At 49.5% G+C, this 57,671-nt stretch carries 50 protein-coding genes, 1 tRNA gene and 3 pseudogenes; 28 read left to right on the forward strand and 26 right to left on the reverse strand.

Annotation, left to right across the window (positions count from 1 at the left end):
* Positions 1 to 187 precede the first annotated feature (187 nt).
* From GC128_RS14375 to qseB, 4 genes are all read right to left on the reverse strand, one after another.
* Complete coding sequence (locus tag GC128_RS14375) at positions 188 to 505, reverse strand: putative quinol monooxygenase (RefSeq protein WP_151994896.1); 318 nt, start codon at positions 503 to 505, stop codon at positions 188 to 190.
* Positions 506 to 535: 30 nt separating this feature from the next.
* Positions 536 to 1,117, reverse strand: a complete 582-nt coding sequence (locus GC128_RS14380) for an NAD(P)H-dependent oxidoreductase (RefSeq protein WP_151994897.1) — start codon at positions 1,115 to 1,117, stop codon at positions 536 to 538.
* Positions 1,118 to 1,238: 121 nt separating this feature from the next.
* Complete coding sequence (gene qseC / locus GC128_RS14385) at positions 1,239 to 2,594, reverse strand: quorum sensing histidine kinase QseC (RefSeq protein WP_193216264.1); 1,356 nt, start codon at positions 2,592 to 2,594, stop codon at positions 1,239 to 1,241.
* Positions 2,591 to 3,250, reverse strand: coding sequence for a quorum sensing response regulator transcription factor QseB (gene qseB, locus GC128_RS14390; RefSeq protein ID WP_151994898.1), 660 nt, complete (start codon positions 3,248 to 3,250; stop codon positions 2,591 to 2,593). Before qseB ends, qseC begins: the two co-directional genes overlap by 4 nt.
* Positions 3,251 to 3,442: 192 nt before the next feature.
* Between qseB and GC128_RS14395 the strand changes: the two genes are divergently transcribed.
* The 5 genes from GC128_RS14395 to GC128_RS14415 all read left to right on the forward strand — a co-directional run bounded on the left by GC128_RS14395 (position 3,443) and on the right by GC128_RS14415 (position 11,318).
* A complete protein-coding gene (locus GC128_RS14395; protein ID WP_151994899.1) occupies positions 3,443 to 3,847 on the forward strand; it encodes a YgiW/YdeI family stress tolerance OB fold protein in 405 nt (134 codons plus the stop codon).
* Positions 3,848 to 4,132: 285 nt separating this feature from the next.
* The gene (gene parC / locus GC128_RS14400; protein ID WP_151994900.1) at positions 4,133 to 6,403 is read left to right on the forward strand and encodes a DNA topoisomerase IV subunit A; all 2,271 of its coding nucleotides are present in this window, start codon (positions 4,133 to 4,135) and stop codon (positions 6,401 to 6,403) included.
* Positions 6,404 to 6,582: 179 nt separating this feature from the next.
* Positions 6,583 to 7,338 carry a 1-acylglycerol-3-phosphate O-acyltransferase gene (locus GC128_RS14405; RefSeq protein WP_151994901.1) on the forward strand — a complete coding sequence of 252 codons (756 nt, stop codon included), beginning with the start codon at positions 6,583 to 6,585 and terminating at the stop codon, positions 7,336 to 7,338.
* Between the two features lie 140 nt (positions 7,339 to 7,478).
* Positions 7,479 to 8,891 carry a cell division protein FtsP gene (ftsP, locus tag GC128_RS14410; RefSeq protein WP_151994902.1) on the forward strand — a complete coding sequence of 471 codons (1,413 nt, stop codon included), beginning with the start codon at positions 7,479 to 7,481 and terminating at the stop codon, positions 8,889 to 8,891.
* A gap of 141 nt (positions 8,892 to 9,032) precedes the next feature.
* Positions 9,033 to 11,318, forward strand: coding sequence for a YgiQ family radical SAM protein (locus GC128_RS14415; RefSeq protein ID WP_151994903.1), 2,286 nt, complete (start codon positions 9,033 to 9,035; stop codon positions 11,316 to 11,318).
* Between the two features lie 110 nt (positions 11,319 to 11,428).
* Here the strand turns inward: GC128_RS14415 and dkgA are convergent, their stop codons facing one another.
* Together dkgA and yqhD are read right to left on the reverse strand one after the other, a co-directional pair.
* On the reverse strand, positions 11,429 to 12,256 hold the full coding sequence (dkgA, locus tag GC128_RS14420) for a 2,5-didehydrogluconate reductase DkgA (RefSeq protein ID WP_151994904.1): 828 nt from the start codon (positions 12,254 to 12,256) through the stop codon (positions 11,429 to 11,431).
* Positions 12,257 to 12,361: 105 nt separating this feature from the next.
* Entirely contained in the window at positions 12,362 to 13,525 is a 1,164-nt protein-coding gene (gene yqhD / locus GC128_RS14425; protein ID WP_151994905.1) for an alcohol dehydrogenase, read from the reverse strand.
* Between the two features lie 193 nt (positions 13,526 to 13,718).
* Between yqhD and GC128_RS14430 the strand changes: the two genes are divergently transcribed.
* Positions 13,719 to 14,609, forward strand: coding sequence for an AraC family transcriptional regulator (locus GC128_RS14430; protein ID WP_151994906.1), 891 nt, complete (start codon positions 13,719 to 13,721; stop codon positions 14,607 to 14,609).
* A 48-nt stretch (positions 14,610 to 14,657) separates the two neighbouring features.
* Here the strand turns inward: GC128_RS14430 and GC128_RS14435 are convergent, their stop codons facing one another.
* Both GC128_RS14435 and metC read right to left on the reverse strand, forming a co-directional pair.
* Positions 14,658 to 15,317 (reverse strand): DedA family protein, encoded by a 660-nt coding sequence (locus GC128_RS14435; protein ID WP_151994907.1) that lies wholly within the window; start codon positions 15,315 to 15,317, stop codon positions 14,658 to 14,660.
* Between the two features lie 180 nt (positions 15,318 to 15,497).
* A complete protein-coding gene (gene metC / locus GC128_RS14440; RefSeq protein ID WP_151994908.1) occupies positions 15,498 to 16,688 on the reverse strand; it encodes a cystathionine beta-lyase in 1,191 nt (396 codons plus the stop codon).
* A 188-nt stretch (positions 16,689 to 16,876) separates the two neighbouring features.
* Between metC and exbB the strand changes: the two genes are divergently transcribed.
* The 3 genes from exbB to GC128_RS14455 all read left to right on the forward strand — a co-directional run bounded on the left by exbB (position 16,877) and on the right by GC128_RS14455 (position 19,770).
* The gene (gene exbB, locus GC128_RS14445) at positions 16,877 to 17,611 is read left to right on the forward strand and encodes a tol-pal system-associated acyl-CoA thioesterase (RefSeq protein ID WP_151994909.1); all 735 of its coding nucleotides are present in this window, start codon (positions 16,877 to 16,879) and stop codon (positions 17,609 to 17,611) included.
* 4 nt (positions 17,612 to 17,615) lie between these two features.
* Entirely contained in the window at positions 17,616 to 18,041 is a 426-nt protein-coding gene (gene exbD, locus GC128_RS14450) for a TonB system transport protein ExbD (protein ID WP_151994910.1), read from the forward strand.
* 277 nt (positions 18,042 to 18,318) lie between these two features.
* Positions 18,319 to 19,770, forward strand: a complete 1,452-nt coding sequence (locus GC128_RS14455; RefSeq protein WP_151994911.1) for a methyl-accepting chemotaxis protein — start codon at positions 18,319 to 18,321, stop codon at positions 19,768 to 19,770.
* A 69-nt stretch (positions 19,771 to 19,839) separates the two neighbouring features.
* Here GC128_RS14455 and GC128_RS14460 read toward each other — a convergent pair whose 3' ends face one another.
* Positions 19,840 to 20,232: a cytoplasmic protein gene (locus GC128_RS14460; RefSeq protein ID WP_151994912.1), complete on the reverse strand. Its 393-nt coding sequence runs from the start codon at positions 20,230 to 20,232 to the stop codon at positions 19,840 to 19,842.
* Positions 20,232 to 20,606: a hypothetical protein gene (locus tag GC128_RS14465; protein ID WP_226812133.1), complete on the reverse strand. Its 375-nt coding sequence runs from the start codon at positions 20,604 to 20,606 to the stop codon at positions 20,232 to 20,234. The genes GC128_RS14460 and GC128_RS14465 overlap by 1 nt, the downstream gene beginning before the upstream one ends.
* A gap of 126 nt (positions 20,607 to 20,732) precedes the next feature.
* Here GC128_RS14465 and GC128_RS14470 point away from each other — a divergent pair, with 126 nt between their 5' ends.
* The 4 genes from GC128_RS14470 (at position 20,733) to GC128_RS14485 (ending at position 24,259) form a co-directional block, all read left to right on the forward strand.
* Positions 20,733 to 21,236 carry an ESA_00282 family adhesion-associated protein gene (locus GC128_RS14470; protein WP_151994914.1) on the forward strand — a complete coding sequence of 168 codons (504 nt, stop codon included), beginning with the start codon at positions 20,733 to 20,735 and terminating at the stop codon, positions 21,234 to 21,236.
* A 193-nt stretch (positions 21,237 to 21,429) separates the two neighbouring features.
* Positions 21,430 to 21,990, forward strand: a complete 561-nt coding sequence (locus GC128_RS14475) for a C40 family peptidase (RefSeq protein WP_151994915.1) — start codon at positions 21,430 to 21,432, stop codon at positions 21,988 to 21,990.
* Between the two features lie 174 nt (positions 21,991 to 22,164).
* Positions 22,165 to 22,695, forward strand: coding sequence for an OmpH family outer membrane protein (locus GC128_RS14480; RefSeq protein WP_151994916.1), 531 nt, complete (start codon positions 22,165 to 22,167; stop codon positions 22,693 to 22,695).
* A gap of 205 nt (positions 22,696 to 22,900) precedes the next feature.
* Complete coding sequence (locus GC128_RS14485; RefSeq protein WP_151994917.1) at positions 22,901 to 24,259, forward strand: 8-oxoguanine deaminase; 1,359 nt, start codon at positions 22,901 to 22,903, stop codon at positions 24,257 to 24,259.
* Position 24,260: 1 nt separating this feature from the next.
* Here GC128_RS14485 and GC128_RS14490 read toward each other — a convergent pair whose 3' ends face one another.
* Positions 24,261 to 25,622, reverse strand: coding sequence for an HdeD family acid-resistance protein (locus GC128_RS14490; RefSeq protein WP_226812134.1), 1,362 nt, complete (start codon positions 25,620 to 25,622; stop codon positions 24,261 to 24,263).
* Between the two features lie 235 nt (positions 25,623 to 25,857).
* On the opposite strand from GC128_RS14490, the gene GC128_RS14495 reads away from it, so the two are divergent.
* The 4 genes and pseudogenes from GC128_RS14495 to GC128_RS14510 form a co-directional block, all read left to right on the forward strand.
* On the forward strand, positions 25,858 to 26,214 hold the full coding sequence (locus GC128_RS14495) for a DUF1971 domain-containing protein (RefSeq protein WP_151994918.1): 357 nt from the start codon (positions 25,858 to 25,860) through the stop codon (positions 26,212 to 26,214).
* 124 nt (positions 26,215 to 26,338) lie between these two features.
* Entirely contained in the window at positions 26,339 to 26,545 is a 207-nt protein-coding gene (locus GC128_RS23125) for a hypothetical protein (RefSeq protein ID WP_151994919.1), read from the forward strand.
* A gap of 1 nt (position 26,546) precedes the next feature.
* Positions 26,547 to 27,317 carry a hypothetical protein gene (locus GC128_RS14505; RefSeq protein ID WP_151994920.1) on the forward strand — a complete coding sequence of 257 codons (771 nt, stop codon included), beginning with the start codon at positions 26,547 to 26,549 and terminating at the stop codon, positions 27,315 to 27,317.
* A gap of 193 nt (positions 27,318 to 27,510) precedes the next feature.
* Positions 27,511 to 28,245: pseudogene (locus tag GC128_RS14510) on the forward strand (IS4 family transposase); the annotation flags it as partial.
* A gap of 298 nt (positions 28,246 to 28,543) precedes the next feature.
* Here the strand turns inward: GC128_RS14510 and GC128_RS14515 are convergent.
* From GC128_RS14515 to GC128_RS14535, 5 genes and pseudogenes are all read right to left on the reverse strand, one after another.
* A complete protein-coding gene (locus GC128_RS14515) occupies positions 28,544 to 29,842 on the reverse strand; it encodes a glycoside hydrolase family 28 protein (protein ID WP_151994922.1) in 1,299 nt (432 codons plus the stop codon).
* Entirely contained in the window at positions 29,842 to 31,374 is a 1,533-nt protein-coding gene (locus GC128_RS14520; RefSeq protein ID WP_151994923.1) for an MFS transporter, read from the reverse strand. The genes GC128_RS14515 and GC128_RS14520 overlap by 1 nt, the downstream gene beginning before the upstream one ends.
* A 637-nt stretch (positions 31,375 to 32,011) precedes the next feature.
* Positions 32,012 to 32,570 (reverse strand): annotated as a pseudogene (locus tag GC128_RS14525) (IS5 family transposase); the annotation flags it as partial.
* A 344-nt stretch (positions 32,571 to 32,914) separates the two neighbouring features.
* Positions 32,915 to 33,943, reverse strand: coding sequence for a LacI family DNA-binding transcriptional regulator (locus tag GC128_RS14530; RefSeq protein WP_151994924.1), 1,029 nt, complete (start codon positions 33,941 to 33,943; stop codon positions 32,915 to 32,917).
* Positions 33,909 to 35,693 carry a solute:sodium symporter family transporter gene (locus GC128_RS14535; protein ID WP_151994925.1) on the reverse strand — a complete coding sequence of 595 codons (1,785 nt, stop codon included), beginning with the start codon at positions 35,691 to 35,693 and terminating at the stop codon, positions 33,909 to 33,911. The genes GC128_RS14530 and GC128_RS14535 overlap by 35 nt, the downstream gene beginning before the upstream one ends.
* 210 nt (positions 35,694 to 35,903) lie before the next feature.
* Between GC128_RS14535 and araD the strand changes: the two genes are divergently transcribed.
* Genes araD through GC128_RS14570 form a run of 7 tightly spaced genes read left to right on the forward strand, consistent with a single transcriptional unit; the run spans position 35,904 to position 42,794 of the window.
* The gene (gene araD, locus GC128_RS14540; RefSeq protein ID WP_151994926.1) at positions 35,904 to 37,658 is read left to right on the forward strand and encodes an L-arabinonate dehydratase; all 1,755 of its coding nucleotides are present in this window, start codon (positions 35,904 to 35,906) and stop codon (positions 37,656 to 37,658) included.
* Between the two features lie 10 nt (positions 37,659 to 37,668).
* Positions 37,669 to 38,460 carry an HpcH/HpaI aldolase family protein gene (locus GC128_RS14545; RefSeq protein WP_151994927.1) on the forward strand — a complete coding sequence of 264 codons (792 nt, stop codon included), beginning with the start codon at positions 37,669 to 37,671 and terminating at the stop codon, positions 38,458 to 38,460.
* Positions 38,461 to 39,357, forward strand: a complete 897-nt coding sequence (locus GC128_RS14550) for an aldose 1-epimerase (RefSeq protein WP_151994928.1) — start codon at positions 38,461 to 38,463, stop codon at positions 39,355 to 39,357.
* Positions 39,350 to 40,228, forward strand: a complete 879-nt coding sequence (locus GC128_RS14555; protein ID WP_151994929.1) for an SMP-30/gluconolactonase/LRE family protein — start codon at positions 39,350 to 39,352, stop codon at positions 40,226 to 40,228. The genes GC128_RS14550 and GC128_RS14555 overlap by 8 nt, the downstream gene beginning before the upstream one ends.
* The gene (locus tag GC128_RS14560; RefSeq protein ID WP_151994930.1) at positions 40,225 to 41,094 is read left to right on the forward strand and encodes an NAD(P)-dependent oxidoreductase; all 870 of its coding nucleotides are present in this window, start codon (positions 40,225 to 40,227) and stop codon (positions 41,092 to 41,094) included. Before GC128_RS14555 ends, GC128_RS14560 begins: the two co-directional genes overlap by 4 nt.
* Positions 41,095 to 41,117: 23 nt before the next feature.
* Entirely contained in the window at positions 41,118 to 41,885 is a 768-nt protein-coding gene (locus GC128_RS14565) for an SDR family NAD(P)-dependent oxidoreductase (protein ID WP_151994931.1), read from the forward strand.
* A gap of 12 nt (positions 41,886 to 41,897) precedes the next feature.
* On the forward strand, positions 41,898 to 42,794 hold the full coding sequence (locus tag GC128_RS14570; protein WP_151994932.1) for a sulfite exporter TauE/SafE family protein: 897 nt from the start codon (positions 41,898 to 41,900) through the stop codon (positions 42,792 to 42,794).
* Positions 42,795 to 43,081: 287 nt separating this feature from the next.
* Here the strand turns inward: GC128_RS14570 and GC128_RS14575 are convergent.
* Positions 43,082 to 43,318 (reverse strand): annotated as a pseudogene (locus GC128_RS14575) (Arm DNA-binding domain-containing protein); the annotation flags it as partial.
* A gap of 196 nt (positions 43,319 to 43,514) precedes the next feature.
* Positions 43,515 to 43,590: transfer RNA gene (locus tag GC128_RS14580), tRNA-Phe, on the reverse strand.
* A 436-nt stretch (positions 43,591 to 44,026) separates the two neighbouring features.
* Here GC128_RS14580 and GC128_RS14585 point away from each other — a divergent pair.
* Complete coding sequence (locus GC128_RS14585) at positions 44,027 to 46,162, forward strand: ornithine decarboxylase (protein ID WP_151994933.1); 2,136 nt, start codon at positions 44,027 to 44,029, stop codon at positions 46,160 to 46,162.
* A 141-nt stretch (positions 46,163 to 46,303) separates the two neighbouring features.
* Here the strand turns inward: GC128_RS14585 and GC128_RS14590 are convergent, their stop codons facing one another.
* The 4 genes from GC128_RS14590 to mutY all read right to left on the reverse strand — a co-directional run bounded on the left by GC128_RS14590 (position 46,304) and on the right by mutY (position 50,316).
* Positions 46,304 to 47,557: a nucleoside permease gene (locus GC128_RS14590; RefSeq protein WP_151994934.1), complete on the reverse strand. Its 1,254-nt coding sequence runs from the start codon at positions 47,555 to 47,557 to the stop codon at positions 46,304 to 46,306.
* Positions 47,558 to 47,815: 258 nt separating this feature from the next.
* Positions 47,816 to 48,892, reverse strand: coding sequence for a membrane-bound lytic murein transglycosylase MltC (gene mltC, locus GC128_RS14595; protein WP_151994935.1), 1,077 nt, complete (start codon positions 48,890 to 48,892; stop codon positions 47,816 to 47,818).
* 63 nt (positions 48,893 to 48,955) lie between these two features.
* Entirely contained in the window at positions 48,956 to 49,228 is a 273-nt protein-coding gene (locus GC128_RS14600; protein ID WP_034460971.1) for an oxidative damage protection protein, read from the reverse strand.
* A 2-nt stretch (positions 49,229 to 49,230) separates the two neighbouring features.
* Entirely contained in the window at positions 49,231 to 50,316 is a 1,086-nt protein-coding gene (mutY, locus tag GC128_RS14605) for an A/G-specific adenine glycosylase (RefSeq protein ID WP_151994936.1), read from the reverse strand.
* A gap of 151 nt (positions 50,317 to 50,467) precedes the next feature.
* On the opposite strand from mutY, the gene trmB reads away from it, so the two are divergent.
* The 3 genes from trmB (at position 50,468) to GC128_RS14620 (ending at position 52,500) form a co-directional block, all read left to right on the forward strand.
* Positions 50,468 to 51,187 (forward strand): tRNA (guanosine(46)-N7)-methyltransferase TrmB, encoded by a 720-nt coding sequence (trmB, locus tag GC128_RS14610; protein ID WP_151994937.1) that lies wholly within the window; start codon positions 50,468 to 50,470, stop codon positions 51,185 to 51,187.
* On the forward strand, positions 51,187 to 51,513 hold the full coding sequence (locus GC128_RS14615; protein ID WP_120063048.1) for a YggL family protein: 327 nt from the start codon (positions 51,187 to 51,189) through the stop codon (positions 51,511 to 51,513). The genes trmB and GC128_RS14615 overlap by 1 nt, the downstream gene beginning before the upstream one ends.
* Positions 51,514 to 51,783: 270 nt before the next feature.
* The gene (locus GC128_RS14620) at positions 51,784 to 52,500 is read left to right on the forward strand and encodes a YggN family protein (protein WP_064516157.1); all 717 of its coding nucleotides are present in this window, start codon (positions 51,784 to 51,786) and stop codon (positions 52,498 to 52,500) included.
* A 139-nt stretch (positions 52,501 to 52,639) separates the two neighbouring features.
* On the opposite strand, the gene leuD is transcribed toward GC128_RS14620, so the two are convergent.
* The 4 genes from leuD to leuA are packed head-to-tail and all read right to left on the reverse strand — an operon-like array spanning position 52,640 to position 57,324.
* A complete protein-coding gene (gene leuD / locus GC128_RS14625) occupies positions 52,640 to 53,245 on the reverse strand; it encodes a 3-isopropylmalate dehydratase small subunit (protein ID WP_151994938.1) in 606 nt (201 codons plus the stop codon).
* Between the two features lie 11 nt (positions 53,246 to 53,256).
* On the reverse strand, positions 53,257 to 54,657 hold the full coding sequence (leuC, locus tag GC128_RS14630; RefSeq protein WP_151994939.1) for a 3-isopropylmalate dehydratase large subunit: 1,401 nt from the start codon (positions 54,655 to 54,657) through the stop codon (positions 53,257 to 53,259).
* A gap of 2 nt (positions 54,658 to 54,659) precedes the next feature.
* Positions 54,660 to 55,751, reverse strand: a complete 1,092-nt coding sequence (gene leuB / locus GC128_RS14635) for a 3-isopropylmalate dehydrogenase (RefSeq protein WP_151994940.1) — start codon at positions 55,749 to 55,751, stop codon at positions 54,660 to 54,662.
* Position 55,752: 1 nt separating this feature from the next.
* Positions 55,753 to 57,324, reverse strand: a complete 1,572-nt coding sequence (gene leuA, locus GC128_RS14640) for a 2-isopropylmalate synthase (RefSeq protein WP_151994941.1) — start codon at positions 57,322 to 57,324, stop codon at positions 55,753 to 55,755.
* Positions 57,325 to 57,671: the final 347 nt, after the last annotated feature.

Consider the following 57,671-nt stretch of genomic DNA (forward strand, 5'->3'; position numbering starts at 1 on the left):
CGACTTGTTCGACAACGGCCAATTTAAAGGATAGAGGGTAATCGCGTTGCGTGCGTTTAACGTACTGGTTCATCACATTTTCCTCATAGTACGAGTTAAATGTGTCAACGCTATTTAGGACGGGTCAAGAAAATAAAAAAGGGAGCCGGTGTAAACACCGCTCCCTCTAATCATTCGGTAAACCCAATTACTTAATTGCGTCTTCCAGAATATGGATATGAACGTCCAGAACGTCGTCTTTAACAGTGACGCTGTGATTTTTCATGTGTTGTGTTTGCAGATGAGCTTCCAGGTGAGCCACGCTCTCCCATTTTTCCAGCATAAACACAGAATCTGGTGCAGTAGTCTGGAACGCGACTTGTGCGTTATGGTCGATGAGTGGCGCATAACCAAAGCAGCCTTCCTCTTCGAGCACGGTAGGAATAATTTTTGCAAACGCGTCCAGTACAGCCTGGCGATGGTGAACACCAGGGCGGGTACGAATTTCAGCTATTACTGTAATCATGTTCAACTCCTTGTTGTCGACATAAGACAGTTAAGCAAAAACTCGGCCCAGATGCTCGCGGTATTCTGTGATAAAACGCGGTACATCAGGCGCTTTCATCACGTCGTTGGCGATAAATGTCGGCAGGCCTTCCATTCCAAGGAACTGGTTAGCTTTATGGAATGGCAGGTAAACACCATCCACACCAACGCCATGGAAGAACTGTTCTTTGTCTTCAAATGCTTGCAGCGGGGCGTTCCAGGTCAGTGACAGCATGTAAGTTTTGCCCTGGATCAGGCCGCCGGAACCATATTTTTTCTCTGCATCAGAGCGGGTACGACCATCGCTTGCATACAGTGAGCCATGACCTTCAGTAAATACATCATCAATGTATTTCTTCATGGTCCACGGTGCTCCCATCCACCAACCTGGCATCTGGTAAATCACGGTATCGGCCCACATATATTTCGCGACTTCTTCTTTAATGTCGTACTCGCTGTCGGTACGTGTGACCTGAACATCATGCCCGAGGTCGCGCAAAAAGCTTTCCGCGACGTCGGTCAGGGTGTCGTTAAGTTGGCCGTTAGAATGGGCGAATTTTTTCGCACCATTAATAATCAGAATGTTGCTCATAGTTAGTCCTCGAATAATTGCGTCTGGCGCGGAGTCTACCGTGATGGCTGTCACAGTTAAATGCCATAAATAGGCAAAGACTTTTGCTAAAAACGCAATAATCAGAGAGCTGAATCCGTTTTTACCAGCGTATTTGTACCTGAAATCCACCGCTGGGGGCGTTTACGAAGATCGCCTGCATACCGTGTAATGCAGCGATTCGCCTGACGATAGATAACCCGAGGCCGCTGCCGGTTTTTTCCTGCCCGGGTGGACGGAAGAAGCGTTCACCCAGTGAGGTAAGATATTCAGGGCTGACGCCCGGGCCGTTGTCGGTCATCGTAATTTCGTGGCTCTGCAGAACGACATTGACTACGCTGCCGCGTGGGCTGTAACGCACGGCATTGTCCAGCACGTTTCTGACCATCAAACTAAGTAGTAGCGGCTGACCCTGGCGTTTCACGTTCGGGTCTTGCACATCAAGGCGAATATCAATGCCTTCACGCTGCGCCTCGTGATAAGCATCCATCACCGCATTTTGCAGTAGTGGCTGGAAAGGCACGTCCTGGACATCATCCAGACCCGCTAAAGAATCCAGCCGCGATAAAGTCAGCAGTTGATCGACCAGACGAGTCGAGCGATCGATGCCTACGCTCAGGTTATTCAGTGCGTGATCGCGCATCGGTTCATCATTTTGTGCAAGCTGTGCCACTTCGGCCTGTACCTTTAATGCGGCGAGTGGGCTGCGTAGCTCATGTGCGGCATCAGAGGTAAAGCGCCGTTCGCGCTGCATAAACTCCCCGGTGCGGGTAAATAGCTGATTAAGCGCAATCACCAAAGGGCGTACTTCTTGTGGCAGGGTTTGCGTTGGCAGCTCACTGGCATCGTCTGGTTTGCGGCTACGTAATTGCAGTGCCAGTTTGTGAAGCGGGGAGAGTGCCCGGCTGACCAGCCATACCAACAACAGTAAGATCATCGGCGAGGCGATAAGCCATGGGGTGAGCTGAGATAAAACGATGTCCCGTGCCAGGTCTTCGCGGTATTCCCACTCCTGACCTACTACGATGCGGTATTTTCCGTCGGGTGTTGTCACCCAGACCATGCGCCACATATCGTCATCGCCCGCCAGTTTGCCATCAACAAATCCGTCACGCTGGTAGCGATAGCTGAGATACCTGCCGTTGTCGCCGTCGTTTAGCAGCAACTGCCCGTTGGCGGTATAAATGGCGAAGGCGAGGGTGTCATCATCTTGTTTGCCTCGATGATGCGAAATCATCTTTTTGGTACGAGGCAATTGTGTATCGTTTTGCACGCCATCAAGCTCTAACGCGCTCAGGCGTTTGGCAAACAGCACTTGTTGGGTATCAAAGAGTTTATTGAGGGTTTTGCTGGTTTGCTGCCAGGCAGCAACACCTGCGCCGACCCAGGCAACCAGCGTGAGCAAAATAAACCCGGCAATGAGTCTTGCGCGTAAACTCTGAGTCACTTTTTTTATCATTCTTCACCTAACGTATAACCGATGCCGTGTACCGTGCGAATAAACCCACTGCCGAGTTTGCGGCGTAAATGGTGGATATGTACTTCCAGCGCATTTCGGGAAACATCGTTCTCCCAGCTATAAAGTTTCTCTTCAATGAGCGTGCGCGGTAATACTCGTCCTGTGTTACGCATAAACAGTTCCAGCAAGGCAAACTCTTTGGGTTTTAGTTGCAGTGGTTCACCGTCGCGGGTAACGGTTAATTTAATCGGATCAAGTTCGACACCAGCATGGCAAAGGGTAGATTGAGCCTGCCCATGGTTACGGCGGATTAAAACCTGTAAGCGGGTGGCAACTTCTATTAACGCAAAGGGTTTACACAAATAGTCATCGGCACCAAGTTGTAATCCCTCAACTCGTTGTTCCAGGGCATCGCGCGCGGTTAGAATTAACACAGGTTCAGTTCGGCCATTACGACGCCAGTATTTTAAGATATCCAGTCCGTCGATTCCCGGCAGACTTAAATCCAGCACCACTGCGTCGTAGGGGGCTAAACTCAGAGCTGACTGACTTTGAAGGCCATCTGTAAACCAGTCGACGGTAAAACCCATTTTTGTCAGCCCGGCTTTGAGTCCGTCGCCAATGAGCTTATCGTCTTCAATTAGTAATATGCGCATGGTGTTTCCCTTACTGCCCATTTGCGGGAAGTTAATAACTTTTGCGAGGGTGTGTACAGGGGAAAAATACGATGCTTCGGCATGGTGCGCAATTTACTAAAAAAAGCGATTTTTGATGGGAGAATTAAGATCGCGTTAAGATCTATCACGTTAAATAGCACTCATGAAATCATTCATAAAAGGAAAATTAAAATGAAAAAAATAGCCGCTATTATGACTATTCTCGCTATTACAGCAGCACCTGCACTGGCTGCAAATCAGGGCGGGTTCTCCGATCCGAACGCAGCGCCTGCCACCACACAAACTCAAACCGCAGGCGGTTTTGTAGGCCCAAGTGGCAGCAACACCACGGCGACACAGGCCAAGTCACTGTCTGACGATACCTGGGTCACTATGCGCGGTAAAATTGAATCCCGCATCGGCGGTGACCATTACATCTTCCGTGATACATCTGGCACCATTAATGTCGATATCGACCATAAGCGTTGGAATGGCCAGACTATCACTCCGCAAGATACCGTTGAGATTCAAGGTGAAGTCGATAAGGACTGGAACTCTGTTGAAATCGACGTGAAGCAAATTACCAAAGTAAAATAATGCCCCGAATGAGCCGCAATTTGCGGCTCATTTCTTCCTCCCTCACTTCTCTTAAAGATACGCACTCCTCTGTGACTACGACTGCCAGATAAGGTACTATCGGCGGCAATTACGCCGTTTATACCCGTCATACTTCAAGCTGCAGATGCGTTGGCTGCACTCAGTCACCCCAGTCACTTACTTAAGTAAGCTCTTGGGGATTCCTGAGTTTGCCGCCTTTCTGCAACTCGAATTATTTAGGGTATGTGGCCACACTCGGCTCGTCAGTTTGAGGATGAATAATTAATGAGTGATTTAACTCATGATGGTGCAGAACGCCTTGCGCTGCACGAATTCACGGAAAATGCTTATCTCAACTATTCCATGTACGTCATTATGGACCGCGCCCTGCCGTTCATTGGCGATGGTTTAAAGCCCGTACAGCGTCGTATCGTCTATGCGATGTCGGAGTTGGGATTAAGCAATAGCGCTAAATTCAAAAAATCTGCCCGTACCGTCGGTGACGTGCTGGGTAAATACCATCCGCACGGCGACAGCGCTTGCTATGAAGCCATGGTATTGATGGCGCAGCCATTCTCCTATCGCTACCCACTGGTTGATGGCCAGGGAAACTGGGGTGCGCCAGATGATCCGAAATCCTTCGCCGCGATGCGTTATACCGAATCGCGCCTGTCGAAATATGCTGAAGTCCTGCTGGGTGAATTAGGTCAGGGGACGGTTGACTATGTGCCGAACTTTGACGGCACCATGCAGGAGCCGAAAATGCTACCTGCGCGTCTGCCGAATATCCTGCTTAACGGCACCACCGGTATTGCCGTTGGTATGGCAACCGATATTCCTCCGCATAACTTACGTGAAGTAGCGAAAGCGGCAATCACTCTGATTGACCAGCCGAAAACTACGCTCGATGAGCTGCTGGATATTGTTCAGGGCCCGGATTACCCGACAGAAGCCGAAATCATCACCCCGCGTGAAGAGATACGCAAAATTTACCAGAACGGCCGTGGTTCTGTGCGTATGCGTGCCGTGTGGAAAAAAGAAGATGGCGATGTGGTGATCACCGCGTTACCACATCAGGTTTCCGGTGCGCGCGTACTTGAGCAAATTGCCAACCAAATGCGCGCTAAAAAGCTGCCAATGGTTGAAGACTTGCGCGATGAGTCGAACCACGAAAACCCAACGCGTCTGGTGATTGTTCCCCGTTCTAACCGTATCGACGTCGAGCAGGTGATGAATCACCTGTTTGCCACCACCGATCTTGAGAAAAGCTATCGCATTAACCTCAATATGATCGGCCTGGATAACCGTCCATCGGTGAAAAACCTGCTGGAAATTTTGACCGAATGGCTGGTTTACCGTCGCGAAACGGTGCGCCGTCGCCTTAGCTACCGTCTCGAAAAAGTTCTCAAACGCCTGCATATCCTCGAAGGTTTGCTGGTGGCATTCCTCAATATTGACGAAGTGATCCACATCATTCGTACTGAGGATGAGCCGAAGCCGGTGTTGATGTCGCGCTTTGAGTTAAGCGAAACCCAGGCTGAATCTATCCTCGAGCTGAAATTACGCCACCTGGCAAAACTTGAAGAAGTGAAGATTCGCGGCGAACAAGCCGATCTGGAAAAAGAGCGTGACCAATTGCAGGGGATTCTGGCGTCTGAACGCAAAATGAATACCTTGCTGAAGAAAGAATTGCAGGCAGATTCTGATGCTTATGGCGATGACCGCCGTTCACCACTGCGTGAACGTGGCGAAGCGAAAGCCATGAGCGAGCACGACATGACTCCGTCTGAGCCTGTAACCATTGTGTTGTCGCAAATGGGCTGGGTGCGTAGCGCCAAAGGCCATGATATCGACGCGCAAGGGCTAAACTACAAAGCGGGCGACAGCTATCTCGGTTCTGCCAAAGGCAAGAGCAACCAGCCGGTGGCGTTTATCGACTCCACCGGGCGAAGCTACGCGCTTGACCCGATAACGTTGCCTTCGGCGCGCGGCCAGGGTGAACCGTTGACCGGTAAACTGACGCCGCCGCCAGGTGCAGTCGTTGAGCACGTATTAATGGCACCGGACGACCAGAAACTGTTGATGGCGTCTGACGCGGGCTACGGTTTTGTCTGCACCTTTAACGATTTAGTGGCACGCAACCGTGCGGGTAAAACGCTGATCTCATTGCCGGAAAATGCGAAAGTCATGCCGCCAATGGAAATTTCAAGTGTGGACGACATGCTGCTGGCGATTACCGCCGCAGGCCGTATGCTGATGTTCCCGGTCGGTGATTTGCCGCAGCTTTCCAAAGGTAAAGGGAATAAAATCATTTCGATTCCTTCGGCGGAAGCGGCAAAAGGCGAAGACAAACTGGTTCATCTATTTGTATTGCCGCCGCAAAGCACCGTTACTTTGCACGTCGGCAAGCGCAAAATTAAACTTCGTCCGGAAGAGCTTCAAAAAATCACTGGTGAGCGTGGCCGTCGCGGCACATTGATGCGTGGGCTACAACGCATTGATCGTGTTGAAGTTGATTCTCCGCTTCGCGCAAGTGCAGGTGATAGCGAAGAGTAATCAAAAAATGGCGGCTGAAAGGCCGCTAGATTGGTATATTTCACGCTTAAGCAAGTCGTACACCCGTCATCATTCAAGTTGCAGTGCCCTGACTACCCCCATACTTACAGTCTGGTGCTTTCCTGCATCGCGAATTATTTAGGGTATACTTGTCAGCGCTTTTGGCTTTTGAGGTTGTTATGCTATCCATCGTACGTTTTATTATCGTTATAATTTATTGCATCCTGGTGAGCATTTTTGGCTGTATTTATTGCCTGTTCAGCCCACGTAACCCACGCCACGTTGCAACTTTTGGCCATCTGTTTGGGCGTATGGCACCGGTGTTCGGTTTGAAAGTCGAAACCCGTTTACCGGAAGGTCATGAAAATCACCCGACGGCGATTTATATCTGTAACCACCAGAATAATTTCGACATGGTGACAGCAGCGAGTATTGTGCAGCCGCCGACAGTGACCGTCGGGAAAAAAAGCCTGCTGTGGATTCCCTTTTTTGGCCAAATCTACTGGCTGACCGGAAATATGCTGATTGACCGTGACAATCGCGCCAAAGCCCTGAGTACCATTTCCCAGGTGGTGGCGCAGATTCAGAAACGTAAAATTTCGGTCTGGATGTTCCCTGAAGGCACGCGTAGTCGCGGTCGAGGCCTGCTGCCGTTCAAAACCGGCGCATTCCATGCAGCAATTGCTGCGGGCGTCCCAATTATTCCGGTGTGTGTTTCCAATACCAGCAATAAAATTAAGCTAAACCGTTGGAATAACGGTTTGGTTATTGTCGAAATGATGGAGCCAATTGATATCAGTGATTATGGCAAAGATCAGGCGCGTAAACTCGCTACTCATTGCCGCGATATCATGAGAGAAAAAATCGCCGAATTAGATAAAGAAGTCGCGGAGCGTGAAGCCTCCGGTCGAGTTGAGAAAAAGCAGGCGAGCTGATCGCTTTTATTTTGGTGGTATACCCAAAATAATTCGAGTTGTGGGTCGGGGGTAAGTGAGTGCAGCCAATTCCCCCCACAACTTGAAGTATGACGGGTATTTGTGCCGCCCTACGTTGTTAAGTTTCACATGGAGTTAATATGTCACTCAGTCGGCGTCAGTTTATACAGGCATCAGGAGTCGCACTTTGTGCAGGCTCGGTGCCGCTGAGGGCAAACGCAGCAGGGCTGCAGCAACCTTTACCCGTACCACCTTTATTAGAATCCCGCCGTGGGCAACCATTGTTCCTGACGCTACAGCGTGCGCACTGGTCATTTACCGGTGGTGCTAAGGCGCCGGTCTGGGGTCTGAACGGACGTTATCTGGGGCCGACCATCCGTGTATGGAGCGGCGATGACGTGAAGATGATTTACAGCAATCGCCTACAAGAAAATATCGCTATGACGATTGCTGGTTTGCAAGTTCCAGGCCCGTTAATGGGTGGCGCCGCACGTCTGATGCAGCCCAATGTTGATTGGGCGCCCGTGCTGCCGATTCGCCAGCAGGCCGCAACATTGTGGTATCACGCCAACACGCCTAACCGCACGGCAAAGCAGGTTTACAATGGCCTGGCGGGCATGTGGCTTATCGAAGATGAAGTCAGCAAAAATCTGCCGATTCCTAACCACTATGGTGTCGATGACTTCCCGGTCATTATTCAAGATAAGCGCCTCGATAACTTTGGCGCGCCTGAATATGAAGAGCCGGGCAATGGTGGATTTGTGGGCGACACACTGCTGGTAAATGGTGTGCAGGGGCCATATGTTGAGGTCTCTCGCGGTTGGGTGCGTTTGCGTTTGCTGAACGCTTCTAACTCGCGCCGCTATTTACTGCAAATGAGCGATGGCCGTGCGATGCATGTTATTTCCAGCGACCAGGGTTTCCTGCCTGCACCGGTTTCCGTAAAGCAACTCTCACTGGCTCCGGGCGAACGCCGTGAAATTCTGGTGGATATGAGTGATGGCAAAGAAGTGTCGATAACCTGCGGTGAAGCGGCCGGTATCATGGACAGAATCCGTGGTTTCTTTGAGCCATCGAGCATTCTTATTTCCACGTTGGTTCTGACATTACGTGCCACCGGTCTGCTGCCGTTAGTGACTGATACATTACCAATGCGCTTGCTGCCGGATGAGATTATCAATGGCAACCCGGCGCGTAGCCGTGAAATTACTCTCGGCGAAGATCCCGGTATTAACGGTCAGCTATGGGATATGAAACGCATTGATATTCAGACTCAGCAAGGCACCTGGGAGCGCTGGACCGTGCGTTCCGATATGCCACAATCCTTCCATATTGAAGGTGTGAGTTTCCTGATTAAAAACGTCAATGGTGCAGCACCATTTGGTGAAGACCGCGGTTGGAAAGATACAGTTTGGGTCGATGGGCAGGTTGAGTTATTGGTCTATTTTGGCCAGCCTTCCTGGGAGCATTTCCCATTCCTCTATACAAGTCAGACGCTTGAAATGGCAGACCGTGGTTCTATCGGTCAATTGCTGGTGCAGCCTGCGCCATAAACCATTTTAGGTCCTTTCCATCAGTGAAAGGACCTTAGATTTTAACACGGCAATAACACTTCATTTTTGACCCCATACCAGCGTATAATCGCCGGCTTTGGTTATTTTTAAATCATTTTTTATTCATTTTTCGGAAGCATTATGAGCTCTATTAGCTTGATCCAGCCCGATCGCGAACTCTTTTCGTGGCCACAATACTGGGCAGCCTGTTTCGGCCCGGCACCATTTTTACCCATGTCACGCAAGGAAATGGACGAGTTAGGTTGGGATAGCTGTGACATCATTCTGGTTACCGGAGATGCCTACGTTGACCATCCAAGTTTTGGTATGGCGATCTGTGGCCGTATGCTGGAAGCCCAGGGCTTCCGCGTGGGTATCATTGCCCAACCAGACTGGAATACTAAAGAAGACTTCATGCGTCTTGGCAAACCGAATCTGTTCTTCGGTGTGACCGCTGGCAACATGGACTCAATGATCAACCGCTATACCGCGGATCGTAAGCTGCGTCATGACGATGCGTACACCCCAGATAACGTGGCGGGTAAACGCCCGGATCGTGCATCACTTGCTTATACCCAGCGTTGTAAAGAAGCCTGGCGCGATGTGCCTGTGATCCTCGGCGGCATCGAAGCGAGTCTGCGCCGTACCGCGCACTACGATTACTGGTCTGATACCGTTCGTCGTTCGATTCTGGTGGATGCTAAAGCTGACATGCTTATTTTTGGCAACGGCGAGCGCCCGCTGGTAGAAGTGGCTCACCGCCTGGCAATGGGCGAGAAAATCGACCAAATCTGCGATGTGCGTAACACCGCCATGATGCGTAAAGAAGCGATGCCGGGCTGGTCTGGTGTGGATTCTACGCGTCTGGATATGCCTGGCCGTATTGACCCGATTCCACACCCTTACGGGGAAGATTTGCCGTGTGCAGAAACCGGTAAGCCGGATAAGCCAATTAACGAAGCTCAGGCTATTGTGGTTAAGCCTGCGCCAATGAAGCCGTGGGAAAAGACCTACGTGTTGTTGCCATCCTTTGAAAAAGTCAAAAATGACAAAGTGCTGTATGCGCATGCTTCACGTATTTTGCACCATGAAACCAACCCAGGTTGTGCTCGTGCATTGATGCAAAAACACGGTGACCGTTATATCTGGATTAACCCGCCAGCCATCCCGCTTTCCACTGAAGAGATGGACAGCGTGTTCGCACTGCCTTACAAGCGCGTTCCGCATCCTGCCTATGGCAAGGCGCGTATCCCTGCTTATGAGATGATCCGCTTCTCGGTGAACATCATGCGTGGTTGCTTCGGTGGCTGTTCATTCTGTTCTATTACCGAACACGAAGGTCGCATCATTCAGAGCCGTTCCGAAGATTCAATCATCAGCGAAATTGAAGCGATGCGCGATACCGTTCCAGGCTTTACCGGCGTGGTTTCGGATCTCGGTGGCCCAACCGCTAACATGTATATGCTGCGCTGTAAGTCACCGCGTGCGGAACAGACTTGCCGCCGCTTGTCTTGCGTGTATCCGGACATTTGCCCGCACATGGACACCAACCATGAGCCGACGATCAACTTGTATCGCCGCGCCCGTGAGATTAAAGGTGTTAAGAAGATCCTGATCGCCTCCGGTGTTCGTTACGATATCGCCGTGGAAGATCCACGTTATATCAAAGAGCTGGCGACGCATCACGTTGGTGGTTATCTGAAGATTGCTCCGGAACATACCGAAGAAGGGCCGTTATCTAAGATGATGAAGCCGGGTATGGGTAGTTATCAGCGCTTTAAAGAGCTGTTTGATACTTACTCTAAGCAGGCTGGTAAAGAGCAGTACCTGATTCCTTACTTTATCTCAGCACACCCTGGTACGCGTGATGAAGACATGGTGAATCTGGCGCTGTGGCTGAAGAAGAACCGCTTCCGTTTGGATCAGGTGCAGAACTTCTATCCGTCACCGCTGGCGAACTCGACCACCATGTATTACACCGGCAAAAACCCGCTGGGTAAGATTGGCTATAAGAGTGAAGATGTGGTGGTGCCGAAAGGCGATCGTCAGCGCCGCTTGCACAAAGCGCTGCTGCGTTACCATGATCCTGCCAACTGGCCGCTGATTCGTGAAGCGCTGGAAGCGATGGGTAAAAAGCACCTGATTGGTGGCCGTCGTGAGTGCCTGGTGCCTTCGCCAACGATTGAAGAGATGCGTGAAGCGCGTCGCTATAACCGTGGTGCGCGTCCAGCATTGACGAAACACACGCCAATGACACATCAGCGTCGTACACCTGGCGACACTAAGCCTGCTGTTGGTGGGAAACCAGTTGCTGGCGCGAAACCTAATGCTGGCGCTAAACCTACAGCTGGTGCTAAAGCGGCTACAGGTGCAAGACCTGCACCTAAAGTTGTATCGAAGCCTACAAGCAGGAAGCGCCCGGCTTAACGATTGTTGTAAAACAGTAGAGCGGATGCCGCGAACGACATCCGCTCTACAGCTACAATATCATTCGTAGGTCGGATAAGCGTAAGCGCCATCCGACACTATGAACAGTTTTACGAGCCAAACACATCAGGGTCTGGCCCCAGACGCTTATGACTATCCAACTTCGCAATCTCGCTTAACTCGTCTTTATCAAGACGGAAATCAAACACGTCAAAGTTCTCAGCAATACGCGATGGGGTCACCGATTTCGGGATCACAACCAGCCCGCTATCCAGATGCCAGCGAATGACAATCTGTGCCGGGGTTTTGCCGTATTTATCGGCCAGGTCGCGGATGATTTTCTTATCAAACACACCTTCTCCGCCCTGAGCCAGTGGACTCCAGGATTCGGTCTGAATTTTGTGTGTCGCATTCCAGGCATGGAGCTGGCGTTGTTGCAGTAATGGATGGAGTTCAATCTGGTTGATAACCGGCGAGACGCCCGTTTCATCAATCAGACGCTGGAGATGGTTAAGCTGGAAATTACAGACGCCAATGCTTTTGACCAGCCCCTGTTTTTGTAGCTCAATCATACCTTTCCAGGCTTCAACATAGTGATCTTTGCTTGGCACCGGCCAGTGTATCAAATACAGATCGACGTAATCGAGCCGGAGCTTTTCAAGGCTGTCTTCCAGCGCCTGACGTGTCCTTTGCTGATCGTCATTCCACAGTTTGGTGGTGATAAACAGTTCGTCGCGCGGAATTCCAGCCTGTTTTAGCGCATTGCCCACGCCGTCTTCGTTCTTGTACGCCGCAGCGGTATCAATGGAGCGATAGCCGACTTCCAGCGCTTTATCGATGGCAATCAGGACTTGATCGTTGCTGGCTTGCCAGACACCGAGCCCCAATTGTGGCATTACATTTCCATCCTGAAGCTTGATTACTGTTGGATTTGCCATGTATTCCTCCTTAATAAGCGATACACCGGAAGGGGCTTCCGGTGTAACAATTGCGTTTAAGTCTGGACCAAATACTCAAAAACGAGAACCAAATGGCTAAATTACTTAGCGTGCTGCTTCGTAAATACGACGGCTCACGTCCAGAGTAATGTCCTGGCGCTCACCCAATTTAGTCATGCCTTTTTCTTCCAGTTTCACCAGTAAAGCCGGGATGCTGCTGCCATCCAGACCATAGGCAGACAGGCGAGTTGGGGCACCCATTTGCTCGAAGAAATTACGTGTTGCTGCAATTGCCGCATCAATACGTTCTTCTTCAGAACCTTCAGTGATATTCCACACGCGCTCAGCGTATTGCAGCAGTTTGCCGCGTTTCTCGTTACGTTTTTCATTCAACAAAGATGGCAGAACCACCGCCAGAGTCTGCGCGTGATCCAGGCCGTGCATCGCAGTCAGTTCATGACCCAGCATGTGAGTTGCCCAGTCCTGCGGTACGCCAGCACCGATCAGGCCGTTTAATGCCATGGTCGCCGCCCACATTACGTTGGCACGCACGTCATAGTTTTCTGGCTCTTTCAGTGCAATTGGGCCGTCTTCAACCAGCGTTAACAGAATGCCCTCGGCAAAACGGTCCTGCACTTTGGCGTTCACAGGGTAAGTGATGTACTGCTCAACGGTGTGAACAAAGGCATCGACTACGCCATTTGCGACCTGGCGCGGTGGCAAAGTGTAGGTGTAAACCGGGTCAAGTACCGCGAAGACAGGCTGCACGTGTTCAGACATAAACGCTTGTTTGTCGCCTGTTTCACGACGAGAAACTACGGCACCTTTGTTGGATTCAGAACCGGTCGCAGGTAGCGTCAGAACAGAGCCCATCGGGATTGCGCTCTTAACATCGTTGCCGTGTGTCAGCAGGATGTTCCATGGGTCGATATCAGCCGGGTAGTTGGCTGCTGCGGCGATGAATTTAGTGCCATCCAGCACAGAACCGCCACCGACTGCTAATAGGAAAGTGACTTTCTGCTGGCGAACGATTTCGACCGCTTTCATCAGCGTTTCGTAAGTCGGGTTAGGCTCAATGCCGCCGAACTCCAGTACATCCAGCCCGTTAAGCTCGGCGTAAACCTGGTCCAGTACGCCATTTTTCTTTACGCTGCCGCCGCCGTAGGTAATCAGAACACGGGCATCAGCAGGAATTTGTGCGCGCAATTCGGAAATAGCGCCTTTACCAAACAGGATGCGAGTTGGGGTATGTAGGTTGAAGTTGTTCATTATTTGATTCCTGTGGTTTGGATCGTTAGAGACAATACTTATCGAATTTGATGGTAACTATTGTCGGCTTCGGGTGGCTATCTCTCAATGCTTATTCCTGCCTTTGTCTTGCCTATTTCTACTTACCTCTGGAGAAAAATATAAATTAGTCGCAGACTTATCACGTCATAAAAGCCTTGTGGAGTGGAAGGAAATGAAGCGGGAAGAGATTTGCCAGCAATTAACAAACAAGATTAATTATTTGATACAAAAAGAAAATAGTGGTCTTTCTTCATTACCAAATGTCACTTTATTGTATGGCACTAAACCCTATGCTCGCACGCCAGTAATGTATGAGCCGGGAATCATTATTCTCTTTTCAGGGCAAAAAACGGGTTATTTGAACGATCGTGTGTTTCGCTACGATGCTAATGAATATCTGCTATTAACGGTGCCACTGCCTTTTGAATGTGAAACCTTTGCCTCACCTGAAATGCCACTGGCGGGCTTGCGAATTAATATCGATATCTTGCAGCTTCAGGATTTGCTTATGGATATTGGCGAGGATGATTTATCGCATCCGCATAACAACTCAACAGGGATTAACTCAGCCGAGATTTCCGAAGAGATCCTGTGTGCCGCCGAGCGTTTGCTGGACGTGCTCGAACACCCGCTTGATGCGCGAATTCTGGGAAAACAGATCATTCGCGAGATTCTCTACCACATTTTAATTGGGCCTTGTGGCGGGGCGCTGCTGGCATTGGTCAGCCGGCAGACGCATTTCAGCCTGATTAGCCGTGTGTTGCGTCGTATTGAAACGCAGTACACCGAGAACCTCTCAGTGGACCAACTAGCAGCTGAAGCGAATATGAGCGTCTCTGCGTTTCACCATAACTTTAAGTCGGTGACCAGTACTTCGCCGCTGCAATACCTCAAAAGCTACCGCCTGCATAAAGCGCGAATGTTGATTTTGCATGATGGGGTGAAAGCTAGCGCTGCGGCTATTCGTGTGGGATATGAAAGCGCTTCGCAGTTTAGTCGCGAGTTTAAACGCTACTTTGGGGTAACTCCGGGTGAAGATGCCGCTCGTATGCGAGTCATTTAAGCTGAAGCTTACAGAGTGGATAATTTCGCATTACCCACTCTGTAATTTTTATGCGGGGTTAAATCTTTTTTTGATAACCACAAATAGTGTGCCTACCAGACCTGCGACCAGCAGAACCATCGGCAGAATCATCAGGCAGGTCATCACCTGATCTTCGTGGCGTTTCACAAATGGAATCATGCTCAGGGCATAACCCAGGCTGGTGACGCTACTAACCCACAACAACCCACTTAGCCAGTTAAATACCTGGAAGCGGCGATTGCTAAGGCCAGAAATGCCCGCCATGGTTGGCAGCAGTGTGCGCACAAACGCCAAAAAACGGCCAGCTAACAAAGCGAATAAACCGTGTCGGTCAAACATCACCGTCGCTCGCTCGTGATATTGCGGTGGAAGTTGTTTCAGCCAGCTTTTCACCACCCGAGTATTGCCAAGCCAGCGGCCTTGCACATAGCTCAACCAGCAACCGAGGCTTGCTGCCGCGGTTAAAATAACGATTGTCGGGACAAAATTCATAACTCCTTTTGCCACTAACGCTCCTGCGAGTAATAGCAGACTGTCGCCTGGCAAAAACGAGGCGGGCAGCAATCCATTTTCGAGAAACAGCGTCGCAAACATGACGCAATAAACCACTCCAACAACATGAGGGTCCGCGAGTGCAGCAAAGTCATGTTGCCAAAGCGCTTGAACGATATTGTGTATAACAGCCATGGCAAATCCTGTGGAACCGCTTTATTGAGCAGGCCTGAATCTACAGTAGTTAGATTAGGCACACCTTAGTTTTAGGAACCTAGTGTAACGCTAAAAAGCCTGCGACATCTTGATCGCGGGCTCAACAAATCATTATGTGATAGCAAAAACTGTCCTTATGGGCGTCCACTTCTGGCAATTTTAGGCGATCCGTTGGAAACCTGCTTCAAGATCGGCGATGAGATCGTCAACATTTTCCAGGCCAATGTGAATGCGTACTAGCGTCCCGCTGAAGTCTACCCCGCCAGCCGGGCGTATCTCTGCGAGTTCTTCCGGTTGGTTGGCTAGGATAAGCGATTCATAGCCGCCCCAGGAATAGGCCATACTAAAATAGTGGAAATTATCCAGGTAGTGCTGATATTGCTCGTTATTTAAGCGATCCTTCAGCACGAATGAAAACAAGCCGCTGCTACCTGTAAAGTCTCGTTTCCAGAATTCATGCCCTTTGCTACCGGGCAGTGCAGGGTGATTAACACGTTCAACCTGCGGATGCTGTGCCAGCCATTCGGCAATTTTCAAACTACTTTCATGATGTTGACGCAGGCGCACACCAAGAGTGCGTAGGCCTCTGCTAGTCATATAAGCGGTATCGGCATCCAACATTTGCCCCATCAAATAAGAGTTCTCACGCAGCTGATCCCAGCAACGAGCATTTGATACAGCTGTGCCAACCATCGCATCCGAGTGGCCAATCAGGTATTTGGTGCCGGCCTGAATCGAAATATCGATACCGAAATCCAGCGCCTTAAAGAGAATACCTGCCGCCCAAGTGTTATCAATCATGATGATGGCATCTGGGGCGATGCTGCGCACCGCCTTAACAATGGCTGGAACGTCATGTACTTCCATTGTGATAGAGCCAGGCGATTCCAGAAATACGACTTTAGTATTGGGTTGCACAAGTTCTGCGATGCCTGCGCCAATCATTGGGTCAAACCAGGTGGTGCTCACGCCGAGTTTGGCGAGGATTTTTGTGCAGAAGTCTTGGCTGGGCTCGTAAGCGGAGCCGGTCATCAGGACATTGTCACCTTGCTCGACGAACGCCAGAATCGCATTGGCAACGGCTGCGGCGCCACAAGGGTAAAGCGCACAACCCGCACCACCTTCGAGCTCGCACATTGCTTCTTGTAAAGAGAAGTGGGTCAGGGTGCCGCGGCGACCATAAAAAAGTTCGCCTTTCGCGCGGTTAGCCGTCGCCTGCTTTTTGGCTTCAACAGTTTCAAAAACCAACGAGGAAGCGCGTTGAATGACGCTGTTAACCGAACCCTGGGTGAATTTTTTATCGCGCCCGGCATTAACCAGCGCCGTTTCAATGTGCTTCTTCGCAGTCATGTTCACTTTACCCTGTTTAACCATCTGGATGTCTAAATCTAACTTATCATCTTTTTGCTGCGTAAGCGCAAGGAATGCATAGACAATTTAAGGCACTCTTTAAATACTAATGAGAACTACTATCAATTCGATGCCGTTTTGATATTATTACGACCAGTTTTTGTATTGTTTCGTGGTGGAGAGTAAGAGTGACGAATAATTTGATGCAGACAGACCTCTCTGTCTGGGGCATGTATCAACATGCCGACATCGTGGTAAAGATTGTGATGATCGGCCTGATTATGGCCTCTGTCGTCACTTGGGCAATCTTCTTTAGCAAAAGTGTTGAGCTGTCATCGCAGAAGCGCCGTCTTAAGCGTGAACAGCAGCAACTGGCTAATGCCCGCTCTCTGGATGAAGCCAGTGAAATGGCCGAAACGTTTGATTCGAAAAGCCTCAGCACTATGCTTATCAACGAAGCACAGAACGAACTGGAGCTTTCCGCAGGCAGCGAAGATAACGAAGGCATTAAAGAGCGTACCGGTTTCCGCCTTGAGCGCCGTGTTGCGGCAGCGGGTCGCCACATGGGACGCGGTAACGGCTTCCTTGCGACCATCGGTGCGATCTCTCCATTCGTCGGCCTGTTTGGTACGGTCTGGGGCATCATGAACAGCTTCATTGGGATTGCTCAGTCGCAGACCACTAACCTGGCGGTGGTTGCACCTGGTATCGCAGAAGCGTTGCTGGCAACGGCTATTGGCCTGGTTGCAGCGATTCCTGCGGTTGTTATCTATAACGTCTTTGCCCGTGTAATTGGCGGCTATAAAGCGTCTCTGGGTGACGTTGCTGCTCAGGTTCTGCTGCTGCAAAGTCGTGATCTGGATTTAGCGGCTAGCTCTCAGTCTCGCCCAGTACGTACCGCTCAGAAACTGCGTGTAGGTTGATCCCATGGCAATGAGTTTTAACGAAAACCACGATGATAACGGCGAAATGCATGACATCAACGTGACGCCGTTTATCGATGTCATGTTGGTACTGCTGATTATCTTCATGGTGGCCGCACCGCTTGCGACAGTGGATGTGAAGGTTAACCTTCCTGCATCTTCAAGCCAGCCGCAACCGCGTCCGGAAAAACCGGTCTATCTGTCTGTCAAAGCCGATCGCACAATGTTTATTGGCAATGACGAAGTGACCAAAGAGAACATGATCAATGCTCTGATGGCTGCGACGGAAGGCAAGAAAGACACCACGATTTTCTTCCGCGCAGACAAAACGGTTGATTACGAAACCATGATGAACGTGATGGATACGCTGCATCAGGCAGGGTATTTGAAGATCGGGTTGGTGGGACAAGAAGTCACTGCCGCCAAATAAGTTTTGCATGCTCTTACAACGGCCCGTTAGCTCAACTAACGGGCCGTTTTTCTTTTGTCCGCATTCCCGTCTGACTTAATTCAAATTTTAAAATCACACGAACGTATTATTGATAACGTGTGAAACTTATTCGCGATAAAACAATGTTTATCTATGCTATTTCTATATCCGTCATACTTCGAGCCGCAGGGGTGTTGGCTGCAATTAGAATTATTTTGGGTATATGCGGGATTATTCCGTCATGAAAATACATAATGACAAATGCGTGGATAATAATATGGCAACGATGACTGTTTTGCATACCGGCAATAAACAGCCCGACGAGGTGTCTCTGAGAAGCATTTATCTGCATGCTGATGTTTTAATGTTTTGGGTCGTGTGGGGAATGTTTGTTATTTCGCTGGCGGTGGGGTGGGCTTATGATGCGCTCCCGGTGGCGCTGGTAGTGGGCAGTTTACTTGCGTTGAGTTCCAGTATTATCAAAGTATTACTACCCGGTAAGCTATTTACCCGCTTGTATTATGCGTTCACATTAATCGGTTTTGCCGCATTGCTCATTCAATTAGGTGACGGTGAAACTGAATATCACTTTTCGGTTTTTGTATTGCTATCAGCATTATTAGCTTATCGCGATTATCGACCATTATTAATAGGGGCGATGGTTGCAGCACTTCACCATGTATTATTTGCCTGGCTGCAAGCTAATGACTTATTTGGTATCACTTGCTTTATGCATCCCGGCATTCATATGGTGGTATTCCATGCCATTTTTGTGGTGGCGCAAACGGCAATCCTGATTTATATGGCATTGCGAATGGCAGACGATGCCCGTTCCGCCAGCGAAGTCGCGCAGTTGGCGGCGCAGATTAACCGCCAGCCGGGTTGCCTGACCCTTACGCGTAGTGAAAGAGAAAGCCGCACGCCGTTTGCTCAAACCTTTAATACTACGCTTACCACGATGAGAGACACGCTAAGCCAGGTGCGCGCTGGTGTGGCATCAGTACTCACAGCTTCGGAAAGTATTATCCAACGTAATGCCGCACTGTCTAAACGTACTGACGAGCAGGCCGCCGCACTGGCCGTTGCAGCCAGTGCCATGGAACAACTCAGCTCCTCCGCAGTCGCTACTAGTGACAAAGCGCAAAGTGCCAGAATGCTTGCCACTCAGGCAAGTAATCTCGCCAGCAAAGGTGGAGTCAGTATTGATGCTGCCACACACACTATGGATCAAATCCGCGAAGAGTCTGACCACATCAGCAATATTCTCGAACTCATCGATGGCATTGCCTTTCAGACTAATATTCTGTCGCTAAACGCGTCCGTTGAAGCCGCCCGGGCAGGTGCTCATGGTCGAGGATTCGCGGTGGTGGCTTCTGAAGTACGCACACTGGCGTTACGTTGCGAAAATGCGGCTAAAGACATACGTCAGTTGATAAGCGTATCGGTAGAGTGTACTCGGACTGGCTCGGTACAAGTGGAGAACGCTGGGCAAACCATGCGTGAAGTGATTGGTTCCATCAATGCGTTGGCAGAGTTGGTGGAAGAGCTTTCTGATATGAGTGGACAGCAAAGTATCAGCATTACGCAAATGAATGAGAGCATCGCCAGTATCGATGAAAGCGTGAGGTATAACGTGGAACATACTGCGCAAACCGTACAGGCTGCGCGCCAACAACAGCAACAAGCTGATGATTTGCAGCAGGCAATCTCAGTATTTCGTCTGGCCTGATAACCGGTTCGTAAGCGTATTTATGTCGTAAAATAAGAGCGCTTGTTTTTCGCAGGCGCTCCAGAAATCTTATAAGTGCGGAGTTTTGTAGCTGTTTTCCAGCAATGCACGGGTACGTGAGAGTGTTTGTGTTTCTTCATCTCTCAACTTCTGATACACCGCTTCTAGTCGAGCCAGAACTTCGGTTTTAAGCCTGGGGTGGTGGCTGATGATCTCGCTGAGAACTGAGCCGTAAATCTCATTTTTCACACGATATGGGTAAATTTGATGGCGGTTATGCCATTTTTGTTCAACCAATGCCGCAGTGATATTGATCTGACCTTGCGCGATGCGAGCAATATTTTCATTTTTAATCTGTACCAACGCGGCAATATTATCGCGTAATAGCGTATTGTCAGACGCGGTATCGTCAGATGGTGCGGCCGTTTGAACAGGGGGAAATTGCAATTCTGACATTGGCATTACTCATCCAGAGAATAAAACAGAGGCCAGCTTTTTTCCTGAGTTAACTGATTGACCCAGATTTGCTGTGAATGGTGACTTATCTGCAATTTTTTATCTTCTATTAGCATTTGCAGATCGGTTGAGTTGATTTTTTCTTGCTCTATGAGTTCATTTAATACTGTCACTATCGCTTCAATTTTCACTGCATAAAACAAACGATCTTTTAAATGCCGGTCGTTCTCTTCAAGCAATGTATTTTTCGCTTGCCCAGCATAATGAGGAGCGCTCAGAATCGTTTTCTCCAGAACTAAAAGATTATCCTGAGGATTTAGCGTTAGAGCGCTATGTTCTTCTGAACCGGCAATATCAGCCTGAGAGACAGGAAAGGTCACTGGCACCAGGTTGTTGGGCAGCATTAGAGATGTCCTTTTATATCAATAGAATAAAGTTTATGTTTAATAGAAGTCATGTTGACTATATGTTGCCTCAAAATTACTATAAAAAAAACAGGAGTTCCCGTGCAAAGCGTTTTTTATTCAATTGTATTAATACTGTTATTGTTGTGCGTAGTACTGGTGCTGATGCGTGAGATTTCGTATCCCAAAGTTAAATTAACGCCCGGTAGCGTCCCTAAATTAAATTTATCTGAAATTGATGAGCGTGAAGATTATTTTGCTAAGTTAATGTCAAAAATAACACCTGATTATTACTGGCGAGTGAGCCATGAATATGTAGATTTCAACCATGCCACTATCAAACGGATGCATATCGACGAACTTAGCGCCGACCTGACACTCTTTAACGCTCAGCGACGGTGTAGTGATTTACACTCTGCCATCTACCGCTATTACGATAATCTCAGAAAACGCTGTTCCGAGGGGGAGATGGTACCTTTTGCTGATGTTGAGGTACTGAATTTACGCCAGTGCTTTGATGAGTTCAGTCATGATGCTTACCCTGCATTGGTTGCTTTGGTATGGCCGCATCTTCAGAGACCGGAAGTCTGTCTTGAGAATGTATAGTGCATTTTGCCAATTAGGCTGATTTGATATCAGGCTGTTTTTTAAACTAAAAAAAGCCAAATCTAAAAATGGACTGATTATCTGCTGGATTAACACTCAGCACTGTTTATTATTTGCTCACCCAAAAGGAGTTGTTCGCCACGTTGCTGAAGATTCAGTAATACAATATTTGCCTTCAAAAAAGATATGACGCATGTATTTGTTTAAAAAAATTATTACCGCTTCACTTTTAATTATCCCTTTAGTTATTAGTGCAAATTCCTTTGCTTTTAATATGCCAAAGGAATTTGCATCGTTAGGGGTTAAAAATCTTTCTAATAAAGATGTGTTTTCTAAGCATGCCTCACTTATAAAGGATGATAGAAAAACAACTTCTAATAATATCAGGTCCGCTATATTGGCTGAATTTTACAATTGGAAAGGTACACACTATCGTTTTGGTGGTACCACACATAAAGGGGTGGATTGCTCTGCACTCATGCAGCATATTTTTAGTGATTCTTTCCACAAGTCTTTGCCAAGAACCACAACTCAGCAAATTCAAAATGGTGAGCACGTCAATAAAGAAAAGCTTAAACCAGGCGATTTAGTCTTTTTTCAAACTTCTCCTGGCACCCGCCATGTTGGCGTGTATGTCGGTAATAACCAGTTTATCCATGCCTCAAGCAGCGTGGGAGTAACCATTTCCTCACTGGCTAACCGTTACTGGATGGACCATTATGAAACGGCGCGGCGTTTAAAAATGATTGGTTGAATGTAAATAATATTTCTGAGGTTTTATTTTGCTTTCACCACCATTTTTATGGCCATTCTTTTTGAAATATTCATTCTAACTCATGTATTCAATGAATGAGATCGTATTAATGTATTTGGTTTGAATATAAGTTCATGGGGTTTATATTCTTATTTCCAACGAGATTGTTATTAAATGAAAAGAAATTTAATTCACCGTATGGCGGGTGCAGTAATGGTGGTCCTTGTTGCGGGTACGATGCTCATAGGTTGTGATGCAAAAGAAGCAGGAGAAGCGTCAATGAAATTTGTAAATGTAGAAATGGTCTTAGTAGATTCTGGTTTGCTGAAGCAAGAGCAGGATCACCTCAAAGCTGTGAATGAAAGTTTGCACAAGGGTCAGCAATTGGCTGAAAAGAATTACACCAGTCTGCCAGCGAATAAAGTTGATGCCGCGCGAAAAGCGGATAGAAATGTTCTTACGCAACAATGGAAAGGGCAGCAACAAGCTGCGCGTAATGTGGTTATGGCTGCATTGAAGAGTGCGACCGATGCTTACCGTAACGACAAGAAAATTGGCGTGATTTTGCCGACACAAGTAGCGATGTCAGTTTCACCGGAACTGGATGTCAGTGCTGATCTGACCCAGAACCTTAAAAACACAAAACTAGAATTCCCAAAACTGCCAGATTTCGCCGTTAAAGCGAGTGGACCGGCTGCAAAATAGTCCAGTAAGTAAAAAGCTTCGTTGAGATACTCAGCGAAGCTTCACTTCATCCGAGAGCTCCTGTCAAAACCCCCCATAAGTAAATGCGATAATACTGCTCAAAATTCCTGGGTAGAATGGCGTCAATTGCCCGAGCAATGCCTGGATCAGCAGACAGGCCATAACTGAGCTGGCTTCCCTTTATCTTCATTTTCAGGAGCCAGTTATGACTGCACAACGTTTGTGGATCAAAAACCCCCGCGCAGTTTTTACCGCTAATACACAAGATGCCTCCGGTGGCGTGGTGATTGAAGGTGCGGTTATCAGTGAATTAATTCCCGCAGGTGGCGAGCCTTCCATGCCTTGCGATACGGTGTTCGACGCCCGCGATCTTGTCCTGCTGCCCGGGCTTATCAATACACATCATCATTTCTACCAAACTCTGACGCGCGCCTGGGCTCCGGTGGTTAACGTGCCACTATTCCCGTGGTTAAAGCAGCTTTACCCCATTTGGGCTCGTCTCGATGCTGAAGCCTTGGCTCTTGCCAGCAAAGTCGCAATGGCAGAGCTGCTGCTTTCTGGTTGCACTACCACCACGGATCATCACTATCTTTTCCCGCAGGGAATGGAAGAGGCGATTGATGTGCAGGTGGATGTGGTTGGCGAACTGGGGATGCGTGCGGTGTTAACGCGTGGCTCGATGAGCCTTGGTGAAGATGACGGTGGTTTGCCTCCACGGCACACCGTACAGCAGGCAGAGACAATTTTACGCGACAGCGAACGGTTGATTCAGCGCTACCATCAGCGCGGGGAAGGAGCGTGGCTACAAATAGCCCTCGCACCGTGCTCACCGTTTTCCGTAACTACCGAAATCATGCGCGACAGCGCCCAACTTGCTCAGCAAGAAGATGTGCGTTTGCATACTCATCTGGCTGAAACATTGGATGAAGAGAACTTCTGCCTGCAACGTTTCGGCCTACGAACTGTGGATTATCTGGAAAGCGTAGGTTGGCTTAATGACAGAACCTGGCTTGCACATGGTATTCACTTTGATGAGCGTGAGATTCAACGGCTTGGGCGTGCGGGAGTTGGCGTTTGCCATTGTCCGGTTTCCAATATGCGCCTGGCATCAGGCATGTGTCCGACAGTGGATTTAGAAAATGCAGGTGCCGCTGTGGGGCTTGGCGTGGATGGTTCTGCATCTAACGATGCTTCAAACATAATGTATGAAGCGCGGCAGGCACTCTATCTGCAACGCCTGCGCTATGGCGCCGAAGCGATTACGCCGCAACGTGTGCTGGGTTGGGCAACGAATGGCTCAGCGAAGCTTATCGGGCGCAGCGACATCGGTGAAATTGCTGTAGGTAAGCAAGCTGACCTGGCACTTTTTGCCCAGGATGAGCTGCGTTTTAGCGGCAGCCACGATCCGATTTCTGCACTGTTATTATGTGGAGCGGAAAAAGCGGAGCATGTAATGCTTGGCGGTAACTGGCGAGTCACCAACGGCAATATCGTTGGGCTGGATGTAGCGGATTTAATTTCTCGTCACACAAAGGCTGCGAAAAAGTTGGTATCGGATATTTAAGCTAATCTTCCGTAACGTTTTCATCGCTTTTCCCTTTTCCCCAGGCAATACGGCGGTTAAACATCTTTTTCAGCGCCCGGCTTGTGGTGTTAAACCAACCTGTTGGTCGTGGGTCGGCAAGCATACTCAGGGCACGGGCGTAATCCAGAACCAGGCCCGGTGTCCAGGCCATGGTTTCAGCTCGTTTGCGTAGTTGTAACGCCACCCAAAGCTCTGGGGTAGACATCAGTTTCCCCATTGCCATCCAGAACCCTCGTTTGTGCCACAATCGTCCAACTGACCCTTCGAGCGCGGCCTCTAAAGCTCGCGCTACACTGCTGGAACAATTGCGGTACGTCAGGTTGTAGGACTCATTCTGGCGATAACTCTCCCAGAATGCTTTCAGCTTTGCTTCGTTGTAATTGCGGATACGCACTTTTCTTGTGGATGGGCACCACTTTGCGGCCTCTGTCGCATAATCTGGCTGAAATAATCCTGCAACGTTGTTTTCCGGGGTTGCGCGCAACAGGCGGGCGAACTCGTCGGGTGACTGGTCAATTAGCTCGGCAGGGTAGAGGCTGATGTAAACTCCACCTGGGGACTCAATGGCTGCATGGCCGGTTGAGATAACCCCGTTGCGGTCGACTGCGGCGATATAACGGCTAATCACCGGGCGGGGAATTGTCTCGCTCGGGGCTGAGCCAGCAGGTGTCCAGACATGAACTGTCAGTGCTTTTTCATCGTCACCCGGTGGCCCGTCCCATTCCACGACCTTAAGCGGCGGAACATCAGCTTCTTCCATAAAGACCGCACCTTTAAGCCCAGGGTTTGCAGCGGCGCTTTTAACGCGGTTAGCGAGGATAAACATATTCCAGCCCGCAAAAGCCAGGCCCAGCCCGAGGCAGTAAGGAGCCGTACCTGCATAGTGTGAGGGCCAGGGCTGGAAAAAGAATATTGCCAGTGCGATTTCGATAATTCCGCCCCATAAAGCTGGCCGCCAGCGCCGATAGCGCACCACTAATGCAGAGGCAATTTGCAGCGCACCATCAAACATAAATAGCGTGCCGAAGATCATTGCTAATACGAAGTTTCCGTCATGGTGACCCGCTAGAATCAACAGCGCAGCGACAGTAAATGCCCCACCTTTTACGTAGCGCAGCACACGCTGCCCGCCCATACCGCTATGAGCAACCATCAGCGTCGCACATCCTTCGACCAGCATTAAGCAGGCAAAAGGTTCGATAGGAAAGAACAGCGTGCCATCCAGCGCATCAATGAATATCACCACGCCGGCAATTAGCGTAACCCAGCCGAAACGGCGCAGCCCGCGCCAGTGGGAGCGCAGGAAATCAACACCAAGCAGGATCATTGTTAGCCGCATCATGAGGAGAAATCCAAAACTGAATCTTTCAAATATATAGCCCACCCACGGGTAACGTGCGCTAATACCTGAAATAGTCGAAATGACTCAATGCAGTCATTTCGACCGTTTTTTTATTGTCATAATGACTTTATTAGTCACTGCTTTTCTTAATAATTCCTTTAAATACAATGTGATAAATAAGTGGCATGTATGTTGCTCTTTATCATCCAGATACTTTTTATTTCTGGAGAACACTATGGCAGCTCGTATCCCGGCAGATTACAAACACACTCGTTCAACTCCATTCTGGAACAAAGATTCGGTTCCTAAAGCTTTGCTCACCCATCACAACACCAAAAAAAATGTTTATGGGCGTCTGTCTGTAATGGCAGGAGCGGTCAAATATATCGGCTTCAAAAATGAAAATGACACCGTTGCTGAGATAGAAGTGATTATTGAAGAAGGTCATTTTGGCGTAAGCCCGCCGCAATATTGGCACCGTATTGAACTGCTTACCGAAGACACATATTTCAACATTGATTTCTTTTCGGCTCCAGAAGCTGAGTTGGAAGGGAAAGGATTTGGACAAGTAGTGAATACAGCGAAAAGCTAAATCCCAAACAGCCAATAGCAAAGCGCCCGCCATCGGTGGGTGCGTGTAAAGTTGAGGGTTTTCAGTATTACCTTAAGGCATAGCCATCATTCATCTACCAGACTTATCCTTTTTCTTAATAAGGATGTCACGCGATGCGCCATTTTTTATGTCGATCTTCTCAAGCCCGGAATCGTTGCTCCAGGTCATAAGCCACCAGGAAATTATTGAAGCTCTGGAGGATGGCGACCGGATTATTATTGACCAGGATGGTTACGCTTCGGTCAATTTTAAAAGCAAAGAGGTGCGACAGGATTTCCTGCGCCATGTTAATGCTTTGAAGAGGGCATAACATGGGTACGGCGATATTCATGGTGCTTATGGTTTGTGGTTACTGGTATACCAGCCGCGACCTGTCTACACGTTTTAAAATTAAGCGTTCATTCGGTTGGGATGTTTATTTTCTTGTCGCGCTTTATGGCTGCATCTTCGTCCTGCAAGGCGTGCTCGCGACCGGGCTAATCTGGCTGCTGCTGCTCGCACTCTCTTTCGGAGTGAACACTTTCCATCTTACGCCGGAGAAATACGCCAATTGGCAAATTGAATTTATGAACTGGAGTTTTCTCGGTATTCAGGCTCCGGTGATTGTCATGCTGGCGTTTGCTATCCTATTTTGTCTCTATCGTTCTAACTGGGCGGGCAGCGCGAGGCTGGACGGCGAAGGCAGGAAAAAGCTTTATAAGCGCCTGGCGCAATCGAGTGGTATCGAACAGCTGCTTTATCAGTGTATGGAAGAGGGCGAACTGGCGCTGGTAACGTTGAAATCGAGGCGGATTTATATCGGTATGATTCATACCGCCACTCTGGAGTATGAAAAGACTGCAAATATTGTGTTGATCCCGATGCTGAGCGGCTATCGTGACGGCAAGAACATGAATCTGTGTATCGAGCATAACTACAGCAACTGGTACGCCGGCCATGACATCACGCTGGATTCAGAGCCGAAGAGCGCCATGGCGTTCAGAAAGGTCATTATGCTGAATCAGATTGAGAGCCTTTCGCTCTTTGATCCTGCCAGTGCCAGCGCGCTTGCCATGGAGCAGCACCCTGAGAAAATAGATTGAGGTTTGATGAGTCCCAGTTCGAATTATCTAATCTCATGCAGATTTGTCGGATGACGCTGAGGCTTATCCGAATCCCCAAAGCAAAAAACCCGCCATAGGCGCTGAGGAATCCCCAGTAACAGGCGGGTAAAAAAGACAGGCATAGAGTTATGTGATCTACTGGTTGTGCTAACAAATCAGGGAGATCACCTCTATGCCTGCTCGCCAAGTATGCCAGAAGTTTTTTCTGGACGCTTTAGCCCCGTTTCATCAGTACCGTCAAAATGCCCTTCTTGATGCCACCGTTGCTTTAGTCCGCGGCGCTTCTCTTACACTGACCAGCATCGGACGCCATCTCCCTGGCCACGCGCAGGTTAAACACAAAATCAAACGGGTTGACCGGTTACTCGGTAATACCGCACTGCATCATGACATCCCACTGATATTCAATAATATTATTTCTCTTCTGACTCAGCGACTGTCGTGGTGTGTGATTGCTGTTGACTGGAGTGGCTATCCTTCACAGGAATACCATGTGCTGAGGGCAAGCCTGATTTGTGACGGGCGTTCCATCCCTCTCCTGAGCAACATTGTTCCCGCGGCAAAACAACAAAATGCACAAGTGCAAAAGGTGTTTCTCAACACGCTCCGTGATGCCATTGCACCCGATAAAAAAGTCATTATCGTCACCGATGCAGGCTTTCAGAATGCCTGGTTTCGCCACATCAGAAGCCTGGGCTGGGATTTTATGGGCCGGGTCAGGGGTAATATTCAGCTTCGCTTACAGGAAAAAGGTGAACAATGGCTTAGACGGCAGTCGCTTACGGCCAAAAGAAAGCCTGAATACCTGGGGCCGGGTACGCTGGCACGCGCTGAATATGCTCAGTGTGACGGTCACTTTTATCTTCATAAAAATGAGGCTAAAGGGCGAAAAAACAAGCGGGGTCGTTGCCGCTGCCGAAAGAGCCTGACAGAAAGCGCCCGATATCCGTACTAAGGACTTGCGTCCCTGACAACGTAAATAGCGACAACCCGCGTCCCACATAACGTTATAGCCACAACACAACTGACTCAGTTCCTGCGCCACAATCGCGAAATAGCGTACTCAGCACTTCACCGCCTGACGAATGTTCCCCGGAGAAACCTGCGGCCGGCCTCATCGGATCTGTCAATATGAGTTCACCGGAACGTTACGTTACTGCGTTAATGACCCGGCTCGCAAGGAGCCGGGTCATTAACGGAGGGTTTTAGAGGAATTTTACATTCTTCGCGTTGATCACTTTGATGCCGCGATCATTATCGTGGAAATGGCCTTCTGTCGGTTCGCTATTCCACGTCTCCAGCAGTTGGTCTCCCGTTGCCAGTGAATATGTAAAACTACGAATGAGGACGTTTTCAATTGGGGCTTCCGGAAGCCCCACAATGAATGCCGCCGTAGAACGGATATTGGTTGCCACCACGTCGGTAATCTCAATATCTTTGATGAAAGGAGTCATTGGCGTAATCGGTTGTGGTTGTTCAGATAACGTCGTTTCGCGCTCTTCCGGGAGAACTCCCGGCGCGAAATACTGACCAATAACGATGGGGCACCAGCAACCATCCATTTGCAAATTATGCAGGGCAATGTTCTTAATCACGCCCCCTCTGCCACGCCTTGATTTCAGGCGGATTGCCCGCTGTGTTCCTTCAAAAACACAGTCGCTGACTGACACATTTTCTATGCCGCCTGCGGTCTCTGAACCAATGGCAATGCCGCCGTGGCTTGCCAGGATTCGGCAGTTTCTGGCAACAACATTTTTGGTTGGAATATTTATCCGCAACCCATCCAATCCAGAACCTGATTTCAAGGTAATGGCATCGTCACCGACATCAAAAAGACAATTTTCAATGAGCACATCCTGAGATGAATCCAGGTCAATGGCATCGGTATTAATGGCATCCGCAGGGTTCAAAATACTCATGCCGGAAATCACAATGTCTTTTGAATAGACGGTATGCAGCGTCCAGAACGGTGAGTTCTGCAAGGTAAAATCTTGCAGGTTTATATTATTGCACTTCCAGAATTGCATCAGTGGAGGGCGCAAGAACTGAGTTTGTGGCCGTGCACCACCGCCTGGGCGGGACTGGTAATCTGGATTCAGGGCGGCTAACGCCAGCTCCCACGGCTCACAAGGCGTAGTCCGGTCAATTTCTTCAATATGCCGGAAAGTGTCCCACCACCATTGCCCCGCACCATCAATAATTCCTTTTCCGCGAACAGTAATATTGCTGGCATCATTCGCGTACACGAGGGGGTGCATGGCGTAACACTCAATGCCTTCCCAGCGCGTCCAGATAGGGGAGTAAAGGGCCGGTTCTGGGATGAATTGAATAACTGCACCTTCTTCAAGCGTAATAATCAGATTACTGTGCAGCGTAATTGGCCCCGTTTTATAAATCCCGGCGGGGAAAACCAATTCTGTAACCTTAGCGGGTTGCGTTGCATCTATTGCTGAATCAATCGCGTTTTGTACGGAGTTATAATCTGTTGCAATATATTTAGTCATTATTTGTTCGCGTCCCAAATTTCAGCATAAGAATAGCCCGTCAAATCTTCAACGACAGTACGGGTTTTACTATCGACATTTTTCTTTTCCCCGCCATTTTTCAGGCGATCCATTTCATCTTTAATGATTTTATGAGTTTCAGGATTGAGGTTGAATGTGCGTACCAGATACAACGAATAAATTAAACACACCATTGGGATGGCAATAAAAGCAATCACTATTGCCAGCAGGGCGCTGTCTGTTTGCACCGCGAGTGACTTATCAAACCCGCCCAAAGCAAGGATCCAGCCAACTGTCGCTGAGCCAATGGCACCTGTGAGTTTGCGGGTGAACGTCTGGCAGGCGGCGAATGTTCCGGCGCGCAATTTAGTTGAGACCAGTGAATCCACGTCTGGAACCAGTGGGATGACGTTCCAAACGGTGTATTCCATAGTTTGACGGCCAATCTGGAATAAAGCGGTTAACACCAGAATCGTTATAAATGCTGCAGAGTGTGACAGATGAATGTTCATAATGTGCAGGCCGAGATAATAAACCAACACGGCAATCATCAGCGAAAATGCGACCGTCCACAGCCATTTCGGCCCGAATTTGTACATAAAGAAGGTGGCAATAGGGACAACAATTAATCCGATAATAGAAAGCGATGATGCAGTTTGCGCCATTGCCTGTGAAAGTCCGAGAACGAAAGCAACGTAGAAGAAAAATACCGTATTGAAGCAATCTTTAGCGAAATAGGAGACAAAATAAATAGTACACACTCTGCGGCAAGCTTTCGTTTTTAAAACATTCTTATATTCGCGCAGCGCATAGAGAAAGTTTTTCTTCTCGCTGGTTTTAGTATCTTGCTCGAACTCTTCGACATATTTAGGTGAAAATTCCCAGGTGGTAAAATAGGTAATTAATGTACCGATACAAAGCGCAATACCAAAAACGATACCCGAGATGGTGTAGGCTTCTGCGCTATCATTACCCAATGTGGATAACAAAATAGCTGGAAGACCGGTTACTGCAAAGGTGCCAAATGCGGAGATAAACATGCGGACTGAACTTAATTTCACTCGCTCCCCGGCTTTATCGGTCATTTCTGTTGCCAGCGTTTCGTAGGCAATATTATTAAATGACTGAGCCGTATCCAGCAGGAATAATACGATGAAATACCACATGTACGAACCGACTTGTACCATAAACAGCAACGGGAAACACACGACTGTCAGAATGGCACCTACCAGAAACAGGGCGTGACGGCGGCCCAGTAAGCGGCCAATTTTTGTGCGGAATAAATTATCTGAAACACCGCCAATGACGCCGCAGACAATCATATCAAGAATTTTCAGAGCGAATAACATAGTGCCAACTAAACCTGCATTCAGCCCGGCGTAGGTGGTTAAAAACAGCATGAGATATGAACCAACCAGAGTCCCCCACGCTGAACCATTCAGGTCATTCATGCCATAGCCTAATGAGCGAAGCATGGTGATGGGCTTTTTGGTATATACGCGCATGTTATTATAGTTAAGAGGTTCCATCATTTTTTCCTTGTTAATGGAAATTTCAAAAGCAATAGATGTTATAACGAACGATTTCAGGGAAGTATCTATTAACCGCCTGCTGCTTGCCATTGCGTAATTTCATTTTCTGGTTGAGATAATTCTTAAGCATGCGCTGGATCGCAAAACGGAATTAAATGTCCATATTGATGATGTTTACATTAAGATTACATATTGGAAACAAGCTGCCAGTTTGAGAAAAATATCGCTTATAAAGATTAAATATTATTGTTTAGCCATTAAATCAATGTCGGGGAAGTAGGGGGTGAATGTAATCGGGCTGGATGTTATTTTGTTTGCGATATAAAATATCGATAAAAAAGCATTTTAAAATGTGCTAAATAATTGTGGTTACAAAGTTGATTAATTCAGTAAAACACCATTGAGCACAATAATGGTGCGTGATACACCAGGTTAGTACATAAAAATGCCTTAACGTGGAGCCAGGCCGCCAAACGAGTGCTTCAGCAAATAGGCACGTTTTTTCATAGCCTTTATTACGGCAAGCCGGGAGTCTTCCCATAAGTCTTGGAAAATATTCAGTACAGGCAAAGAGACCTGAATGCTCACTGGGCATTCAGGTCTTTTTTATTCCAGGCAATGATGCAGCATGCAACATCGCTTCATAGCCTTTATCCATACACAGGTGGAGCTTTTGCCGGATCTGCCTGTCTGAAGGACGGCCAGGGTATCAGCAGCCAGCCTTATGTCGTGGGTATTCGTCTCCGCAACAAACTGTGGGAGCGGAAGCCCATTCGCGTCGATCATCAGGCTAGGTTTTACTCCCTGTTTACCCCTGTCTGTGGGATTGCGGTCTGTTTTTTTTGATCCTGCCAGCGGGGATTTGGTCATACAGCCGTCCATCGATAACCATGACCAGTCGATGGCATCCAACTGCCCGCAGGCAAGCAAGCCGTTTTGCCAGAACCGTTCAAAAATCCCGGCGTCACGCCATTCCTAGAAACGGCGATGAGCTGAGCTTGATGAGCAGATATGTGTAGCCTTCAGCGTATTCCACTGGCAACCCGTTCTAAGCACTTAGAAAATGGTGTTCATTGCAGCACGATTATCAACGAGTTTACGATGCGTACCCAACGGGTGGCTGGTTTTGTGCTCAGGGAGAAGTGGAGCCTCTTTTCCCTGAGTTCATCGCTGATCTGCCACTTGTTGCTTGCCATATTTTTCCCTCAGAAATTGACATTATTTATTAAATGACAATTCCTTTTGGGATAGATTCTAAGCATGTGAATGGAGATAAAACGGGTAGAGCTGAGAACAGTAACGGTGGTTTTTATTTCTGACATTCCTGCGTAACCCCTCCAGTGACTCCCACCAAAAATCAGATTTCACGTAGTTCTCCAAGCATGTTAAACCCCGTCGTCACTATTCCAATACAAGACGCTTAGCTCATGAACCTGTCATACCCAGTGTTTCTAGCGATGCACCGGAGCGGACTTTTATGTCGTCATCAATGTGAATGTTCATAGGGGGGGCGGTCGGAAAATTAAGTAAAACCACAAAATCAGAACGGCAAGTTGGTACTGTCACGGGGGATGATTTCGAAACCGACATCGACAATCTCTCCTTGATAGCTCTCATCTCCACTCATTTTTAACATCATTTCGGCTGTTTTGGCGGCCATATTATCCGCATTGAGATTGACGCTCGATAAAGAGTAGGGGGCCAAAAATGCACTGGCCGGGAAGTCACCGAAACCCAGAATACTCAGCTGTTGCGGAACCTGAATCTTCTTATCGAACGCTTCCATCAAAAGTGCACTGGCAATCGCATCACTGGAACAAAAAATACCGTCTAATCCCCGTTCCTTGACCAGTGTTTTCATCAGCAAAGAACGGCTGGCCTGATAAATGTTATCAGTACGTGGAATATCCACCACCACGTGTTGCAGACCATGGGTTGATAGTGCTGCCATAAAGCCCTGATATCGCTTCTGAGCACGAATATCTTCATTAAAGCGCGTTGTAAAATAGGCCAGTTTTTTACACCCAGACTCAATCATAAACTGCGCAGCCTGAAAACCGACATGCGTGTGGTCGTTCCCCACTTGTGCCGGGAAGTGGTCGCCTTCTATTTGCCACATCTGAACCACTGGCGTTCCGCTGTTTTGCAGCATTTTCACAGTGGAAGGATTGTGGTCGGCACCGGCAATAGCGATGACGGCGGGTGACCATTGCAATATGGCTCTGACCTGCTCTTCTTCTTTATCCAGACTGTGATCATGCGAGGCTATCGACAGTTGATAGCCTGCCGCACTGACGGTGCGCTCAATTTGCTGGATAACACGGCTGAAAATAATGTTCGAAATAGACGGCACAATCACCGCCATGCTGCTGCTGCGTCCACCGGTAAACTGGCTCGCTATCTTATTGTGGACATAGCCTAGCTCATTAATAGCAGCCTGAATTTTCTTGCCTGTTTTAACCGAAACCTTTTCGGGATAACGGACAAAAAGCGAAACCGTAGAAGGTGAAACATTCGCCAGATTGGCAACATCATCAAGTTTTACTGCTTGTCGTGATCTCTGGCGCATTTTGATAACTCACTTTAGTTTCCGGTTCCGTGTGCGTTGCTCTGTTTTTCGTCTGCACATCACGTTTTTTCAGCCAGCCCATGAGTATCAAGGCAAACAACCAGACTGCGGCAATCAGCAGTGGGTAACTTTCTGGAACGCCAGCCGTGTTTGCGATACCCAGAGGCGAAAGAGTGATGTAAAGGCTGACCATAGTGGCGAGCATCATAACACTGGCTGTATTCGCATACCGCCATTTTTCCATTGGAATGGGCGGTGATTTGAGCGCGGGCTGGTAATCTTTACGCGGTTTTATCTTCCCTATAATCAACATCATGGCGATTTCTGCAACGAACAGAATTCCCATCATATGGATGTAGTGAATGGGAAGCACCTTATCCAACCCGGAGAAGGTATAAATACTGTAAGCGACAATATGGAACACCAGAGTCAGCTTGGCAGCAGACGCTGGAACCCGGCGGTTGAGAAAACCAATCAGGATAATGGCGATTATCGGGATACTATAAAAACCGGTGAAACGGCGCATCAGGTCAAATATTCCATTCGGCGTATTTAACAGTAACGGGGCGATAGCAATGGAAATCAAAGAAAAGGCGATCGAGGCAATTTTACCCACACGCACCAGTTTCTTCTCATCTGTACAGCCCGTAAGTGGGCCATAGAGATCGATAACAAACAGCGTTGCACTGGAATTAATAATGGAATTGAAATGGCTGATAACGGTGCCAAAAATAGCCGCAGCAAACATCCCAATCAGCCACCAGGGCAGCACGGTTTTTACCAACATCGGATAAGCAAAATCACCGTGAGCCAGGCTATTGCCAAACAAGTTCAATGCTATCAGTCCAGGTAACACCATCACGATTGGCACCAGCAGTTTGATGGTGCCAGCCAGCAATACGCCTTTCTGGCTTTCCGCCAGCGATTTTGCACCCAGGGTACGTTGAATGATCATCTGGTTGGTACACCAGTAGAACAGGTTAGCGCAAAGCATCCCGGTAAAGATGGTGCTGAAAGGGACGCTCGAATTACTGTTTCCGATGGCGTTGAGCTGTGCAGGATTGTTTCTGAGTAGCGTTTTCGCACCTTCGAGGAACGAACCGTCACCGAGCATCACTAACCCCAGAATAGGGATCAGCAGGGCTGCGAGCAGCAGGATGACACCGCTTATCGTATCTGAAACGGCCACCGCTTTAAGGCCTCCGGCTGTGGCATATAGCCCGCCCACCACGCCCATCGCCAGAGACAAAATGGCAATCGCCCAGGAATAGGAAATATTCAGACTGTCATGGAAATTGAACATGGAATCCATCGTAATGGAGCCCAGATAAAGGCTACAGGGGTTTGCCATAACGGCATAGCCGATGAGCAGCATAATACTCACCATGCGGCGAGTATTGACGTCAAAACGTTCTTCCAGAAATTGCGGCATGGTGGTGATGCCACGGCGCAAATAGCGCGGTAGGAAGAAAATGGCCATGGCGATAGTGGCTACTGCCGCTGTGCTTTCCCACGCCATCCCACTGATATCAAACTTATAGGCATTGCCATTGAGTCCAACCAGCTGTTCAGCGGACAAGTTTGAGAGCAGCAATGAACCCGCGATAAAATACCCTGACAAACCGCGTCCTGCCAGAAAAAAACCTTCCACTCCAGATTCCGAAATTCCTTTTGTTTTTCTATATGAATATAGCGCTACGATTATTAAAAAAAGAAAAAAAGTCGACAAAGTCACAAGGAGTGTGGCCATGAACGTGTCTCCGATAATACGATTTTCTCACTATTGCATGCCTTTCTATCGGTGTGTAATCGAAAAGGCATAAATTTTGAAGAAGATTATGAAAACCACTCAATAACTAATGTTTATTAGAGGTTGATCACAGAATCTGTTATTTGCATCTTGTTAATCGTAGCGCTACGAATATACCGTAAAGGCAACTTCAGAACACAGGTCAGGATCATGACATTCAACCAAACCAGCCTTAACCGGCTTGAGATTTCACAACTGCGCAGTCAGCGTTGGTATGCACCTGACACCATTCGTGCATTTGCTCACCGCCAGCGTAGCCAGCAAATGGGGTTCAGCCGTGACGAATTTATGGGCAAACCTGTTATTGGGATCATCAATACCTGGAGCGACCTGAGTCCTTGCCATTCTCATCTGCGTGAGCGGGCAGAAGCCGTTAAACGAGCTGTGTGGGCTGCGGGTGGTTTTCCTGTCGAACTTCCTGCTCTGTCCGTGGGCGAAGTGCTGGTTAAACCGACCACCATGCTTTATCGCAATTTCTTAGCGATGGAAGCGGAAGAATTACTGCGCCAGCATCCGGTTGATGGTGCTGTGCTGCTGGGGGGTTGTGATAAATCAACGCCAGCGCTGCTGATGGGCGCAATTTCCATGGATATTCCGGTGCTGTTTTGCCCGGCAGGGCCAATGTCTTCCGGCAAATGGCGCGGTCAAAAGACCGGTGCGGGTACCCATACCAAGAAATATTGGGATCAACTGCGTACCGGCGCTATCACGCAGCATGACTGGGTCGAACTGGAAGGCGCGATGACGCGTTCCATTGGCACCTGCAATACGATGGGAACGGCTTCGACCATGACATCCATTGCTGATGCCATGGGGTTCATGCTTCCCGGTGCCAGCTCTATTCCTGCGGCAGATTCACGCCATGTGCAAATGGCTGCGCAGTGCGGAAAAACCATTGTGGATATGGTGTGGCACGACCATAAACCTTCCCGCTGGCTGACCCGCGACAACTTCCATAATGGCATCGTGGCCTATATGGCATTGGGTGGCTCAACCAACGCAGCCATTCATTTGATCGCCATGGCTAATCGCGCGGGCATTACCCTGACGCTTGAAGATATGGAAGCGGTTGCCCGCGAAGTACCAGTGCTGGCAAACCTGTTCCCGTCAGGCGACCAACTGATGGAAGAATTTTTCTTCGCCGGTGGCCTGATGGCGCAACTGAAGAAAATCTCACACTTCCTCAAACATGATGTGGTGGGTGTGCTCAATACGCCTGTCAGTCAGTGGATCTCTACGGCTGAATGCTATGACGACAACGTTATTCGTGGTCTCGATAATCCTGTTGTTCCTCTTTCTCAGGGCTGCGCACTGACGGTGCTCAAAGGCAATTTATGCCCGAATGGCGCGGTAATGAAATCTTCTGCGGCAAAACCTGAGTTGCGCCAGCATCGCGGTCCGGCACTTGTTTTCGATACCCACCAGGCACTGTCCGAACAAATTGACCACCCAGATCTGGACATCACTGCAGACACGGTACTTATCTTGCGAAATGCAGGGCCAGTGGGCGCACCGGGAATGCCGGAGTGGGGTAATCTGCCTATCCCTAAAAAGCTGTTGCAACAAGGTGTGACCGATATGGTGCGCATCTCTGATGCCCGAATGTCTGGCACGCATTATGGCACCTGTATTCTGCATGTTGCCCCAGAGGCAGCAATTGGCGGGCCGCTAGCACTGGTCAAAACTGGCGACATCATCGAACTGGATATTACGGCTGGCACATTGAATATGCTGGTTTCCGATGAAGAGTTAACGACTCGTCGCGCAAATCTCCAGCCAACACACCGCGTCTATGGCCGCTCTTATGCCGCGCTGTACCAACAACATGTGACGCAGGCCAATGAAGGCTGTGACTTCGACTTTCTTCAGTCCGGCAGCGACGTGCCGGAACCTCCTATTTATTAAGGAAATAATTATGAATCCGTTTAAAGAAGCAATCGGTCACGGCCCGGTTTTACTGGGCACCTGGATGATGACAGGCAGCGATACTGTTGCTGAAGCTATGGCAACAGTGGGCTTTGATTTTCTGGTGTTGGATCAGGAACACGTTCCGGTTGATACCCTGGATGCAATCCGAATTGACCGCGCTATTCGTGGTGTTAGCTCAACAACCACGCCGTTGTACCGTCTGGCATGGAACGATACCGTGCTGATCAAACGTGCGCTTGATGGCGGTGCAACTTCGCTGATGGTGCCGTTTATCAATACCGTTGACGATGCGCAAAAGGCTGTTGAGTCAGCTTACTATCCTCCGCTGGGTAAACGTGGTTTTGCCGCTGTACACCGTGCTTCACGTTACGGTAGCAACCCTGAGTTTATTCGCCAGGCGCGTGAAGATTTATGCCTTATCTTGCAACTGGAAACCCCGGAAGCCATCGAAAACCTGGAGCAAATTGCGGCTATTGAAGGTGTGAGTGGTCTGTTTATTGGCCCGGGCGATCTTTCGGCTTCAATGGGCTACCCTGGCAACCCTTCACACCCTGAAGTCCAGGCGAAAATCAAAGAAGGCATCGATAAGTGTAAAGCGCTGGGCGTGCCTTGCGGGATCGTTGGGGGAAACCCTGAACTCGCCAACAAATACCAGAGCATGGGCTTCAGCTTCGTCGCGCTCGGCTCTGACATGAGCTATTTACTGGCGCGTGCCAAAGAGCAATTGGCCGCCATTCGTGGTGAAAAACTGACTGTGTCCGGTGGCGAGGTCTACTAAGTGACTCCGCTTATCAGCCAATCCCATGGGGATTTAACACTGGTACTCGCGCCGGAACTGGGCGGCGCGATTGCCGCACTACGCTGGCGTGGAAATGACATTTTTCGCCCATTACCTGAAGAGGGTGAGCAACGGGCCAACTTGTCAGGATGTTTCCCGCTGGTGCCCTATTCCAACCGGATTGCCCAGGGGCGTTTCCTCTTTCAGGGGCAACAGGTCACGTTGAAGAAAAACTTCGGTGACCATCCTCACCCCTTACATGGGAATGGCTGGTTAAACGCGTGGGAACTCACGGCGCAAACGTCAGACAGCCTGACGTTGTCATTGGATCACTCGGCAGAAGGGGCTTCTTTTGAAGACTGGCCGTGGCCTTTCAGGGCGACTCAGGTCTTTGCACTGACGAATAGCGCTCTGCAAATTACGCTGAGCATCAGCAACCTTGCAGAGCAGTCGGTTCCCGTGGGTTTAGGTTTTCACCCTTACTTTGCCAATGCGGCAGATTGCGAAGTGCAGTTTATCGCTCAAAAAGTCTGGCTGAATAACAACGACTCACTGCCCGCCAGTGAAGTCGCGACGCCTGAATGTTGGAATTACGAGGCGTTTCGACGCCCGCTTCCGGCCACTGTTGATAACTGCTTTACCCAATGGAATGGCAGTGCCGTTGTGCGTTGGCCGCAGCGCAAAATTCAGGCACGAGTTTCTTCTCCTGACGCACGTAATGCGGTGTTTTTCACCCCCGTAGTCGGGAAAAATTTCGTGGCTATTGAACCGGTCACACACATCAACAATGCCATCCATTTATTCCCGGTTGACGGGAAAGACCAGGCTATGAACCTGCTCGCGCCGGGCGAAAGTATGTCCGTGACGATGCATATTGAGGTTTCCGATTATGAATAACCCGAGCGTACTTTTTGATTACGTCGGCCATCTGCCTGAATGCCCAACCTGGAGTGCACAAGAAAGCAGCCTCTACTGGACGGATATTCTCGAAAAACAGATCCACTGCTACCACGTTTTGACGGGTGAACATCAGATTTTCCATTTCGATGAAGAAGTCGGCTGTTTTGCGTTACGTGAAACTGGCGGATTTATCGTGGCGATGCGCAGCGGTATTTACCTGACGGACAGCTCCGGGGCTATCCAGCAGAAAGTTTGTGATAACCCGAATAACCCTGCACTTGCGCGCTTCAATGATGGCGGTGTGGACCAGGATGGGCGCTTCTATGCAGGCACTTACTGGGCTCCGCGTGATTTTAATGGTGCGTTGCTTTGCCGGGTAGATGCTTCTCTTAAAGTTCGAGTGTTGCAGTGCGACATTCTGGGGGCTAACGGTCTGGCATTCAGCAGTGACCGCCAGTGGATGTATTCCACTGATACGCCGAATCACGTTATGTACCGTACTGCGCTGGATAGCGAAGGAAACCCCGGCGTACGTCAGGTATTTAAAACCTTCCCTGTGGGTTCAGGTCGCCCGGATGGCGCGGCGATGGACATCGAAGGTCACTACTGGACGGCAATGTTTGATGGTCACCATATCGCCCGTATTTCACCCGAAGGCGAGATAGTAGAAACCTACAAGTTGCCTGTGCGCTGCCCAACCATGGTCTGTTTTGGTGGGAGCGACATGAAAACCCTTTATATCACCACCACCCGGGAAAACATGACCGCGGATGAAATCGCTCTGCGTCCACTTTCCGGTTCATTATTTACCCTGCAGGTAGCAGTTGCAGGTCTTGCCAAACCAAAATTTAAAGAGACAACAAAATGAAAACTATCGGTTTTATCGGGCTGGGCCTGATGGGCGAAGCGATGTCAAAAAATATCGTGGCGAAATTTGATGGCAAGGTTGCGGTATATGACCTCAATCCTGATGCGGTGGCTTCTTTAGTTTCAGCGGGTGCAACGGCTGGTACCTCTGCAGAAGAAATTGCTCTGACGGCTGACGTTATTATCACCATGGTGCCGCGTTCAGAGCATGTTCAGGCTGTTTATGCGCAGATGATGCCATTCCTGCGTAACGGGCAAATCCTGATTGATATGTCGACGATTGACCCTGCGGTTTCACAGGCCGTTGCCCGCCAGGTGGCTGAAACAGGTGCAACAATGCTGGATGCGCCAGTGGTGAAATCTGTTCCGGCGGCGATTAAAGCTGAGCTGGGCATTTATATCGGCGGCTGCCGTGAGAGCTATCAGAGAGTCAGTCACATCCTGGCGATGATGGGCTGCAATCAAATCTATATGGGCGAAAACGGTAGCGGTCTGGTGATGAAGGTTCTGCATAACCTGCAGGTTGCCGGCATCCAGAACACCGTGAACGAAATGCTGGTGGCGGCGGATCATTTTGGCATTGCCAAAGCTGATTTCCAGCAAGCGATCTCCTATGGCGGCGCGAGCAATTTCTACCTCACCAGCAAAATTAACAGCCTGATCGCCGAAGATTACAGCACAGCGTTCTCTTTACAGAATATGGCGAAAGACGTGGGCATCATGAAAACTTTGCTGGATGAATCTGGCCTGAATCTTCCGGGTGTTGGACTGGTGAAAACCGTTTATGAGCAGGGGCTGGCTTCCGGTCTGGGCGGTGAAGATTTCTGCGCCACTTATAAAGTCGTAAAACAACAATCGCAACACTGATACAGGGTGACAGGAATAACATCATGAATTATCAAGATTATGTTCAGTACGGATCATTAAAAAACAAAGTTGTCGCCATCACCGGCGGCGCCAGCGGGATTGGCGAAGAATTGGTTCGCGCTTATGTTGCGCAGGGTGCAAAGGTCGCATTTATTGATTTTGACCGTGAAGCGGGAAAGCGTCTGGCCGATGAGCTTAACTGCCTGTTCCTGTTCTGTGATGTGACTCAACTTGAAATGCTCAAAAGCTGCTTCGATGAAATCGCAAGCCAATTGGGTAGCGTAGATATTCTCGTGAACAATGCGGGAAGTGATGATCACCATAAGATTGAAGATCTCACCGAAGAGTATTTTAACAACCGCATTAATGTGAACCTGCGCCACCAGTTGTTTGCCATTCAGTATGTGATGGAAGGTATGACGCAAAAAGGCTCAGGAAGCATCATTAACATGGGCTCAATCAACTGGATGCGCGGCCGCCCTGGGCGCGTTTGCTATTCGTTGTCAAAAGCAGCGATTCACGGCTTTACTCGCACATTAGCGCAGGAATTAGGCGCGCGTGGGATCCGTGTGAACAGCCTGGTGCCAGGCGCTATTCGCACACCAAAACAGGAAGCAATGTGGGCGAAACTCGATCCGGCTGCAGTGAACCAGTTCGTTGAGTTGCAGGCACTGAAAATTCGTCTTGATGGCAGCCATTGTGCCCGTCTGGCGCTGTTTTTAGGCTCGGATGAATCCTGCGGTTGTACGGGGCAGGATTTCGTGGTCGATGCCGGACTGAGCCTCAACTAAAAGGAGACGAAGATGGAATTCTTTGCCTTTTTTACCCCGGACGGTTTGCAGCTGGAAACATCCACGGCGATTATCGTTATCGCCCTGATGTTCATGTATACCTTTGTGGGCGTCTGCGCCGGGTTTGGCGGTGGGTTGACAACCATGCCGCTGATTACTTTGCTGCTGCCAGTGAAAATGGCCGCGCCGATGTCGGTTATTGTGGGGACAGCCACGGCGCTTTACGCCACCTGGCTTTCACGCAAAGAAACTGACTGGAAATCTGCCGCAGTGCTGATTGCCTTTTCTCTGCTGGGGATCCCGGTCGGGTTGTATGCGTTGTCTTATCTGCCTGACCATATAATGAAAGTGGGCCTCGGCGCCTTCCTGATCATTTACTCATTTTACAGCCTGTTTATTCCACGTTTGCCGGTGTATGACAAACGCTGGATTGCGGCGCCAATGGGGGCGGTAGCAGGGGCATTGGGTGCTGCGTTTTCAACTAACGGGCCACCAGTTGTTATCTACGGCATGCTGCGTAACCTAGGACCAGCTGCATTCCGTGGAACACTGAATGCGTTCTTTACGGCGAATAACATCGCCATTATCGGCGGGCTGGTCACCGGCGGTATCCTGACGATCTCAACCATCAAGTTGGTGATGTTCTGCATCCCAACCATGATCCTCGGGTCAATTGTTGGGCAATACGTTCACAAACGAATTCCTGTCAGCGTGTTCCGCATTATGGTGTTTATCTTGCTGATTGCCTCGGGCGCGATGCTGATAAAAGGTGCCACTGGAGCTTCTGCTCTGTTGGTATTAGGGCCGGTATTTGCCGTACTGGTTCTGGCGCAGGTGCTGTTTGGTAAGAAAGTTGCTGCAATTCGTGCTCAGGAAGAATTGCGCAAAGCGAGTATGGTTAAAGAGTAGACATTCAAACGAATCTCTTCTTCGGAAGGGATTCGTTTTATCTATAGAGAAATACTCTTTCGATTCTGTCGTGTTAACAGAGAGTGTTCTGAAAGATTCGTGTTGTGGATCCCTATCAGGGTGTGTTTTGCCGAATGGTATTTTCGAGTGCGGAAGTCGGTTCGCAAGCAGAGGTGTTGGCACACTGAACCAGCAAGGTTTGCATCTTTTTGTTGCCTTGCTTACTGCCGTTTCTTATAGCGATTACCAACCCTGAACTTAAACAAATAATCGGTGCTGCGCAGGTGAATGTCTGCTGCAATCAGCTTTCTGGCTTCATCACGCTTTTCACGGGCTTCTGATAATGAAACCTCGGGATAAACACCCAGATCGAGCGTTTTCTCCTTCCCGAGAAAGCGATAGCGCAGTCGCTAGTAACGGGACCCATTAGGGTGGACAAGTAAAAACATGTTGCCACTGTCGGCAAGTTTATAAGATTTCTCATCTGGTTTAGCCGCGCGGATTTTAGCGTCGGTGAATGCCATGGAGAGGTCTCCTGGTCGTATGAAGGGGTATGAATATTATCGAATCAGACTATACCCTCATTTGTACCCGCACAAGCGGCTTGATGTGGGGAGAGTTGGGTTGAGTTCGGTGGAATTAAATAAGTGGTGAGGTGCTGATTCTGGCGGGCTTAGAATGCAAAAACGGACCTCCGTGGAGGTCCGTTGATATGAATAGTGGTGCCCGGACTCGGAATCGAACCAAGGACACGGGGATTTTCAATCCCCTGCTCTACCGACTGAGCTATCCGGGCAACGGGGCGCATTAAACCGTAAAGGCCGTTTGGCGTCAACGGTTTTGTGTTAATAAGCCGTGCGTTTGCACGAATAATGTGCTCCAGGTAGCAGCGCTGTCTTGAACCACAGGTCAGAAGGTGCCATGATTGCGCGAAATTTCACACATCTGCAACGGGGCGCTTATTGATGTTTATAGTCAATGTTTACCGGCATCTCTCGATGGCGCTCGTTCACCTCTCGCTCGTATCCCGAAGACCCTTGCTCACCATGCGGTGAGGGCAACGCACCTTCACTGTAGGACATCAGTAAAATCAGGCGATGCCTGTTTTTACTGATGTCTGGCGGTCGGAGTGGGTATTATCCTTCAGACCATCAAGACACATTCGCCGGGGAATGCTCCCTTTGCTGTGCCATAAGGCACTCACTCATCCTTGACCTCTGGGATTTGTGCATATGAAATCTTTAAAAATTGCCGCGAGCCACGATGTGGTTACAACTCTGTCCACGCATCGTGAAGTGGTTGCGCTTGATAGCACAGACTTCACTGATATTGCCGCTGTTGTTCTTTCTGTATCCGATAGCCGCAGCGGTATTCTTGCGTTGCTTAAACGGACTGGTTTTTCGATACCCGTTTTTCTAGCGGCTGATGCATGGTCAGGCGAGCAGGAAGGTATTACGGGACTGATCACCGGCAAAGCGCAGGACTATCTGGAGCTCGAAACCGCCGCTACAGATTATGAAGAAGGCTTGCTTCCTCCGTTTTTCGATACGTTGACGAAATATGTCGCGATGGAAAACAGCACTTTTGCCTGCCCGGGCCACCAACATGGTGAGTTTTTTAAAAAGCACCCGGCAGGGCGCCAGTTTTATGATTTCTTCGGTGAGAATCTTTTCCGCGCAGATATGTGCAATGCCGACGTTAAACTCGGGGATCTGCTGATCCATGAAGGGTCGGCCAAACATGCACAGAAATTTGCCGCCAAAGTATTTAATGCCGATAAAACTTACTTCGTTTTAAACGGTACCTCGGCTGCAAACAAAGTCGTGACCAATGCGTTGCTGACCCGTGGCGATTTGGTCCTATTCGATCGCAATAACCATAAATCAAACCATCACGGTGCATTGATTCAGGCGGGGGCGACGCCGGTTTATCTGGAGGCGTCTCGCAACCCATTTGGTTTTATCGGTGGAATCGATGCGCACTGTTTTGATGAAAAGTATTTGCGTGAATTGATTGCAGAAGTTGCACCAGAACGTGCCCAGCAAAAACGCCCGTTCCGTCTTGCAATTATCCAGCTCGGTACTTATGACGGCACGGTTTATAACGCACGCCAGGTAGTGGATAACATCGGCCATCTTTGCGATTACATTCTGTTTGATTCAGCCTGGGTTGGTTATGAGCAATTCATCCCGATGATGGCTGATTGCTCGCCACTGCTGTTGGATCTTAACGAAAATGATCCAGGCATTTTTGTTACGCAATCGGTGCATAAACAGCAGGCTGGATTCTCGCAAACTTCGCAGATCCACAAGAAAGATAACCATTTGCGCGGGCAAGCGCGTTTTTGCCCACACAAGCGGCTGAACAATGCTTTCATGCTGCACGCTTCAACCAGCCCGTTCTACCCGCTGTTTGCGGCTCTTGATGTGAATGCGAAAATTCACGAAGGGGAGAGCGGCCGCCGCCTGTGGGCTGAGTGTGTCGATCTGGGGATTGAAGCGCGTAAAGCGATTATCGCTAACTGCAAGATGATCAAACCGTTTATTCCACCGGTAGTTGCGGGCAGGCCGTGGCAGGATCACCCAACTACAGCAATTGCCCAGGAACGCCGTTTCTTTAGCTTTGAGCCGGGTGAAAAGTGGCATGGTTTTGAAGGCTATGCGCAGGATGAATATTTTGTCGATCCTTGTAAGCTGCTGCTAACTACACCGGGAATCGATCCCCATACTGGGCAATATACGGACTTCGGTGTACCTGCGGCGATTCTCGCAAACTACCTGCGTGAAAACGGTATTGTCCCCGAAAAAGCAGATCTCAACTCAATTCTTTTCCTGCTGACACCTGCGGAAAGCGCGGAGAAGATGGCGCATTTGGTAGCGATGCTGGCTCAATTTGAACAGCATATTGAAGATGATACGCCGCTGGTGGATGTGTTGCCGACGATCTATCAGAAGTATTCCCAACGCTATAAAGGCTACACGCTGCGTCAACTTTGCCAGGAGATGCACGATCTGTACGTCAGCTTTGAAGTGAAGGATCTGCAAAAAGCGATGTTCCGTAAAGCCAGTTTCCCTGCCGTTGCCATGAACCCACAGGATGCCAACAGCGAGTTTATTCGCGGCAATGTGGAACTGGTGCGCCTGAGTCAGTCAGAAGGGCGTATTGCAGCGGAGGGAGCGTTGCCGTACCCACCGGGCGTGCTTTGTGTGGTGCCAGGCGAAGTCTGGGGCAGTGCCGCGTTGCGTTATTTCCTGGCGCTTGAAGAGGGCGTGAATATGTTGCCGGGCTTCTCGCCGGAGTTGCAGGGCGTGTATAGCGAAACGGATGCCGACGGAATTAAGCGTTTGTACGGATATATGATGAAATAACCGTCATACTTCAAGTTGCAGGTGCGTTGACTGCACCCGTGCGCCCCATTCACATAGTTACCTATGCTCCTGGGGACTTACGGTCTGGTCGCCTGCCTGCACCTCGAATTATTTAGGTTATTGAAACGAGTACCCTATCAATCAGACCGCTGGCTGAACGGCCACTGGCGTCCTGACATGTTTATATTTGAACAGTGCGACGAAGGCGAAGGCCAGCACCAGTGAGTAACCGGCGAAAATCAGCCATACGCTTTGCCAATCGGTAATTCCCGCCGTAGTGTAGTTCTCCACCACTTTACCGCTGACAATCCCGCCCAGGATGCAACCAAAACCGTTAGTCATCATCAGGAACATGCCCTGTGCACTGGCACGGATTTCTGGTCTCACCTCTTTTTCAACGAATACTGAACCGGAAATGTTGAAGAAGTCGAAGGCACAGCCGTAGACGATCATCGACATCACCAGCAACACAGTACCCATTGGTGATGGGTCGCCAAAGGCAAACAGACCAAAGCGCAGCATCCACGCCACGATACTGATAAGCATCACGTTTTTAATGCCGTAACGAATCAGGAAGAACGGAATCGTCAGGATAAATACGGTTTCAGAAATCTGCGAAATAGACATCAGCACCGACGCATGTTCGACAATAAAGCTACTGGCAAACAGCGGGTTCTGGTCAAAGCTGTGCAGGAAGGTATTACCGAACATATTGGTAATTTGCAGTTCGGCGCCCAACAGCATGGAGAAGATGAAGAAAATAGCCATGCGCTTGTTTTTGAATAACGCAAAAGCATCCAGCCCAAGCATTGAAGTCCAGCTCTGGTTTTTCTGCGCGTTGGCAACCGGGATATGCGGCAGCGTCAGAGTGAACAGGGCTAAAACGACGGACAGCGTTGCGCCGATATAAAGCTGCATATGGCTTAATTCAAAGCCTGAGAAGCTCACGCCCCACATGGCGAAGATAAAGCCAATGGTTCCCCAGATACGGATTGGTGGGAAGTCGCTGATAATATCCATTCCCGCTGATTGCAGGCGATAGTAAGAGATGGTGTTCACCAACCCAAGCGTTGGCATATAGGCCAGAGAGTTCAGCAGAATGACGATGAACATCGCGCTTGGCGTTGTGACCTGTGCGGCGAAATACAAGGTGATGGCACCGACAATGTGGCAAGCCGCGTAGAGCCAGCGCGCACTAACCCATTTGTCCGCAATAATGCCCAGTAACGTCGGCATGAATACCGCCGCAATACCTAACGAACTGTACACCGCGCCGATAGCTGCGCCATCGAACTTGAGGGTGACGAACATATAGGAGCCGAGCGTAGTGAGCCAACTCCCCCACAGGCAGAACTGCAGAAACGAAAGTATTTTTAGCTGCAGCTTAAGGTTCATGTAAATTTCCTCACAGGATTTTGGTGTTGAATGTTTCATTTCTAACATATGACATGAAATATGTTGTGAAAGTAACATTAGCAGTGCCGTGAAGTAATTTTTGGTACATTCAGCAAATAAATGAAAACATCCTCAAATTGCATTCGAAAATAGTGATTTGGGTTACACTTTTTGCGCAATCAGGCGATAAAACGGGAGAGGAGAGAGATATCTCCCACCGTAGAAACGGCTGGTGGGAGATAGGACAAGCATCAGAAATTAGCGTCGGCGGTAACTCTTTTGCGCGGTATTCACTTTGTAGAGATAGTTGCGTGATTCCGCTGAAGGGTGACGCGTAGTAAGAGTCTGATACACATCGCCCGGAGCCATGCTGTTGATAATGTTGTAGGCACGGTTCTTGTCGTTGTTGAACACGCGCAGCACGCTGCCAGCACCACCGTTATAAGCAGTTATCACAGCGTAGCGACGTGATGTTGGGTTATCAATTCCACTCAGGTAGCTGTTTTGCAAAATAGCCAGATAAGCAGTACCCGTATCGATATTGCTTTCAGGATCAAACAAGTAGCTGCGGCTTGGCTTACCCCATTTCCCCTGAGATTTAAATACATCAACCCCTGCGCTGTGCTGTACAACTTGCATCAAACCGAGCGCGTCTGCGTGGCTTACTGCGTATGGGTTGAAGCTTGATTCAGTCTGCATAATGGCCAGAATCAATGATTCATCGACACCGTATTTCTTCGATGCTTTACGCACCATGCCGATATATTTATGTGCACGTTTATCAAGGTGGTTTGGTACCAGATTGATAGTCACGCTATAAACAATTTTAAGCCCGGTACTACGGCTTTTCAGGCGAGTTTGCAGCAGATAGTCAGCAAATTTGGCAGCGCGGCCTTCCCAGCGAATTGCCTGACCGGTGTTATCAACAACCTGGCCATACAGGAACGGTTGTTTGGAGATCAACACATCGTTGGCATCGGAATAAAGATCGATAGAACCAGGATCGTCACCCATCAGCAAAGTAGTGATGATCGCCTGACGCAGATGCGCCGCAGGATCGGTGCCAGCAATGGTTTCAATGGTAATCGTACCGTCGTCAAAGTTGATATGGCTACGTGTCAGGTACTGGTCAGTATATTTTACGTAGTCTTTTGGACCCGCAATCAAAACTTCCTTCATACCCCAGATATTTTCGATGTTGTGAGCAAATTGCCCCATCAAAATATCGAAACCATTAGTGTCCTTAACAAAAGCTTCGTTATAGGAATCATCTTTTTTGCTCGAACAGGAGATGAGCAACGGGACAACCAGAGCTAGCGCGAGAAATTTTTTCATCGTTCCGTGTATACGTATGCTTGTGCTTGTTGGTTTGCATAAGGGCCGATGGCCCTCGTATTTTTATTTTTCTGGCGGCGTGTAGCCTTCGATGTGCACTTCTTTGCCTTCGAACAGGAAATTGACCATTTCAGCTTCCAGCTCTTTGCGATGCTCTGGATTCATCATGCTCATTTTACGTTCGTTAATCAGCATGGTTTGCTTTGCCTGCCACAACGCCCACGCTTCTTTAGAAATTTCGTTATAAATACGTTTGCCAAGTTCGCCTGGATAAAGTTGGAAATCCTGGCCTTCTGCGTCACGTTGTAGGTAAGTACAAAAAATAGTTCTGCTCATCATTATTCCTCTTCAACGGCTCGGGCCGCTTTTACGACTACCGGCTCGGCGTGCAATTGCTGTAATAAACGTTCTACAGGGGCGGCCAGTCCTACGGACGGTGGCTGCGCTAAGTTATACCAGAGAGCTGTTCCTTCATCCATGCACCCACTAAATGAAGGCACTGGGAGCCACATTGGGACGATGTCCAAATGGAAGTGGCTGAATGTATGGCGGAAGGCGGTTAATTGCGTGAGATTATCTGCTGGAATCTGTTGTTGTGCCAACCAGTTGCGCAGTTCATTTTCGGTTTCGAATTGTGGGAAACAGTACAATCCACCCCACAGACCAACTGGTGGACGCTGGGCAAGCAGTACGCTGTCCTGGTGCTGCATCATCAGTAAATAGCCGGTGCGTTCCGGTATTGTGACTTTAGGCTTCTTGCCTGGATAACTGGCCCAACTGTTATTGGCATAGGCCTCGCAGATATTATTCACCGGGCAAAGTTCGCATTTTGGTTTCGAGCGGGTACATACCATCGCCCCAAGATCCATCATTGCCTGGTTAAACTGGCTCACACCTTGTGCGGGCGTGACTTGCTCACTGATATCCCAAAGTTTCTTCTCAACATCTTTTTTACCCGGCCAGCCTCCAATGGCATAACAACGTGCAAGCACGCGTTTTACGTTGCCATCGAGAATCGGGAAGTGTTTACCGAGCGACAGAGAAAGAATCGCACCTGCAGTCGAGCGCCCAACGCCTGGTAGTGCAGCCACTTCTTCAAAGGTTTCCGGAAACACACCCATGTGAAGATTCGCCACCATTTGAGCTGCTTTATGCAGGTTTCGGGCGCGAGCGTAATAACCCAGCCCAGTCCATAGGTGCAGTACTTCATCAAGGGGGGCGTTGGCGAGATCTGTGACAGTCGGGAAGCGCTCCATAAAACGCTCAAAGTAAGGAATGACGGTCGCAACCTGAGTTTGTTGCAACATCACCTCAGACAGCCATACTTTATAAGGCGTTTTTTCGAGTTGCCATGGCAGTGTTTTGCGTCCGTATTTTTGGTACCAGTCGAGAACCTGGTGGGAGAATTGCGGCGCATGTGTCATTGTTACCTGGCATCCGATAAGAATATAAATTAGGGGGCTGATTCCAGCACAGACGACTCCGTGCTGTAAACCGGAACTTTCTGGTGCTTGCTTCTCATCATTAACTTTGGATAATGCCCGTTTCCCGAACACTAACGAAAGCTTGAACACCATGAAAAATGACGTCATCTCACCGGAATTTAATGAAGAAGGCCGCGCAATGCGCCGGATTCGTAGTTTTGTGCGCCGCCAGGGCCGCCTGACTAAGGGCCAGGAATTCGCACTGGAAAACTATTGGCCGGTGATGGGCGTTGAATATCAAGACGCGCCTGTTGATTTTGCCGAGTTGTTTGGCCGCGAAGCGCCAGTCACGCTGGAAATCGGTTTTGGCATGGGCACGTCGCTGGTGGCAATGGCGAAGGCTAATCCACAGCAGAACTTTTTAGGCATTGAAGTGCACTCGCCGGGCGTGGGCGCATGCCTTGCGACCGCTCATGAAGAGGGCGTTGAGAACCTGCGTGTGATGTGCCACGATGCGGTCGAAGTGCTGCAAAAAATGGTTCCTGACAATTCTTTATCCATGGTTCAGCTCTTTTTCCCTGATCCGTGGCACAAAGCGCGTCATAATAAGCGCCGTATCGTTCAAGTGCCGTTTGCCGAGTTCGTGAAAAGCAAACTGAAACTGGGTGGTGTGTTCCATATGGCAACCGACTGGGAACCTTATGCGGAACACATGCTCGAAGTGATGTCCTCTATTGATGGTTATAAAAACCAGTCAGAGACTAACGACTACGTACCGCGCCCGGATTCACGTCCGGTGACCAAATTTGAACAACGTGGCCATCGTCTTGGTCACGGCGTATGGGACTTAATGTTCGAGAGGGTAAAGTAATGGCAATTAATCGTAGCCGTCGTTTGCGTAAGAAAATGCACATCGACGAATTCCAGGAAGTGGGGTTCTCTGTTGCATGGCGTTTCCCGGAAGGCACCTCCGAAGAACAAATCGATAAAATCGTTGATGAATTCATTGATGAAGTTATCGATAAAAATGGGCTGGCTTTTGACGGCGGCGGCCACCTTTCTTGGGAAGGCTTAATCTGCCTGCAGGAAATCGGCAAATGCACCGAAGAGCATCAGGCTCTGGTGCGCAAATGGCTCGAAGATCACAAGGCAGAAGATGTTCGCACTAGCGAGCTGTTTGATGTTTGGTGGGATTGATATATACCCTAATCTTTCAAGCTGCACGTGCGTTGGCAATACTCGGCCCATCCCTGGGCCTCGCCCCTTTGGGGCCGCAGCGAGCTGCGTTCAAATCTGCTCCCGGCAGATTTGTCCTCGCTCACCCCAGTCACTTACTTAAGTAAGTGACTGGGGATTCACTGCGTCGCCGCCTTCCTGCAACTCGAAATCTGTGGGTATATGCAGAATAATCAGGTCGGTGAAAACCGGCCTTTTTTTTCTTAAATTTTTAGATGTTCAGGAGTCACTATGATTCGTAAGGCACTGATGGGCGTTCTGTTGCTTACCGCGATGCAGGCGCAGGCCGACTATAAATGCAGCGTCACGCCTCGCGATGACGTGGTAATCAACCCGCAATCCGTTCAGGTTGTTGGCGAAAATGGCAATCTGGTTATTGCCCCTGATGGCAGCCTAAAATTTAACGGCAAGCCACACACATTAAACGCAACGCAGCGCCAGTTGGCCCTGGATTACCAGAAAGCGTTGCGCACCGATCTTCCGTGGATCAACAACGGTGCACTGACCCGTGTTGAAAAGGGTCGTGTCGCGCTGGATAAAATCATCGCTAAAGAAGTGGGCGAGAGCAGCAATATGCGTGGCCGTCTGACTAAACTCGACGCGCAGCTTAAGGAGCAGATGAACCGTATTATTGAAACCCGCCCGGATGGTTTAACCTTCCACTATAAAGCGATTGATCAAGTGCGCTCCGAAGGGCAACAGTTGGTGAATCAGGCGATGGGCGGCATCTTGCAAGACAGCATCAACGAAATGGGTGCAAAAGCGGTTCTGAAAGGCGGCGGCAATCCGCTGCAAGGCGTGTTGGGTAGCCTCGGCGGGTTACAGACTTCGATTCAAAACGAGTGGAAGAATCAGGAAAAAGATTTCGAGCAGTTTGGCCGCGATGTGTGTAGCAAAGTGGTGACGCTGGAAGGGCAGCGGAAGGGTTTGGTCGAAACGCTGAAGTAATACCCTTCATACTTCAAGCTGCCTCTTTGTTGGCTGCGTGTCCTCGCCCAGGTCACTTACTTATGTAAGTTCCCTGGGCCTCGAACACTTGCCGCCTCGATGCAGCTCGAATTATTTTGGGTATAAGAATTGGAGTCTGTTAACGCATAAACACCGGTTGTTTCTGCTCGTAAGCGGAAATTGAACCTTCGTGTTGCAGCGTCAGGCCAATACTATCCAGCCCTTCTAACATGCAGTGGCGGCGGAAAGTATCGATTTTAAATGAATAGCTTTTCTCACCCGCAATCACCGTCTGCGCTTCCAGGTCGACAACGAATTTAATACCTGGATTGGCCGCGACCAGTTTGAACAACTCATCGACTTCTGCTTCGCTCAACGTCACCGGCAGTAACTGGTTGTTGAATGAGTTGCCGTAGAAAATATCCGCAAAACTTGGCGCTATAACCACTTTGAAACCGTAATCAGTCAACGCCCACGGCGCGTGTTCACGGGAAGAACCGCAGCCGAAGTTTTCGCGCGCCAGCAAAATAGAAGCGCCCTTAAACTCCGGGAAGTTCAGCACGAACTCTGGGTTTGGCTTTTGCCCTGCATCATCCAGAAAACGCCAGTCGTTAAACAAGTGAGCACCAAAACCAGTGCGGGTCACCTTCTGCAAAAATTGCTTAGGAATGATTGCGTCGGTATCAACGTTTGCGGCATCCAGCGGAACGACCAGGCCGGTATGTTGGATAAATTTCTCTGCCATGGTGTTTTCCTTTATTTCAACGTGCGGATGTCAGCAAAGTGACCGGATACAGCGGCTGCGGCGGCCATTGCCGGGCTAACCAAATGAGTGCGGCCACCGCGGCCCTGACGGCCTTCAAAGTTACGGTTGCTGGTGGAAGCACAACGCTCGCCCGGTTCCAGGCGGTCGTTGTTCATCGCCAGGCACATCGAGCAGCCTGGCAAGCGCCATTCAAAACCAGCTTCGATGAAAATCTTATCCAGACCTTCCGCTTCCGCCTGTGCTTTTACCGGGCCAGAACCTGGAACCACTAACGCCTGCACGCCTAGAGCAACTTTACGGCCTTTGGCGATTTCGGCTGCGGCACGCAAATCTTCGATACGCGAGTTGGTGCATGAACCGATGAACACTTTGTCGATGGTGACTTCGGTCAATGGAATACCTGGTTTCAGGCCCATGTACGCCAGCGCTTTCTCGGCTGAAGCGCGTTCTACCGGGTCAGCGAACGATTCTGGATTCGGGATGTTTTCGGTTACTGAAATCACCTGGCCTGGGTTGGTGCCCCAGGTCACCTGCGGGGCGATCTCTGCGGCGTCCAGGGTGACGATGGTGTCGAATTTCGCGCCTTCGTCGGTGCTGAAGGTTTTCCAGTACGCCACTGCGTCGTCCCAGTCGGTTGCTTTCGGTGCGTGCAGACGGCCTTTCACGTAGTTAAAGGTGATTTCGTCTGGTGCCACGATGCCCGCTTTGGCACCCATTTCGATAGCCATGTTACACAGCGTCATGCGGCCTTCCATCGACAGCGCCTGAATTGCGCTACCGCAGAATTCCACCACGTGCCCGGTGCCGCCAGCGCTACCGGTTTTGCCGATAATCGCCAGCACGATGTCTTTCGCTGTGATGCCTGGTGCGGCGGTGCCGGTCACTTCAATCTTCATGGTTTTGGCGCGGCCCTGTTTCAGGGTTTGCGTCGCCAGCACATGTTCAACTTCGGAAGTGCCGATACCAAACGCCAGCGCGCCGAATGCGCCGTGGGTCGCGGTGTGGGAGTCGCCACACACGATGGTCATGCCCGGCAACGTAATGCCTTGCTCTGGCCCCATCACGTGAACGATGCCCTGGAACGGGTGATTCAGGTCGTACAGCTCAACGCCGAATTCTTTGCAGTTTTTCATCAGTTCTTGCATCTGAATGCGGGCCATTTCGCCGGAAGCATTGATGTCTTTCGTCTGCGTAGAAACGTTGTGGTCCATGGTGGCAAAAGTTTTGCCGGGCTGGCGCACCGGGCGCTTATGCGCTCGCAGGCCATCAAACGCTTGTGGTGAGGTCACTTCGTGCACCAGATGACGGTCGATGTACAACAGTGGTGTTTCATCGACTGCTTCGTAGACGACGTGGGCATCGTACAACTTTTGATATAACGTCTTCGCCATGATTATTTCCCCTCTGCCACGAAGCGAGCAATGGTATCGCCCATTTCGTCGGTGCTGATTGCATTGCCATCACGAGCCAAATCGCCAGTACGGAAACCTTCTTCCAGAGCAAGGTTGATAGCGTTTTCGATGGCCAAAGCGGCCTCTTCAGCATCCAGGCTGTAGCGCAGTAACAGAGCCAGAGACAGGATCTGCGCAATTGGGTTAGCAATATTTTTACCTGCGATATCAGGCGCGGAACCGCCCGCAGGTTCGTACAGGCCGAAACCTTGCTCGTTCAGGCTTGCCGATGGCAGCATGCCCATGGAGCCGGTGATCATCGCGCATTCGTCAGACAGAATGTCGCCAAACAGGTTGGAGCACAGCAGCACGTCAAACTGCGACGGGTCTTTAATCAGCTGCATGGTGGCGTTGTCGATGTACATGTGTGCCAACTCAACGTCCGGGTATTCTTTCGCGATTTCGCCGACGATTTCGCGCCACATCACCGACGATTGCAGCACGTTCGCTTTATCAATTGAGGTGATGATGCTGCGACGTTTACGGGCCGACTCGAAAGCGATGCGTGCAATACGCTCGATCTCAAAGCGGTAATACACTTCGGTATCAAATGCTTTTTCGTGCATGCCGGAGCCTTCACGGCCTTTCGGCTGGCCGAAGTAGATCCCGCCAGTCAGTTCACGCACACACAGAATGTCAAAGCCGTTCGCGGCGATGTCAGCACGCAGTGGGCAAAACTCTTCCAGACCCTGGTACAGGCGAGCAGGGCGCAGGTTACTGAACAACTTAAAGTGCTTACGCAGCGGCAATAATGCGCCACGCTCTGGCTGCTCGGCCGGAGGCAGGTGTTCCCACTTAGGGCCGCCCACGGAGCCGAAAAGAATTGCGTCTGCTTGCTCGCAGCCTTCAACGGTAACGGGTGGCAGCGGGTTGCCGTGGCGGTCGATAGCAATGCCACCTACGTCATATTGACTGGTGGTAATGCGCATATCGAAGCGCTTACGAACTGCATCCAGCACTTTCAGCGCCTGAGCCATAACTTCTGGGCCAATGCCGTCACCCGGCAATACTGCTATATGATGAGTTTTTGACATGTCACACGGTTTCCTGATTATTTTCTTTATTATGAGCTTTGCGTTGCAATTCTTTTTCGACGATGCCCGCACGCCAGATGTTGTTCAGCACGTTAATCATCGCTTTCGCCGAAGATTCAACAATGTCGGTCGCCAGACCTACGCCGTGGAAACGACGGCCTTTATGTGTCACAACGATGTCCACCTGGCCCAATGCATCTTTGCCCTGGCCTTTCGCAGACAGCTGGTATTTCACCAGTTCAACGTCGTAATTTGTGATGCGATTAATCGCCTGGTAGACTGCATCAACCGGACCGTTGCCGGTGGCGGCTTCTGAATGTGTTTCTTCGCCACACTGCAATTGAACAGAAGCGGTGGAGATCACGCTTGAACCCGACTGCACGTTGAAATATTCCATGCGGAAATGTTCTGGTTCTTCCTGCTGCTTGCCGATGAAGGCCAATGCTTCCAAATCGTAGTCAAAGACCTGGCCTTTTTTGTCGGCCAGTTTCAGGAAGGCGTCGTACAAAGAATCCAGATTGTAATCAGCTTCTTTATAACCCATCTCTTCCATGCGGTGTTTCACGGCGGCGCGACCAGAGCGGGAAGTCAGGTTCAACTGCACCTGATTCAGACCGATGGTTTCTGGCGTCATGATTTCGTAGTTTTCGCGGTTTTTCAGCACGCCATCCTGGTGAATACCGGAGGAGTGGGCGAAGGCGTTTGAACCGACAACGGCTTTGTTCGACGGGATTGGCATGTTGCACAGCTGGCTGACAATCTGGCTGGTGCGATAGATTTCGTGGTGATTGATATTGGTATGCACACCCAACATTTGGCCGCGCACTTTAATCGCCATGATCACTTCTTCCAGTGCAGTGTTACCGGCACGTTCGCCTATACCGTTCAGTGTGCCTTCAACCTGACGGGCACCCGCCTGAATCGCGGCGATAGAGTTGCCTGTTGCCATGCCCAAATCGTCGTGGCAGTGGACAGAGATAATCGCTTTATCAATGTTAGGGACGCGGTTATACAAAGTCTGAATAATACCGCCGAACTGGACTGGAGTGGTGTAGCCCACAGTGTCTGGAATGTTGATAGTTGTAGCGCCTGCGCCAATGGCTGCTTCTACTATACGGCACAGGTTATCGATTGGTGTGCGGCCAGCATCTTCACATGAGAACTCTACGTCGTCGGTGTAGTTACGGGCGCGTTTAACAGAATTGACTGCACGAGATAAAACATCATCGAAGGTACTGCGTAATTTGGTTTCGATGTGCATGGTGGACGTGGCCAGGAACACATGAATTCGGAAGGCTTCGGCAATTTTCAACGCTTCTGCAGCAACATCAATATCTTTATCAACACAGCGAGCGAGGCCACACACACGGCTATTTTTGATATTGCGAGCGATGGTTTGCACGGATTCGAAGTCGCCTGGAGATGAAACCGGGAAGCCGACTTCCATCACGTCAACACCCATACGTTCCAGCGCCATCGCGATTTGCAGCTTCTCTTTTACACTCAGACTTGCCTGTAATGCCTGCTCACCATCACGCAAAGTAGTATCGAAAATAATGACTTGTTGGCTCATGTTGTGGTCCTTTCTCGTCTTAGGGGCCCTTGCTACGAGCATAAAAAAACCCGCGCAGTGGCGCGGGTTTTTTCTGTCTGATGGCTTGAATCAACGCTCGATTTCGCCCACCAGCCTACCGCGCAAAGAAGTTGCGTTTAGTAGTAGACCTAGTAGGCGAATGGTGCGAATCATGTTTTCAAGCCCCAAGTGAATTCGTTATGCATTTATTGGTACTTGATCTGCCCTGCTGTGTCAACAATCGATTCTCTCAGGCACAGTTTTGGCGATAGTAAGGTGGGCATGACGGTCAGTTATTTGTGCTGGTATATCAATTTTTCATAATATTTATAAAAGGTATGAAAAAG

Source organism: Buttiauxella massiliensis, assembly GCF_902500225.1.
Lineage (GTDB): Bacteria > Pseudomonadota > Gammaproteobacteria > Enterobacterales > Enterobacteriaceae > Buttiauxella > Buttiauxella massiliensis.

Coding starts and splice junctions, on each gene's coding strand:
- GC128_RS14590 (WP_151994934.1), bottom strand. CDS start 47,557: ATGAACCTTAAGCTGCAGCTAAAAATACTTTCGTTTCTGCAGTTCTGC.
- GC128_RS14545 (WP_151994927.1), top strand. CDS start 37,669: ATGAATCCGTTTAAAGAAGCAATCGGTCACGGCCCGGTTTTACTGGGC.
- leuB (WP_151994940.1), bottom strand. CDS start 55,751: ATGTCAAAAACTCATCATATAGCAGTATTGCCGGGTGACGGCATTGGC.
- GC128_RS14600 (WP_034460971.1), bottom strand. CDS start 49,228: ATGAGCAGAACTATTTTTTGTACTTACCTACAACGTGACGCAGAAGGC.
- GC128_RS14585 (WP_151994933.1), top strand. CDS start 44,027: ATGAAATCTTTAAAAATTGCCGCGAGCCACGATGTGGTTACAACTCTG.
- ftsP (WP_151994902.1), top strand. CDS start 7,479: ATGTCACTCAGTCGGCGTCAGTTTATACAGGCATCAGGAGTCGCACTT.
- GC128_RS14565 (WP_151994931.1), top strand. CDS start 41,118: ATGAATTATCAAGATTATGTTCAGTACGGATCATTAAAAAACAAAGTT.
- leuC (WP_151994939.1), bottom strand. CDS start 54,657: ATGGCGAAGACGTTATATCAAAAGTTGTACGATGCCCACGTCGTCTAC.
- GC128_RS14570 (WP_151994932.1), top strand. CDS start 41,898: ATGGAATTCTTTGCCTTTTTTACCCCGGACGGTTTGCAGCTGGAAACA.
- metC (WP_151994908.1), bottom strand. CDS start 16,688: ATGACTGCGAAGAAGCACATTGAAACGGCGCTGGTTAATGCCGGGCGC.
- GC128_RS14430 (WP_151994906.1), top strand. CDS start 13,719: ATGAAGCGGGAAGAGATTTGCCAGCAATTAACAAACAAGATTAATTAT.
- GC128_RS14405 (WP_151994901.1), top strand. CDS start 6,583: ATGCTATCCATCGTACGTTTTATTATCGTTATAATTTATTGCATCCTG.
- GC128_RS23125 (WP_151994919.1), top strand. CDS start 26,339: ATGTCACGCGATGCGCCATTTTTTATGTCGATCTTCTCAAGCCCGGAA.
- GC128_RS14560 (WP_151994930.1), top strand. CDS start 40,225: ATGAAAACTATCGGTTTTATCGGGCTGGGCCTGATGGGCGAAGCGATG.
- qseB (WP_151994898.1), bottom strand. CDS start 3,250: ATGCGCATATTACTAATTGAAGACGATAAGCTCATTGGCGACGGACTC.
- GC128_RS14435 (WP_151994907.1), bottom strand. CDS start 15,317: ATGGCTGTTATACACAATATCGTTCAAGCGCTTTGGCAACATGACTTT.
- GC128_RS14495 (WP_151994918.1), top strand. CDS start 25,858: ATGGCAGCTCGTATCCCGGCAGATTACAAACACACTCGTTCAACTCCA.
- trmB (WP_151994937.1), top strand. CDS start 50,468: ATGAAAAATGACGTCATCTCACCGGAATTTAATGAAGAAGGCCGCGCA.
- GC128_RS14555 (WP_151994929.1), top strand. CDS start 39,350: ATGAATAACCCGAGCGTACTTTTTGATTACGTCGGCCATCTGCCTGAA.
- GC128_RS14460 (WP_151994912.1), bottom strand. CDS start 20,232: ATGCCAATGTCAGAATTGCAATTTCCCCCTGTTCAAACGGCCGCACCA.
- GC128_RS14375 (WP_151994896.1), bottom strand. CDS start 505: ATGATTACAGTAATAGCTGAAATTCGTACCCGCCCTGGTGTTCACCAT.
- GC128_RS14490 (WP_226812134.1), bottom strand. CDS start 25,622: ATGATGCGGCTAACAATGATCCTGCTTGGTGTTGATTTCCTGCGCTCC.
- leuD (WP_151994938.1), bottom strand. CDS start 53,245: ATGGCAGAGAAATTTATCCAACATACCGGCCTGGTCGTTCCGCTGGAT.
- mltC (WP_151994935.1), bottom strand. CDS start 48,892: ATGAAAAAATTTCTCGCGCTAGCTCTGGTTGTCCCGTTGCTCATCTCC.
- GC128_RS14475 (WP_151994915.1), top strand. CDS start 21,430: ATGTATTTGTTTAAAAAAATTATTACCGCTTCACTTTTAATTATCCCT.
- araD (WP_151994926.1), top strand. CDS start 35,904: ATGACATTCAACCAAACCAGCCTTAACCGGCTTGAGATTTCACAACTG.
- GC128_RS14415 (WP_151994903.1), top strand. CDS start 9,033: ATGAGCTCTATTAGCTTGATCCAGCCCGATCGCGAACTCTTTTCGTGG.
- GC128_RS14530 (WP_151994924.1), bottom strand. CDS start 33,943: ATGCGCCAGAGATCACGACAAGCAGTAAAACTTGATGATGTTGCCAAT.
- leuA (WP_151994941.1), bottom strand. CDS start 57,324: ATGAGCCAACAAGTCATTATTTTCGATACTACTTTGCGTGATGGTGAG.
- GC128_RS14380 (WP_151994897.1), bottom strand. CDS start 1,117: ATGAGCAACATTCTGATTATTAATGGTGCGAAAAAATTCGCCCATTCT.
- dkgA (WP_151994904.1), bottom strand. CDS start 12,256: ATGGCAAATCCAACAGTAATCAAGCTTCAGGATGGAAATGTAATGCCA.
- GC128_RS14505 (WP_151994920.1), top strand. CDS start 26,547: ATGGGTACGGCGATATTCATGGTGCTTATGGTTTGTGGTTACTGGTAT.
- GC128_RS14485 (WP_151994917.1), top strand. CDS start 22,901: ATGACTGCACAACGTTTGTGGATCAAAAACCCCCGCGCAGTTTTTACC.
- yqhD (WP_151994905.1), bottom strand. CDS start 13,525: ATGAACAACTTCAACCTACATACCCCAACTCGCATCCTGTTTGGTAAA.
- GC128_RS14615 (WP_120063048.1), top strand. CDS start 51,187: ATGGCAATTAATCGTAGCCGTCGTTTGCGTAAGAAAATGCACATCGAC.
- GC128_RS14480 (WP_151994916.1), top strand. CDS start 22,165: ATGAAAAGAAATTTAATTCACCGTATGGCGGGTGCAGTAATGGTGGTC.
- qseC (WP_193216264.1), bottom strand. CDS start 2,594: ATGATAAAAAAAGTGACTCAGAGTTTACGCGCAAGACTCATTGCCGGG.
- GC128_RS14395 (WP_151994899.1), top strand. CDS start 3,443: ATGAAAAAAATAGCCGCTATTATGACTATTCTCGCTATTACAGCAGCA.
- GC128_RS14515 (WP_151994922.1), bottom strand. CDS start 29,842: ATGACTAAATATATTGCAACAGATTATAACTCCGTACAAAACGCGATT.
- exbD (WP_151994910.1), top strand. CDS start 17,616: ATGGCAATGAGTTTTAACGAAAACCACGATGATAACGGCGAAATGCAT.
- GC128_RS14520 (WP_151994923.1), bottom strand. CDS start 31,374: ATGATGGAACCTCTTAACTATAATAACATGCGCGTATATACCAAAAAG.
- GC128_RS14620 (WP_064516157.1), top strand. CDS start 51,784: ATGATTCGTAAGGCACTGATGGGCGTTCTGTTGCTTACCGCGATGCAG.
- mutY (WP_151994936.1), bottom strand. CDS start 50,316: ATGACACATGCGCCGCAATTCTCCCACCAGGTTCTCGACTGGTACCAA.
- parC (WP_151994900.1), top strand. CDS start 4,133: ATGAGTGATTTAACTCATGATGGTGCAGAACGCCTTGCGCTGCACGAA.
- GC128_RS14455 (WP_151994911.1), top strand. CDS start 18,319: ATGGCAACGATGACTGTTTTGCATACCGGCAATAAACAGCCCGACGAG.
- GC128_RS14535 (WP_151994925.1), bottom strand. CDS start 35,693: ATGGCCACACTCCTTGTGACTTTGTCGACTTTTTTTCTTTTTTTAATA.